This window comes from Pantoea sp. Cy-640, from assembly GCF_011752635.1.
In the GTDB taxonomy this organism is placed as follows: domain Bacteria; phylum Pseudomonadota; class Gammaproteobacteria; order Enterobacterales; family Enterobacteriaceae; genus Pantoea; species Pantoea dispersa.
The window spans coordinates 458,487-511,951 of record NZ_VWXB01000002.1 but is presented as its reverse complement, the minus strand read 5'-3'; the positions used below and the strand labels follow the sequence as shown (position 1 = coordinate 511,951).

61 protein-coding genes (2 of these 61 cut by a window edge) are annotated in these 53,465 nt (G+C 58.7%); 26 read left to right on the top strand and 35 right to left on the bottom strand.

The features are described from left to right. A protein-coding gene (locus tag F3J36_RS07920; protein ID WP_021508892.1) for a phage antirepressor KilAC domain-containing protein crosses the window boundary here: on the top strand, positions 1-190 show its end. 518 nt of this gene lie to the left of the window's left edge; only the last 190 of its 708 coding nucleotides appear in the window; its start codon lies beyond the left edge, outside the window; its stop codon occupies positions 188-190. A 34-nt stretch (positions 191-224) separates the two neighbouring features. On the opposite strand, the gene F3J36_RS07915 is transcribed toward F3J36_RS07920, so the two are convergent. Further along, entirely contained in the window at positions 225-440 is a 216-nt protein-coding gene (locus F3J36_RS07915; protein WP_021508891.1) for a hypothetical protein, read from the bottom strand. 141 nt (positions 441-581) lie between these two features. Continuing rightward, a complete protein-coding gene (locus tag F3J36_RS07910; RefSeq protein ID WP_371741998.1) occupies positions 582-1,853 on the bottom strand; it encodes an NAD(P)/FAD-dependent oxidoreductase in 1,272 nt (423 codons plus the stop codon). A 117-nt stretch (positions 1,854-1,970) separates the two neighbouring features. On the opposite strand from F3J36_RS07910, the gene F3J36_RS07905 reads away from it, so the two are divergent. Genes F3J36_RS07905 through crtB form a run of 5 tightly spaced genes read left to right on the top strand, consistent with a single transcriptional unit; the run spans position 1,971 to position 7,741 of the window. After that, on the top strand, positions 1,971-2,876 hold the full coding sequence (locus F3J36_RS07905) for a polyprenyl synthetase family protein (RefSeq protein WP_166719391.1): 906 nt from the start codon (positions 1,971-1,973) through the stop codon (positions 2,874-2,876). A 14-nt stretch (positions 2,877-2,890) separates the two neighbouring features. After that, positions 2,891-4,168 (top strand): glycosyltransferase, encoded by a 1,278-nt coding sequence (locus tag F3J36_RS07900; RefSeq protein WP_166719390.1) that lies wholly within the window; start codon positions 2,891-2,893, stop codon positions 4,166-4,168. Next, on the top strand, positions 4,168-5,334 hold the full coding sequence (crtY, locus tag F3J36_RS07895; protein WP_166719389.1) for a lycopene beta-cyclase CrtY: 1,167 nt from the start codon (positions 4,168-4,170) through the stop codon (positions 5,332-5,334). Before F3J36_RS07900 ends, crtY begins: the two co-directional genes overlap by 1 nt. Next, on the top strand, positions 5,334-6,815 hold the full coding sequence (locus F3J36_RS07890; RefSeq protein WP_166719388.1) for a phytoene desaturase: 1,482 nt from the start codon (positions 5,334-5,336) through the stop codon (positions 6,813-6,815). Before crtY ends, F3J36_RS07890 begins: the two co-directional genes overlap by 1 nt. Beyond that, on the top strand, positions 6,812-7,741 hold the full coding sequence (gene crtB, locus F3J36_RS07885) for a 15-cis-phytoene synthase CrtB (RefSeq protein WP_166719387.1): 930 nt from the start codon (positions 6,812-6,814) through the stop codon (positions 7,739-7,741). Before F3J36_RS07890 ends, crtB begins: the two co-directional genes overlap by 4 nt. Here crtB and F3J36_RS07880 read toward each other — a convergent pair. Next, on the bottom strand, positions 7,680-8,213 hold the full coding sequence (locus F3J36_RS07880) for a sterol desaturase family protein (protein ID WP_022547228.1): 534 nt from the start codon (positions 8,211-8,213) through the stop codon (positions 7,680-7,682). The genes crtB and F3J36_RS07880 overlap by 62 nt on opposite strands. Before the next feature lie 308 nt (positions 8,214-8,521). Between F3J36_RS07880 and F3J36_RS07875 the strand changes: the two genes are divergently transcribed. Next, the gene (locus F3J36_RS07875) at positions 8,522-9,712 is read left to right on the top strand and encodes an MFS transporter (protein ID WP_088517416.1); all 1,191 of its coding nucleotides are present in this window, start codon (positions 8,522-8,524) and stop codon (positions 9,710-9,712) included. Between the two features lie 2 nt (positions 9,713-9,714). Here F3J36_RS07875 and sfnG read toward each other — a convergent pair whose 3' ends face one another. Both sfnG and F3J36_RS07865 read right to left on the bottom strand, forming a co-directional pair. After that, a complete protein-coding gene (sfnG, locus tag F3J36_RS07870) occupies positions 9,715-10,809 on the bottom strand; it encodes a dimethylsulfone monooxygenase SfnG (protein ID WP_021508881.1) in 1,095 nt (364 codons plus the stop codon). A 220-nt stretch (positions 10,810-11,029) separates the two neighbouring features. Next, positions 11,030-11,377 carry a helix-turn-helix transcriptional regulator gene (locus F3J36_RS07865; RefSeq protein ID WP_021508880.1) on the bottom strand — a complete coding sequence of 116 codons (348 nt, stop codon included), beginning with the start codon at positions 11,375-11,377 and terminating at the stop codon, positions 11,030-11,032. 159 nt (positions 11,378-11,536) lie between these two features. Here F3J36_RS07865 and F3J36_RS07860 point away from each other — a divergent pair, with 159 nt between their 5' ends. Further along, positions 11,537-12,763 carry an MFS transporter gene (locus F3J36_RS07860; protein ID WP_058758987.1) on the top strand — a complete coding sequence of 409 codons (1,227 nt, stop codon included), beginning with the start codon at positions 11,537-11,539 and terminating at the stop codon, positions 12,761-12,763. Between the two features lie 209 nt (positions 12,764-12,972). Beyond that, positions 12,973-13,251 (top strand): helix-turn-helix transcriptional regulator, encoded by a 279-nt coding sequence (locus F3J36_RS07855; RefSeq protein WP_166719386.1) that lies wholly within the window; start codon positions 12,973-12,975, stop codon positions 13,249-13,251. Positions 13,252-13,323: 72 nt separating this feature from the next. Here the strand turns inward: F3J36_RS07855 and clcA are convergent, their stop codons facing one another. Continuing rightward, positions 13,324-14,688 (bottom strand): H(+)/Cl(-) exchange transporter ClcA, encoded by a 1,365-nt coding sequence (gene clcA, locus F3J36_RS07850; protein ID WP_247653161.1) that lies wholly within the window; start codon positions 14,686-14,688, stop codon positions 13,324-13,326. Positions 14,689-15,024: 336 nt separating this feature from the next. On the opposite strand from clcA, the gene glsB reads away from it, so the two are divergent. Beyond that, complete coding sequence (gene glsB, locus F3J36_RS07845; RefSeq protein ID WP_166719384.1) at positions 15,025-15,948, top strand: glutaminase B; 924 nt, start codon at positions 15,025-15,027, stop codon at positions 15,946-15,948. Between the two features lie 6 nt (positions 15,949-15,954). Here the strand turns inward: glsB and F3J36_RS07840 are convergent, their stop codons facing one another. After that, the gene (locus F3J36_RS07840; RefSeq protein ID WP_088517421.1) at positions 15,955-16,332 is read right to left on the bottom strand and encodes a type II toxin-antitoxin system death-on-curing family toxin; all 378 of its coding nucleotides are present in this window, start codon (positions 16,330-16,332) and stop codon (positions 15,955-15,957) included. Continuing rightward, on the bottom strand, positions 16,329-16,550 hold the full coding sequence (locus F3J36_RS07835) for a type II toxin-antitoxin system Phd/YefM family antitoxin (protein ID WP_088517422.1): 222 nt from the start codon (positions 16,548-16,550) through the stop codon (positions 16,329-16,331). The genes F3J36_RS07840 and F3J36_RS07835 overlap by 4 nt, the downstream gene beginning before the upstream one ends. Before the next feature lie 291 nt (positions 16,551-16,841). Between F3J36_RS07835 and F3J36_RS07830 the strand changes: the two genes are divergently transcribed. Further along, a complete protein-coding gene (locus tag F3J36_RS07830; RefSeq protein WP_166719383.1) occupies positions 16,842-17,258 on the top strand; it encodes a DUF2946 domain-containing protein in 417 nt (138 codons plus the stop codon). A gap of 65 nt (positions 17,259-17,323) precedes the next feature. Next, complete coding sequence (locus F3J36_RS07825; RefSeq protein ID WP_166719382.1) at positions 17,324-19,063, top strand: DUF2534 family protein; 1,740 nt, start codon at positions 17,324-17,326, stop codon at positions 19,061-19,063. 68 nt (positions 19,064-19,131) lie between these two features. Here the strand turns inward: F3J36_RS07825 and F3J36_RS07820 are convergent, their stop codons facing one another. Together F3J36_RS07820 and F3J36_RS07815 are read right to left on the bottom strand one after the other, a co-directional pair. Continuing rightward, a complete protein-coding gene (locus F3J36_RS07820; protein WP_166719381.1) occupies positions 19,132-20,148 on the bottom strand; it encodes an NAD(P)-dependent alcohol dehydrogenase in 1,017 nt (338 codons plus the stop codon). A 123-nt stretch (positions 20,149-20,271) separates the two neighbouring features. Next, positions 20,272-20,541 carry a hypothetical protein gene (locus tag F3J36_RS07815; protein WP_058776113.1) on the bottom strand — a complete coding sequence of 90 codons (270 nt, stop codon included), beginning with the start codon at positions 20,539-20,541 and terminating at the stop codon, positions 20,272-20,274. A gap of 332 nt (positions 20,542-20,873) precedes the next feature. On the opposite strand from F3J36_RS07815, the gene F3J36_RS07810 reads away from it, so the two are divergent. Together F3J36_RS07810 and F3J36_RS07805 are read left to right on the top strand one after the other, a co-directional pair. Further along, complete coding sequence (locus tag F3J36_RS07810) at positions 20,874-21,770, top strand: extracellular solute-binding protein (RefSeq protein WP_166719497.1); 897 nt, start codon at positions 20,874-20,876, stop codon at positions 21,768-21,770. Continuing rightward, positions 21,767-22,549, top strand: coding sequence for a molybdenum ABC transporter permease (locus F3J36_RS07805; protein WP_166719380.1), 783 nt, complete (start codon positions 21,767-21,769; stop codon positions 22,547-22,549). Before F3J36_RS07810 ends, F3J36_RS07805 begins: the two co-directional genes overlap by 4 nt. On the opposite strand, the gene F3J36_RS07800 is transcribed toward F3J36_RS07805, so the two are convergent. The 7 genes from F3J36_RS07800 to F3J36_RS07770 all read right to left on the bottom strand — a co-directional run bounded on the left by F3J36_RS07800 (position 22,546) and on the right by F3J36_RS07770 (position 28,571). Beyond that, positions 22,546-22,935 (bottom strand): response regulator transcription factor, encoded by a 390-nt coding sequence (locus F3J36_RS07800; protein ID WP_088517427.1) that lies wholly within the window; start codon positions 22,933-22,935, stop codon positions 22,546-22,548. The two genes, F3J36_RS07805 and F3J36_RS07800, sit on opposite strands and share 4 nt — an antisense overlap. A 210-nt stretch (positions 22,936-23,145) precedes the next feature. Further along, on the bottom strand, positions 23,146-23,922 hold the full coding sequence (locus F3J36_RS07795) for an ABC transporter ATP-binding protein (RefSeq protein ID WP_058758981.1): 777 nt from the start codon (positions 23,920-23,922) through the stop codon (positions 23,146-23,148). After that, a complete protein-coding gene (locus F3J36_RS07790; protein WP_058758980.1) occupies positions 23,922-24,605 on the bottom strand; it encodes an ABC transporter permease in 684 nt (227 codons plus the stop codon). Before F3J36_RS07790 ends, F3J36_RS07795 begins: the two co-directional genes overlap by 1 nt. 9 nt (positions 24,606-24,614) lie before the next feature. Beyond that, complete coding sequence (locus tag F3J36_RS07785; protein WP_136545656.1) at positions 24,615-25,334, bottom strand: ABC transporter permease; 720 nt, start codon at positions 25,332-25,334, stop codon at positions 24,615-24,617. Positions 25,335-25,346: 12 nt separating this feature from the next. Beyond that, complete coding sequence (locus F3J36_RS07780; RefSeq protein ID WP_247653152.1) at positions 25,347-26,192, bottom strand: transporter substrate-binding domain-containing protein; 846 nt, start codon at positions 26,190-26,192, stop codon at positions 25,347-25,349. A 15-nt stretch (positions 26,193-26,207) separates the two neighbouring features. After that, the gene (locus tag F3J36_RS07775; protein ID WP_166719379.1) at positions 26,208-27,395 is read right to left on the bottom strand and encodes a M20 family metallopeptidase; all 1,188 of its coding nucleotides are present in this window, start codon (positions 27,393-27,395) and stop codon (positions 26,208-26,210) included. Positions 27,396-27,659: 264 nt separating this feature from the next. After that, positions 27,660-28,571, bottom strand: a complete 912-nt coding sequence (locus tag F3J36_RS07770; RefSeq protein WP_166719378.1) for a LysR substrate-binding domain-containing protein — start codon at positions 28,569-28,571, stop codon at positions 27,660-27,662. 104 nt (positions 28,572-28,675) lie between these two features. Here F3J36_RS07770 and F3J36_RS07765 point away from each other — a divergent pair, with 104 nt between their 5' ends. The 3 genes from F3J36_RS07765 (at position 28,676) to F3J36_RS24310 (ending at position 29,881) form a co-directional block, all read left to right on the top strand. Continuing rightward, a complete protein-coding gene (locus F3J36_RS07765; RefSeq protein WP_166719377.1) occupies positions 28,676-29,380 on the top strand; it encodes an SDR family oxidoreductase in 705 nt (234 codons plus the stop codon). 208 nt (positions 29,381-29,588) lie between these two features. Beyond that, positions 29,589-29,720, top strand: a complete 132-nt coding sequence (locus F3J36_RS24315) for a hypothetical protein (protein ID WP_254919537.1) — start codon at positions 29,589-29,591, stop codon at positions 29,718-29,720. 29 nt (positions 29,721-29,749) lie between these two features. Next, on the top strand, positions 29,750-29,881 hold the full coding sequence (locus tag F3J36_RS24310; protein ID WP_256378228.1) for a hypothetical protein: 132 nt from the start codon (positions 29,750-29,752) through the stop codon (positions 29,879-29,881). A gap of 1 nt (position 29,882) precedes the next feature. On the opposite strand, the gene F3J36_RS07760 is transcribed toward F3J36_RS24310, so the two are convergent. After that, a complete protein-coding gene (locus tag F3J36_RS07760; RefSeq protein ID WP_058770362.1) occupies positions 29,883-30,815 on the bottom strand; it encodes an AraC family transcriptional regulator in 933 nt (310 codons plus the stop codon). 160 nt (positions 30,816-30,975) lie between these two features. Here F3J36_RS07760 and F3J36_RS07755 point away from each other — a divergent pair, with 160 nt between their 5' ends. Then, positions 30,976-31,710, top strand: coding sequence for an SDR family oxidoreductase (locus F3J36_RS07755; protein WP_088517432.1), 735 nt, complete (start codon positions 30,976-30,978; stop codon positions 31,708-31,710). A gap of 79 nt (positions 31,711-31,789) precedes the next feature. Here F3J36_RS07755 and corA read toward each other — a convergent pair whose 3' ends face one another. From corA to F3J36_RS07740, 3 genes are all read right to left on the bottom strand, one after another. Then, on the bottom strand, positions 31,790-32,758 hold the full coding sequence (gene corA / locus F3J36_RS07750; RefSeq protein WP_021508858.1) for a magnesium/cobalt transporter CorA: 969 nt from the start codon (positions 32,756-32,758) through the stop codon (positions 31,790-31,792). A 96-nt stretch (positions 32,759-32,854) separates the two neighbouring features. Then, positions 32,855-33,175 carry an AzlD domain-containing protein gene (locus F3J36_RS07745; protein ID WP_021508856.1) on the bottom strand — a complete coding sequence of 107 codons (321 nt, stop codon included), beginning with the start codon at positions 33,173-33,175 and terminating at the stop codon, positions 32,855-32,857. Then, a complete protein-coding gene (locus tag F3J36_RS07740) occupies positions 33,165-33,839 on the bottom strand; it encodes an AzlC family ABC transporter permease (RefSeq protein ID WP_058758973.1) in 675 nt (224 codons plus the stop codon). Before F3J36_RS07740 ends, F3J36_RS07745 begins: the two co-directional genes overlap by 11 nt. 102 nt (positions 33,840-33,941) lie before the next feature. Here F3J36_RS07740 and F3J36_RS07735 point away from each other — a divergent pair, with 102 nt between their 5' ends. Further along, on the top strand, positions 33,942-34,490 hold the full coding sequence (locus F3J36_RS07735) for a helix-turn-helix domain-containing protein (protein WP_058758972.1): 549 nt from the start codon (positions 33,942-33,944) through the stop codon (positions 34,488-34,490). A gap of 108 nt (positions 34,491-34,598) precedes the next feature. Continuing rightward, the gene (locus F3J36_RS07730) at positions 34,599-35,120 is read left to right on the top strand and encodes a GNAT family N-acetyltransferase (RefSeq protein ID WP_058776198.1); all 522 of its coding nucleotides are present in this window, start codon (positions 34,599-34,601) and stop codon (positions 35,118-35,120) included. Here the strand turns inward: F3J36_RS07730 and F3J36_RS07725 are convergent. The 4 genes from F3J36_RS07725 to F3J36_RS07710 are packed head-to-tail and all read right to left on the bottom strand — an operon-like array spanning position 35,117 to position 39,756. Further along, positions 35,117-36,517: an ABC transporter ATP-binding protein gene (locus F3J36_RS07725; protein WP_166719495.1), complete on the bottom strand. Its 1,401-nt coding sequence runs from the start codon at positions 36,515-36,517 to the stop codon at positions 35,117-35,119. The two genes, F3J36_RS07730 and F3J36_RS07725, sit on opposite strands and share 4 nt — an antisense overlap. Next, positions 36,517-37,293, bottom strand: coding sequence for an ABC transporter permease (locus F3J36_RS07720; RefSeq protein ID WP_081317665.1), 777 nt, complete (start codon positions 37,291-37,293; stop codon positions 36,517-36,519). Before F3J36_RS07720 ends, F3J36_RS07725 begins: the two co-directional genes overlap by 1 nt. 2 nt (positions 37,294-37,295) lie before the next feature. Beyond that, on the bottom strand, positions 37,296-38,231 hold the full coding sequence (locus F3J36_RS07715) for an ABC transporter permease (protein ID WP_166719376.1): 936 nt from the start codon (positions 38,229-38,231) through the stop codon (positions 37,296-37,298). Next, a complete protein-coding gene (locus F3J36_RS07710; protein ID WP_166719375.1) occupies positions 38,224-39,756 on the bottom strand; it encodes an ABC transporter substrate-binding protein in 1,533 nt (510 codons plus the stop codon). The genes F3J36_RS07715 and F3J36_RS07710 overlap by 8 nt, the downstream gene beginning before the upstream one ends. Before the next feature lie 200 nt (positions 39,757-39,956). On the opposite strand from F3J36_RS07710, the gene F3J36_RS07705 reads away from it, so the two are divergent. Then, complete coding sequence (locus tag F3J36_RS07705; RefSeq protein ID WP_021508848.1) at positions 39,957-40,142, top strand: tautomerase family protein; 186 nt, start codon at positions 39,957-39,959, stop codon at positions 40,140-40,142. 11 nt (positions 40,143-40,153) lie between these two features. On the opposite strand, the gene F3J36_RS07700 is transcribed toward F3J36_RS07705, so the two are convergent. The 4 genes from F3J36_RS07700 to F3J36_RS07685 all read right to left on the bottom strand — a co-directional run bounded on the left by F3J36_RS07700 (position 40,154) and on the right by F3J36_RS07685 (position 44,005). Then, the gene (locus F3J36_RS07700; RefSeq protein WP_166719374.1) at positions 40,154-40,912 is read right to left on the bottom strand and encodes an ABC transporter ATP-binding protein; all 759 of its coding nucleotides are present in this window, start codon (positions 40,910-40,912) and stop codon (positions 40,154-40,156) included. Further along, positions 40,909-41,940, bottom strand: a complete 1,032-nt coding sequence (locus F3J36_RS07695; RefSeq protein ID WP_166719373.1) for an iron ABC transporter permease — start codon at positions 41,938-41,940, stop codon at positions 40,909-40,911. The genes F3J36_RS07700 and F3J36_RS07695 overlap by 4 nt, the downstream gene beginning before the upstream one ends. Continuing rightward, a complete protein-coding gene (locus tag F3J36_RS07690) occupies positions 41,937-42,953 on the bottom strand; it encodes an ABC transporter substrate-binding protein (protein WP_166719494.1) in 1,017 nt (338 codons plus the stop codon). The genes F3J36_RS07695 and F3J36_RS07690 overlap by 4 nt, the downstream gene beginning before the upstream one ends. 242 nt (positions 42,954-43,195) lie before the next feature. Continuing rightward, positions 43,196-44,005 (bottom strand): SDR family NAD(P)-dependent oxidoreductase, encoded by an 810-nt coding sequence (locus F3J36_RS07685; protein WP_166719372.1) that lies wholly within the window; start codon positions 44,003-44,005, stop codon positions 43,196-43,198. A 30-nt stretch (positions 44,006-44,035) separates the two neighbouring features. Between F3J36_RS07685 and F3J36_RS07680 the strand changes: the two genes are divergently transcribed. After that, positions 44,036-44,440 carry a helix-turn-helix domain-containing protein gene (locus F3J36_RS07680; protein ID WP_211072912.1) on the top strand — a complete coding sequence of 135 codons (405 nt, stop codon included), beginning with the start codon at positions 44,036-44,038 and terminating at the stop codon, positions 44,438-44,440. Positions 44,441-44,522: 82 nt separating this feature from the next. Here the strand turns inward: F3J36_RS07680 and F3J36_RS07675 are convergent, their stop codons facing one another. Continuing rightward, positions 44,523-44,930, bottom strand: a complete 408-nt coding sequence (locus F3J36_RS07675; protein ID WP_166719371.1) for a helix-turn-helix domain-containing protein — start codon at positions 44,928-44,930, stop codon at positions 44,523-44,525. Between the two features lie 84 nt (positions 44,931-45,014). Between F3J36_RS07675 and F3J36_RS07670 the strand changes: the two genes are divergently transcribed. Both F3J36_RS07670 and F3J36_RS07665 read left to right on the top strand, forming a co-directional pair. Next, positions 45,015-45,953: an aromatic alcohol reductase gene (locus tag F3J36_RS07670; RefSeq protein ID WP_166719370.1), complete on the top strand. Its 939-nt coding sequence runs from the start codon at positions 45,015-45,017 to the stop codon at positions 45,951-45,953. 338 nt (positions 45,954-46,291) lie between these two features. After that, on the top strand, positions 46,292-48,115 hold the full coding sequence (locus tag F3J36_RS07665) for a methyl-accepting chemotaxis protein (protein ID WP_166719369.1): 1,824 nt from the start codon (positions 46,292-46,294) through the stop codon (positions 48,113-48,115). 75 nt (positions 48,116-48,190) lie between these two features. Here F3J36_RS07665 and F3J36_RS07660 read toward each other — a convergent pair whose 3' ends face one another. Together F3J36_RS07660 and F3J36_RS07655 are read right to left on the bottom strand one after the other, a co-directional pair. Continuing rightward, a complete protein-coding gene (locus tag F3J36_RS07660) occupies positions 48,191-49,081 on the bottom strand; it encodes an EamA family transporter (RefSeq protein WP_166719368.1) in 891 nt (296 codons plus the stop codon). After that, positions 49,078-50,289 carry an MFS transporter gene (locus tag F3J36_RS07655; RefSeq protein ID WP_166719367.1) on the bottom strand — a complete coding sequence of 404 codons (1,212 nt, stop codon included), beginning with the start codon at positions 50,287-50,289 and terminating at the stop codon, positions 49,078-49,080. The genes F3J36_RS07660 and F3J36_RS07655 overlap by 4 nt, the downstream gene beginning before the upstream one ends. 127 nt (positions 50,290-50,416) lie before the next feature. On the opposite strand from F3J36_RS07655, the gene F3J36_RS07650 reads away from it, so the two are divergent. Beyond that, positions 50,417-50,902, top strand: a complete 486-nt coding sequence (locus F3J36_RS07650; RefSeq protein WP_166719366.1) for a helix-turn-helix domain-containing protein — start codon at positions 50,417-50,419, stop codon at positions 50,900-50,902. A 19-nt stretch (positions 50,903-50,921) separates the two neighbouring features. Here the strand turns inward: F3J36_RS07650 and F3J36_RS07645 are convergent, their stop codons facing one another. From F3J36_RS07645 to F3J36_RS07635, 3 genes are all read right to left on the bottom strand, one after another. Then, on the bottom strand, positions 50,922-51,233 hold the full coding sequence (locus tag F3J36_RS07645; RefSeq protein WP_058758957.1) for a hypothetical protein: 312 nt from the start codon (positions 51,231-51,233) through the stop codon (positions 50,922-50,924). 214 nt (positions 51,234-51,447) lie between these two features. After that, entirely contained in the window at positions 51,448-51,750 is a 303-nt protein-coding gene (locus F3J36_RS07640) for an EthD family reductase (RefSeq protein WP_104093455.1), read from the bottom strand. A gap of 12 nt (positions 51,751-51,762) precedes the next feature. After that, positions 51,763-52,509, bottom strand: coding sequence for an SDR family NAD(P)-dependent oxidoreductase (locus F3J36_RS07635; protein WP_088517448.1), 747 nt, complete (start codon positions 52,507-52,509; stop codon positions 51,763-51,765). Between the two features lie 119 nt (positions 52,510-52,628). On the opposite strand from F3J36_RS07635, the gene F3J36_RS07630 reads away from it, so the two are divergent. Further along, a protein-coding gene (locus F3J36_RS07630; RefSeq protein WP_058758955.1) for a LysR family transcriptional regulator crosses the window boundary here: on the top strand, positions 52,629-53,465 show its 5' portion. Its footprint extends 18 nt past the window's final position; 837 of the gene's 855 nt are visible here — the first part of the coding sequence; it begins with the start codon at positions 52,629-52,631; its stop codon lies beyond the right edge, outside the window.

The following is a 53,465-nucleotide window of genomic DNA, read 5'->3' as shown; positions in this document are numbered from 1 at the left end:
GTACCGTGACAAAGGTGCGCTGACACCACAGCAGCACCATCTGCAGGCTGGCTATTTTGCACTGCGCAGCGGAATGGGTGAAAACCAGCATGCTTTTTCACAGGCACGATTCACCGCGAAAGGTGTGAAGTGGGTTGCCAGCCTGTGGGCCGGTCATGTCGCTGCACGGCCGAATGGTGTCGCTGCCTGATATTCAGCCGGTCAGGACGACCGGCTGGATTCGCTTAGCGCTGATGGCGGCGGCGCTGGAGCCGATGGCGAAACTGCCTGACCTCTTCACGTGACCAGCAGCGAGAGGAGAGCGGCAGGCTGTCATCAACCGCCGCCGGCAGCGGCAATTTCTCCAGCGTGCCACGATTACACATAGCACGCGCCAGCGTGGTACAGGGGATATCAAGGTAATGCGCCATCTGCGGCAGCGTCATCAGGGTGGTACGCATACTCACCTCCATTTGGCTTATGTTTCGCCTTCCATGGTTGAGCAGCCCGGCAGATGTTTTTTTGATCGCGATCAGCCTACGCCTTAATTCAGGTTAAAAATTAATCAACCCGCTACCCTGTGGTCTGCGCCATCGCTTCGCTCACTGTGCCGCCGGAAAGTTTCGCTGAATCGGTGCAAACGCGCTGGCGGTTTTGCCGATCAGCCGTTGTGGACGGAACTCTTTCAGCAGGTCGCTGGGACCGTCGCCGATCAGTTCTTCTGCCACCAGCCGGCCAATCAGCGGTGACAGCGTGATGCCGCTGTGCGTCACCGCGACATACACGCGCTGATGCGGGGTGATAAAGCCCAGTGCCGGCAAACCATCAGCTGGACGCGCCCGCTGCCCGACGACAATCTGCTCGATCTGCAACGCACCGGCCGTGGCAAACAGCGCACGGTAGCGCTCACGAAACTGATCGGCGATGGCGCCATGAGTCGACGGCGGCGCACCCGGATCAGCCAGATGATCGAGATCCAGCGCCTGCAGCAGTAACCGACCGCCGCCGTCCGGCCGCACGTTCAGCTGCGGAGAAATCAGGTTGGTGCCAAGCGATAATGGCTGCGGTGCAGTGCGCGCCAGAAAGCTGCAGGCCACCGCATCAGGCTTGCTGGTGTCAATCAGCGCCAGTTCCAGACCAAGCGTATGCAGCAGCTGATTGGCCCAGCGTCCGGTCGCCAGCACCAGACGATCACCCTGCCACTGCTCACCCTGCTCCAGCTGCACCGTCACGCCTTCCGCATTTTCACTGATGTGCTGAATCGCCTGATGCTGATGCAGTACCGCGCCGTGCGCCTGCGCCTCTGACCACAGCCGTGCCAGATACAGCGCCGGATAGAGCACCGATTCCGTTGGAAAATGCCAGATGCTGCCGTGCACCGCAGACGTGCGCAGTTCAGGAATTTCCTGCTGCAGCTCGGCCAGCGTCCTTTGCCGTGCCGCATAGCCAGCGGCCTGTAATGTGGTGGCACGCTGCTGCAGTTGCTGTTCGGCTTCACCCGCGCCGGCCCACTCCCAGGTGCCACAAGGTTCCAGCCAGCGCACGCCATTGGTCTGCGTCAGCTGCAGCCGGATATGCTCCTCCATAGCCAGCGCATTGAGGCGGTGATAGCTGGCAGGCTGTTTGCCGTTCGAGTTCACCCAGGCAAATGTGGTGCTGCTGGTGCCCGCGCCCATGTGTTGCCGGTCAAAGAGGGTCACCTGCGCCCCCTGCCGCGCCAGCGCCCACGCAACGGCGAGGCCGATCACACCCGCACCGATTACCGCCACTTTTTGCGTCGTCATAGCTGTCTCCTCTGATTGCCCGTCATCATAGCAGTCACCGCAGCGAAAACTGGCCTGAGGGTCATAGGAATTACTTCTCAGATTATTCAATAAATAAAAAAAGCGTGACGGTGCGTTAAAGTCGCTTCGCTCGCTGGCGCACTCCCCTTACCGGGTCTACGGTTAATTGAAAAAGCACAAGAATTTAACTAACCATGGAAAGCCGCTATGACCGCCCATGTCGATACCACAGCAAGCCAGGAAAGCGATCTCCTTCAGTTGCATCACGCATTGCAGGCCCATCTTGAACATTTATTGCCTGCCGGGCAGCAAGCCGATCGCGTTCGGGCCGCGATGCGTGCCGGCACGCTGGCACCGGGCAAACGTATTCGTCCGCTCTTGCTGCTGCTGGCAGCACGCGATATGGGCTGTGACGTGGCGCAGCAGGGCATCCTTGATCTTGCCTGTGCGGTCGAAATGGTGCACGCCGCCTCACTGATCCTTGACGACATTCCATCAATGGATAACGCCCGGATGCGACGTGGACGCCCGGCAATCCACTGTGAATATGGGGAAAACGTGGCGATCCTCGCGGCGGTCGCGCTACTTAGCCGCGCCTTTGAGGTGATTGCACTCGCGCCGGGTCTGCAGGCAATGCACAAAGCCGAAGCCATTGCCGAGCTCTCCTCTGCCGTGGGCCTGCAGGGACTGGTTCAGGGTCAGTTCCAGGATCTGCATGACGGCGCACACAGCCGCAGTCCGGAAGCCATTACCCTGACCAACGAACTGAAAACCAGCGTCCTGTTTCGCGCCACGCTGCAGATGGCGGCGATTGCGGCCGATGCGTCAGTGCAGGTGCGTCAGCGTTTAAGCTATTTTGCGCAGGATTTAGGTCAGGCATTCCAGTTACTGGACGACCTGGCCGATGGCTCTAAACACACCGGCAAGGACTGTCATCAGGATCAGGGCAAATCCACGCTGGTGCAGATGCTGGGTCCGGAAGGGGCTGAACGTCGTCTGCGCGACCATCTAAGCAGCGCCGATGCACACCTTGCCTGCGCCTGCCATCGCGGTGTCGCCACCCGTCAATATATGCACGCCCTGTTTAATCAACAGCTGGCGATGTTTAACTGAAGCCGGTCATACCTATGGGGCATTTTGCCGTTATTGCGCCACCGCTCTACAGCCACTTTCACGCATTGCAGGCGCTGGCGCAAACGCTGCTGGCGCGCGGACACCGCATCACCTTTATTCAGCAAAGCGATGCACGCACCTTGCTGAGCGACGAGCGTATTGCCTTTGTGGCCGTCGGCGAGCGCACGCATCCTGCCGGATCGCTCTCCAGCGAACTCAGGCGGCTGGCGGCACCGGGCGGGCTGTCGCTGTTTCGCGTGATTCACGATCTGGCCAGCACCACCGATATGCTGTGCCGCGAACTGCCTGCGGTGCTGAAACGCCTGCAGGTCGATGGCGTGATTGCCGACCAAATGGAAGCGGCTGGCGGTCTGGTGGCAGAGGCGTTACAGCTGCCATTCGTGTCGGTGGCCTGCGCGCTGCCGGTCAATCGCGAAGCGGCCATTCCGCTGGCGGTGATGCCCTTTCGCTTTGCTCAGGATGAGAAAGCGCTGCAGCGCTATCAGGCCAGCAGTGACATCTACGACCGCATCATGCGTCGTCATGGTGCTGTCATCGCTCGTCATGCGCGCGCCTTCGGCCTGCCCGAACGCCATGGCTTACATCAGTGTCTGTCGCCGCTGGCGCAAATCAGTCAGCTGGTGCCCGCTTTTGATTTTCCGCGTCAGCAACTGCCAGCCTGCTATCACAGCGTGGGCCCGCTGCGGACTCCAGTCGCTAGCGGCGCGCTCGCCGCTCCCTGGCCAGCGCTGCGCCAGCCGGTAGTGTATGCCTCGCTAGGCACGCTACAGGGGCATCGTTTTCGCCTGTTTCTGCATCTGGCTCAGGCCTGCCGCAATCAGCAGCTGTCGCTGGTGGTGGCGCACTGTGGCGGGTTGACCGCCAGTCAGGCACATCAGCTCAGACTGGCCGGTGCTGCGTGGGTGACCGATTTTGTGGATCAGCGGGCGGCGCTGCAGCATGCGCAACTGTTTATCACTCACGCCGGTCTGAACAGTGCGCTGGAAGCACTGGAATGTGGCACGCCGATGCTGGCGCTGCCGATCGCCTTCGATCAGCCGGGCGTGGCGGCACGTATTGAGTGGCACGGCGTCGGCCGGCGCGCCTCACGTTTCAGCCGCGTCGCGCAGCTGGAGCGACACCTGCAACAATTGCTGAATGACGATCGCTATCGTCTGCGTATGTCAGCCATTCAGGCGCAGCTGCAGCGGGCCGGTGGCTGTACGCGCGCGGCGGATATTGTCGAGCAGGCGCTGTGTCAGCAGCAAATCGTGCTGGCGGAGGCCACCTGATGCGCGCACCTTATGATGTCATTCTGGTCGGTGCCGGCCTGGCTAACGGGCTGATTGCGCTGCGTTTACGCCAGCTGCAGCCCGCACTTAAAATTTTGCTGCTGGAGAGTCAGGCGCAGCCGGCCGGCAATCATACCTGGTCGTTCCATCGCGAAGACGTCAGCGAAGCGCAGTTCCGCTGGCTCGAACCGCTGCTTTCGGCGCGCTGGCCCGGTTATCAGGTACGCTTCCCCACCCTGCGTCGCCAGCTGGATGGTGAATATTGCTCTATTGCCTCGGAGGATTTTGCCCGGCACTTGCAGCAGGTGCTCGGTGCCGCGCTACGCACCGCAGCGCCAGTCAGCGAGGTCTCACCCACCGGGGTCAGGCTGGCAGATGGCGGGATGTTACAGGCGCAGGCGGTGATTGACGGACGCGGGCTGCAGCCGACACCGCATCTGCAGCTCGGCTATCAGGCATTTGTCGGTCAGGAGTGGCAGCTGGCCGCGCCACATGGCCTGCAGCAGCCAATATTGATGGACGCCAGCGTCGATCAACAGCAGGGTTATCGCTTTGTTTACACCCTGCCGCTCAGTGCCAGCCGTTTACTGATTGAAGATACCCATTACATCAACCATGCCACGCTGGATGCCGCACAGGCGCGCCGGCACATTACGGATTATGCCCACCAGCGCGGCTGGAATCTGCGCCAGCTGCTGCGCGAGGAGCACGGCTCGCTGCCGATCACGCTCAGCGGCGATATCGATCAGTTCTGGCAACAGCAGCATGGACAACCGTGCAGCGGGCTGCGCGCCGGACTGTTTCACGCCACCACCGGTTACTCGCTGCCCGCCGCGGTGGCGCTGGCAGAGAAGATTGCCAGCACGCTGCCCGCCGATGCCCATACGCTGAGCCACTGCATCGAATCCTTTGCCCGTCAGCACTGGCGCGAGCAGCGCTTTTTCCGTCTGTTAAATCGCATGCTGTTTCTTGCCGGACGGCCTGAACAGCGCTGGCGCGTGATGCAGCGTTTTTACCGGCTTGATGCCGGATTGATTAGCCGCTTTTACGCCGGGCAACTGCGCCTCAGCGATAAAGCACGCATTCTGTGCGGCAAACCGCCGGTCCCTCTCGGCGAAGCGCTGCGCGCATTGATGATGACCTCTCCGTTACCAGGGAAGAAATAATGAAACGCACCTATGTGATTGGCGCAGGCTTCGGTGGCCTGGCGCTGGCGATTCGTCTGCAAGCGGCCGGCGTGCCGGTCACGCTGCTGGAACAGCGCGATAAGCCTGGCGGGCGCGCCTATGTTTATCAGGATCAGGGTTTTACCTTTGATGCCGGTCCGACGGTGATTACCGATCCCAGTGCTATCGAGGCGCTGTTTACGCTGGCAGGCAAGCAACTCAGTGATTATGTCGACCTGATGCCGGTGACGCCGTTTTATCGCCTGTGCTGGGAAGACGGCAGGCAGCTGGACTACGACAACAATCAGGCGCAGCTGGAGCAGCAGATTGCTACTTTTAACCCGCAGGATGTCGCCGGTTACCGCCAGTTTCTGGCCTATTCACAGGATGTGTTTCGTGAGGGCTATCTAAAACTTGGTACCGTGCCTTTTCTGCATTTTCGCGACATGCTACGTGCCGGGCCACAGCTGGGTCGGCTGCAGGCCTGGCGCAGTGTCTACAGCATGGTAGCGAAATTTATTCAGGACGATCATCTGCGCCAGGCTTTTTCCTTTCACTCGTTGCTGGTCGGCGGTAATCCTTTTGCAACGTCTTCGATCTATACCTTAATTCACGCGCTGGAGCGCGAATGGGGCGTGTGGTTTCCGCGCGGCGGTACCGGTGCGCTGGTTGATGGCATGGCGCGGCTGTTTCGCGATTTGGGCGGTGAACTGCTGCTCAACGCCGAAGTCAGCCAGCTGGAGACCGAGGGTAACCGCATCAGCGGTGTCCAGCTGAAGGATGGGCGCCGTTTTGCCGCCGCCGCCGTTGCGTCAAATGCTGACGTGGTGCATACCTACGATCGCCTGTTAAGCCAGCATCCTGCGGCGCGTAAACGCGCGGCGACGCTGAAGCGCAAGCGGATGAGCAACTCGCTGTTTGTGCTCTATTTTGGTCTTAATCATGCCCACCCGCAGCTGGCGCATCACACGGTGTGCTTTGGTCCGCGCTATCGTGAATTGATCGATGAGATCTTCAATAGCAACCAGCTGGCGGAAGATTTCTCGCTGTATCTGCACGCGCCCTGCTCCAGCGATCCGTCGCTGGCACCGGCGGGCTGCGGCAGTTTTTACGTGCTGGCACCGGTGCCGCATCTCGGCACCGCCGCAATTGACTGGCAACAGGAAGGACCGCGCTTGCGCGATCGCATTTTTGCTTATCTGGAGGAGCACTATATGCCGGGTCTGCGACAGCAGTTAGTGACACACCGTATGTTTACGCCGTTTGATTTTCGCGACACGCTGCACGCGCATCAGGGCTCAGCGTTTTCGCTCGAACCCATTTTGACGCAAAGCGCCTGGTTCCGGCCGCATAACCGCGATGCCGACATTACTAATCTTTATCTGGTGGGGGCTGGCACGCATCCCGGTGCCGGTGTGCCAGGCGTGATCGGCTCCGCGAAAGCGACCGCCCAGCTGATGGTGGAGGATCTGACCGGATGAACCAACCGCCGCTGATTGAGCAGGTCACCCAAACCATGGCGCAGGGCTCCAAAAGTTTCGCCAGCGCTACCCGGCTGTTTGATCCTCCAACGCGCCGCAGTACGCTGATGCTGTACGCATGGTGTCGTCACTGTGACGATGTGATAGATGGTCAGACGCTGGGCGAAGGCGGCACGCAGCACGCGGTGGCGGATGCACAGGCGCGGATGCGCCACCTGCAAATCGAAACCCGCCGCGCCTATAGCGGTGCCCACATGGATGAACCGGCGTTTCGTGCCTTTCAGGAAGTGGCGCTGACGCATCAGCTTCCCCAGCAGCTGGCGTTTGATCATCTGGAAGGGTTTGCGATGGATGCGCGTGAAGAACGTTACGCGTGTTTCGGGGACACGCTGCGTTACTGCTATCACGTGGCCGGCGTGGTGGGGTTAATGATGGCGCGCGTGATGGGCGTACGTGATGAGCGCGTACTCGATCACGCCTGTGATTTGGGTCTGGCGTTTCAGCTGACCAATATCGCACGGGATATCGTTGAGGACGCGGAGAATGGCCGCTGCTATCTGCCACAAAGCTGGCTGGATGAGGCCGGACTGAGCGCCGCCCTGCTTGCCGATCCGCAACATCGCGCAGCGCTGGCCCCGCTGGCGGCGCGACTGGTGCGCGAGGCCGAGCCGTACTATCAGTCAGCGCGCAGCGGGCTGCCCGGATTGCCGCTCCGTTCGGCATGGGCGATCGCCACCGCGCGCGGCGTTTACCGGGAAATTGGCGTAAAAGTGCAGCATGCCGGTGCCCGGGCATGGGATACGCGCCAGCGCACCAGTAAAGGCGAAAAGCTGGCGCTGCTGGTGAAAGGTGCCGGCGTCGCGCTTACTTCGCGCCTTGCTCATCCCCAGGCGCGTCCTGCCGGTCTGTGGCAGCGTCCGCGTTGACACGACGCCCATGGCGCTGGCGCAGCGTCGCCTGCAGCTTGTGCAGCGGCGGGGCGTAAAGAAAGCCAAAGGAAACGCAGCCTTCCCGTCCCCGCACCGCATGATGCATGCGGTGCGCCATATACAACCGCTTCAGATAGCCTTTGCGCGGAATGTAGCGGAACGGCCAGCGCTGATGGACCAGGCCGTCATGCACCATAAAATAGAGCGCGCCATAGGTCGTCATGCCAGCGCCAATCCACTGCAGCGGCCAGACGCCATTGACACCCAGCCAAATCAGGCCAATCGACAGCAGCGCAAACACCACGGCATACAGGTCGTTGAGCTCAAATTTGCTCTCATGCGGTTCATGATGCGACAAATGCCAGCCCCATCCCCAGCCATGCATAATGTATTTATGCGACAGCGCCGCGACGATCTCCATCAGTATCACGGTAGCCAGCAGGATAAGCGCATTCCATAACCAGAGCATCATTGGTCCATTTGCGAAGAGTGAGAGTATAAAGGTGGACGTGGATAGCGAAAGGCGCAAGTCCCCGGCAAAAAAACGCACCGGCAGCGTAAATACCAGCCAGGTCACGGACGCGTGCTATCACCGTCAGATAAGCAAAGCGGCAAGAAGGTTATCCTGCATGGAGGCCGAGTGGGTCTGCTTTACATCGATTTAACAGCTGGTTAGTATAGCCAGCGGTTCAGCGGTCCAGGCTGCTGCGTACGCGTTAACGTCAATCAACGCACCATATGCAGAGACTTTCTGCCTCATTTCTATGGTGCGCAAACATGTCCCATACCGCTTTATCTGCTGATTCTGTCCTGCGTCGTTCCGGGTTTTTCCTGCTGCTGCTGTTACTGACCGCCGCCAACTTACGCACGCCCATCACCGCCACCGGGCCGGTACTGGAAAATATTCGCCTGACATTTGGCCTGAGCGCCAGCGCTGCCGGCGTGATTAACTTTTTACCGCTGCTGATGTTCGCCACGCTGGCTCCGCCAGCCGCCTGGTTTGGCAATCGCTTTGGCCTGGAGCGCAGTCTGTGGGGAGCGTTACTCCTGATCGTCCTGGGTTCACTGCTGCGAATCAGCGGCAGCGAAACGGCACTGTGGCTGGGGACGCTGATTCTCAGCAGCGGGATCGCGGCGGCCAACGTCCTGCTGCCGCCGCTGATTAAGCGGGATTACACCGCGCACACCGCGCGTTATATCGGGCTGTATGCCATGACCATGGGCATCACCGCCAGCATCGCTTCCGGCGTGGCCGTGCCGCTGGCCGAACTCAGCAGCGCCGGCTGGCGTCTGTCGCTGGCGGTCTGGCTGATTCCGGCGCTGATCGCGCTGCTGGCATGGCTGCCGCAGCTGAAAAATCCCGCGACGCATGCGCAGCGCGCGACAGAGGTCACCGTAACGCGTTCGCCGTGGCGTTCCGCGATCGGCTGGCAGGTTTCGCTGTTCATGGCCAGCCAGTCGTTACTGTTTTATACCCTGATTGGCTGGTTTACCCCGTTCGCACAGGATAATGGCATCAGTCAGCTGCAGGCGGGCGGCATGTTGTTCGTCTATCAAATTGTGGCGATCGCCTCCAATCTGGCCTGTATGCGGGCGCTGAAGCAGCTGCGCGATCAGCGTCTGATCGGGCTGCTGGCCTCGCTGTCGATCTTCATCGCGGTGACCGGCCTGCTGCTGGCACCCGCATGGTCGCTATTGTGGCTGATTCTGGCAGGCCTCGGTGCGGGCGCCTCGCTGCTGATCAGCCTGTCACTGTTTAATTTACGCACCCGGGACCATCGCCAGGCCTCGAAACTCTCCGGCATGGCGCAGTGCGTGGGTTACGGGCTGGCGGCGCTGGGACCGCTGTGCTTCGGCATGCTGCATGATGTCAGCGGCAGCTGGCAGCTCCCGCTGCTGATGCTGTTGGCAGTAAGCGCGCTGCAAATGGCGATGGCGCTGCTGGCCGGACGCGACCGCGCTATCTGACCTCAGACCGTGACGGCGTTAAGCGCCTCCTGTCGTTCCAGTTCGCGCACGCGTGGGATAACTTCACGCCCAAAGAACTCCACCTCTTCATGGAAATGCAGAAACGCCAGCAGCAGTAAATCCACGCCAGCGCGTTTCTGCTCCATGATGCGCTCAGCAATTTGCTGCGGCGTGCCAATCAGATTGGTTTTGAAACCGTCGTTGTATTGCACCAGATCCTCGAAGGAGGATTTGGCCCAGTTGCCCTCGCCTTCCGGCGACGCGCTGCCGGCATTTTTCACCTCATGCTGAAAGCCTTTCACTGCATCCGGATTGGCTTTGGCGATGATCTCCTGCAGCACCGCCTGAGCTTCCTGTTCGCTCTCGCGGGCGATGACAAAACCATTCAGGCCGATTTTAACGGCGTGCTGATTGACGGCGGCTTTGGCGCGGATATCGTCCACCTGTTGGCGTACGCCCTGTGGCGTGTTGCCGTTGGTGAAGTACCAGTCAGACACCCGTGACGCCATGTCCCGCGCGGCGCGCGAGCTGCCGCCCTGAAAAATTTCCGGTAGCGGATCGAGTGGTTTAGGCTTGAGCGCGTAGTCGCGGAAGCGATAAAAATCTCCGGCGAAGCTGAAGCTGCTTTCACGCCAGATGCCGCGCAGGCAGCGAATAAACTCTTCCGAACGCAGATAGCGCTCTTCGTGATCGAGCCAGGGTTCACCAATCGCTTTGAACTCGCCGCGAAACCAGCCGCTGACAATGTTCACCGCGATGCGCGGACCGTACAGATGGCTGATGGTAGCGATCTGCTTCGCCGCCAGCGTCGGGTTCCACGGCCCCGGCAGCAGCGCGGCAATCACTTTGAGTTTTGTGGTGTGGCTCAGCAAATCCTGAGAGAAGGTGACTGATTCGTGCTGATTATCAGCGCCATAGCCGGCGGTGAAGCGAATCTGCGTCAGGGCATAATCGAAGCCAGCGCGTTCAGCGATTTTCGCCAGTTCACGGTTGTACTCCGCGTCCCAGCGCGTGCGCTGCTCGATCTGACTGATAACTAAACCACCTGAAACATTAGGCACCCAGTAAGCAAACTGCAGCGGTTTTACCTGTGACATAGGTTTCTCCTGAGACTTCTTATAGCTGGATTAATGGAAAATCATCTTCATTAATGCTTTTGGCTATAAGAAGCTATGCAGTGAGCGTGCCAGTTGCTGGCAGAGATTAAACGTCTGATTTGCGGGCTAACTGAATGAGAGGATGAGGAATGTCTGTTGCGGATGCAGCAGCCGCTGTCGCCAGGCTGTTGCAATTGCAGCCGCTCCGGCGAAAAGGGCGCTACTCCGCGTGCTGAAAAGCCTGCAACGCGCTTCGGGTGGCGGCATCGTCAACGGCGGCGCTGAGCAGCGCATCAAGCAGACCAGGAAAGCGCGCGTCCAGATCGTCGCGCCGCAGTGACAGCAGATTCTCGCGGCCAGAGGGTTTTTGCCAGATTACGCCGCTGTCACGCAGTACCCGCCAGTGATGGGTTAAGGTTGATTTGGATACGCCTTGCAGCAGCGAACCGCAGCTGCGCGCCTCCCCCTGTGCCAGCAGCGCGACGACCGCCATGCGCATCGGATTGCCCAGCGCGGCCAGCACATTCTCCAGCCTGATGGCGTCACGCGACGGATGATTTTCCAGCATTGCTTATCTCTGTAAGGGCGTAAGACAGCAAATTATCCGTGAGTCGGCGGGCGATGTATAGCGCAGTACGAGCGGTGCGCCAATCGCGCTGCGCTAATTTACGATGTCACATTGCTGCTCTATGCTTGTCACCATCCTCCACTCTTTCCTCATCACAACATGAATGCAAATCCGATAGCGCATCCCGCTGCTTTGCGGTCTCTCCAGGCGTTGTGCCTGGTCAATTTTTTCATGGCCGATGTGCGGGATGGACTCGGCCCTTTCCTGGGAATATTTCTTACTGAACATGGCTGGAGAGCGGATGATATTGGCTGGGCGATGACTGCCGGTGGTTTAGCCGGACTGCTGGCTACGCTGCCGGCGGGTCTGGCAACCGATGCCACGCACCATAAAAAAGGGCTGCTGATTCTGGCCTCACTGCTCATTACGCTGGCCACCCTAATGCTGTGGTGGTTTCCTTACGGTGGAGTGGTGGTTGGCTCGCAGGTGGTTACCGGTCTCGCGGCCGCGCTTATTGCCCCGTTACTGACCGGCGTCACCCTCGGCCTGACCGGCTCTCAGGGGTTCAGCCAGCAGATGGGGAGAAACGAGGCGTTCAATCATGGCGGCAATATGACTGCCGCGCTGTTTGCCGGGTTTGCCGTCTGGCTGTGGGGCACCGATGCGGTTTTTATCCTGATGACCGCGATGGCACTGTGCGCATGTTTTGCCGTGGCCGCCATTCAGCGTAACGCGATCGATGACCGCGCGGCGCGCGGCGGTGCCGGACAGCAGGCCGCAGAGCTTCCGGGTTTCTCTGCCCTGCTGCGCAATCCGGTGCTGCTGATTACCGGCCTGACGCTGCTGCTGTTTCACCTCGGCAACGCCGCGCTGTTGCCGATGCTGGGCATTCGCGCGGCGGCAACGCACAGCGGACAGCTCAGCCCCGGTGTTTATACCGCTGCAACCGTGGTAATTTCGCAATGCGTGATGATTCCCGTGGCGTTATTCGCCGCCCGAAACGCCAGCCGCCTCGGTTTTCCATTGCTGATCACCCTCGCGCTGGTGGTACTGCCGGTGCGTGCCGGCATCGCCTCCCTGTTCGATGGCACCTATGCGATGGTACCGGTACAGATTCTTGATGGTCTGGCCGCTGGGCTGCTGGGCGTGGCAGTACCGGGCTACATCGTCAGCGTGCTTGACGGCAGCGGACACACCAATGCCGGCCAGAGTTTCGTCATGCTGATGCAGGGCGTGGGCGCGGCATGCAGCCCGGCACTGACCGGCAGCATCGCCGCCGCCTGGTCTTATCAGGTCGCTTTCGCCGTGCTCGGCAGCATCGCCCTCGCCGCACTGATGCTCTGGAGCCTCAGCCAGCGCATCCGATGGGTTAAAAGCCGGGCGTGAGGTGATATCAACACGCCCGATCGAATCAAAACTTTCATAGACCAGCGCCTGAAGCTTTGATCGCATCGGGCGTCTCAATCTCCCTGAGTTAATACACTCCTGCAGACCTGGCCCGCCACGATATATGTGGCAGCTTTTCATTTAGAAAAGTCAAAAAACCCCGGAAGCTGAGATTCAAAAAGCGTTACGTTGTCTGGAGGAGATGCTCAATGAAATATAAAATCCATAATCAGCTACATGAAGAAATGCTTCAGGATCCTGAATACCGCGCAGCCTGGGAAGCAGAGGAACGAAAAGCCCGTATGCAAGCCTTGCTCAAAGCGTGGCGGCAGCATGCCGGATTGACCAGTGCACAAGTGGCTGAGCGGATGGGGGTAAAACCGCCCACGGTTTCGCGCATGGAAAAGAATATTACCTCTGCCAGCTTTGAAACCATTGCGCGTTACGCCAAAGCCTGCGGGATCGATTCCGCCACCGTTGAGTTTTAGCAGCACGATAAGGACGGAGAGTGAAGCCGATAGTATTTACCGGCTTCAACTGTCATGGCCGCCAGAAAAAGCCTATTCCGTCCGGGCGCTGGCGCGGTTAGTGAGCTGTGCTTTGGCCAGGGTGCGCGCCAGGATTGAGGAATAAAGCGGTTTGCCACCAAAGAACTGCGCCGCCAGCGTTGCGCCCAGGCAGGTGATGATCATCGGCAGAATCAGTTGATAGTTATTGGTCATCTCCAGCACCAGCACGATGCCGGTAAGCGGCGCGCGCACCGAGGCGGCGAACAGCGCGCCCATCCCGGCGACGGCAAAGGTGGCGGCTTCCAGCTGATAATGCGGGAACCAGTCGGCGCTCAACTGACCAAAGCAGGTGCCCAGCAGCGTGCCCAGCGTCAGCATGGGCGCAAAAATGCCGCCCGGCGCGCCTGAAGAGAAGCAGCAAATGGTGACCAGCGTGCGCAGCGCGAAGAGAGCAAACAGCGCCAGCGCGCCATAGTGCCCGGTAGCGAACTCCGGAATCAGCGTCGTTCCGCCGCTCACCGCCTGCGGCAGCAGTAAACCCAGCACGCCGCACAGTCCGGCCAGCAGGCTACCGAACAGCACCCAGCGCCCGGTACGTCCGAGATGCAGGCGCTGAAACTGGTCCTGTGCGAGAAATATCAGCCGGTTGAACGCCACGCCGCAGCCGCCAAACAGCACACCCAGTACCAGATAGAGCCACAGCGTCTCAGTGGGCGCGTCACGCAGCTGACCGATATTAATGATGGCTTCGTTACCGTTGAGCACGCGAAAGACAATGCTCGACATAATCACGCCAACAAACACCGCTTTTATCGATATCAGGCTATAGCGAAACTGCGGGCGCATCTCTTCGATGATGAACAAAATGCCGGCCAGCGGCGCGTTGAACGCCGCCGAAAGCCCCGCCGCGGCACCGGTCGCCAGCAGCGTATGACGCGATTCGGAATCGCGCACACGAAACAGATCGAGGCACATACCACCGATGTTGCCGCCAATCTGTACCGTGGGTCCTTCGCGTCCCAGCACCATGCCAGAGCCCAGCGCACCCATGCCGCCGATAAATTTAACCGGCAGCACGCGCCACCAGCGCACCGGGCGCAGCTCTTCCAGCGCGCCCTCGATTTCCGGAATGCCCGAGCCTCCCGCCTCTGGCGCGAAGCGGCGCACCAGAAAATAACCGATGCCGCCCAGCAGCGCCGAGATAAAAAACGCGCTCAGCAACGCCATGGCCAGGTTATCCCCACGCTCTGTCAGCCAGCCGATCCGCAGGTGGAGAATAAAATTGACCGCGCGATCGAAAGCCACACCCACCAGCCCGGTGAGGATACCGACCAGCGCGGCCAGCAGCAGCAATGCCAGCGGGGTTTTATCGCGTCGCAGCAGTTTTTGCAGCAGCATAAAGCGCCCGGCGCGCATCGCGTTGGCAGGCCCGGAGGCATCAGGTAAGGCAGACATCGTCATCCTCAATTACAACAGTTGAGCGCATTGGCAGCGCCGGAAAGAGTTTGGGCTTAGCATAACCAAAATTGCCTGATCGGTAACTCAATCATTCGCAACATAATTTTACCTCAGGCCGCGCAATGTGGCGTATGTGCCAGGCTGGGTTGCGATCGGGCGCAACAAACCGCGCAGAAAATCCGCAACGCGGTGCAGGCTTGCTGCAGCATGCTCACAGAATTTTGCGCGGTGGATTGACGCGCCGACGGCAAATCACCATGATCGCGCCAGGATTAGTCACCCCGGAGCCACAAGGTGTCGGAACTCAGTAATGCATTGCTTGAAGAGATTATCACGGACGTACGCCCCCTCACCCGTCAGGGCAAAGTGGCAGATTATATCCCGGCGCTGGCCGGCGTGGATGCCGATCAACTGGGCATCGCCATTGCCACCGCCGATGGACGCAGCTATCAGGCCGGCGATGCGGGCACGCGCTTCTCGATCCAGTCCATCTCCAAAGTCCTGTCGCTTACCGTCGCGCTGACGCTGTACGAGGACGCCGAGATCTGGCAGCGCGTAGGCAAAGAGCCATCCGGCCAGGCATTCAATTCACTGGTGCAGCTTGAACTGGAACAGGGAAAGCCGCGCAATCCATTCATTAACGCCGGCGCGCTGGTGATGTGCGATTTGCTGGAAAGCCGACTCACCGCGCCACGCCAGCGCATGCTCGAGTTTGTGCGTCGTCTGGCACAGCAGCCGGACATTCAGTATGACCGTGTGGTCGCGCGTTCAGAGTATGAGCACTCGGCGCGTAACGCCGCCATTGCCTGGCTGATGAAGTCGTTTGGCAACTTCCATAATGATGTCAGTAAAGTAATGGAAACCTACTTTCACTACTGCTCACTGGCGATGAGCTGCAGCGAACTGGCGCGCACGTTTCTCTATCTCGCCAATCACGGCCGTACGGTGGATGATGAGTGGGCGGTGATCTCTGCACGCCAGGCGCGGCAGGTGAACGCACTGATGATGACCAGCGGCATGTACGACGGCGCCGGTGAGTTTGCCTGGCGCGTGGGCATGCCAGCTAAATCCGGCGTCGGCGGCGGGATTGTCGCAGTGATTCCCGGTGAGATGAGTATCGCCGTCTGGTCACCGGCGCTGGATCATTCCGGTAACTCGCTGGCCGGCACCGCCATGCTGGAGAAACTCACGGAGCGGCTGGGGCGATCGATATTTTGATGCGGGTTAATGAGCGCTAAAGAATGAGCGTAATGCGCGGGCAAGATCGTCAATGCCCGCTTCACCGGTGGCAGCCATAACGGTCAGCTCAACTAACTCTGGCCGATCATGCACCTTTACCCCGTTGCGTTTCAGAAACAGCATGGTGACGTTGAGAGAAGTCCGTTTATTAGCGTCAGCAAAAATGTGACCACGAGAAATAGCAACCCAATAGGTTGCAGCGAGCTCGTAAACATCCTGCACACCTTCATAAAACTGCCGATTAATGACTCGGGTAACGATGGCTTGCGCACGGCCCGGATCCTGCATTCCCGTAACACCGGCATAACGTCTCAACACATAATCGTGAAGCGCAATGACTTCATCGGCTGAAACATGATTCATCTATCGGCCAGCGCCTGATTTGAGGCATCAAACTCCCCGATCAGTTCGGCAAACTCTGCATCAAGCGCAGCTTTACGATAGGCATCAAAATGCGCTTTGCTAATGACGACGGCAGAATCGCCGCTGCGACGTGTAATTTCCACAGCTTCGCCCGCAATGGCCTGGTCAAGCACCTGAGAAAAATTCTCACGCGCGCTGGTATAGGTGAATTTATTCATAGTGGCCTCAGACTTGTACAGGTCAATAGTACAGGTTCCACACCATTGCAACAACAACAGAAAACACCGTTGATTGCAGCACATCGTTGCTGACAGCCAGATTTCGTTGTACAGCTCAGAGTGTTTCTCTAATGTACTCATCAGGTTGCAATTAAGTTAACAAACACACCACGTTAAGTGACCCTTTTCAAAAGGTGCGAATTTTGTCGCTCCCAGCCTCACTTTTATTAACCCTTGTGCGGCAATCGCGTTACACTTCGGCCTCATTTGTTGAAGCACTCAGTATTTGCCATGACGTTTTCCTATCACTTTCGCCAGCGCCTGACCGCCTGCGTCGCCATTGTGGCGGTGCTGCTGCTGTTTGTCGCGCCGATTGTGTCGAAAACGCTGCTGGAGCGGCAAACGCGCATTGACCCCGTGGCGTCGCAGAGCCTTTCATCTGCCATGCTAATGCACCATCACGATATGCCGATGGAGATGGCGATGCCGGGCATGATGCATCACAACATGGACGACGGCGAATTTGCCTGCGGCTATTGTGATTTGCTGGTGCATGTGCCGCTGATGATGTGGGTGTTTATCCCGTTCATCTGGCTGATGCTGGTGATCTCGCGCGCCCCACCGCTGCCGCCGCTGGTGGCACCCCGGCCGCGCCGCTTCAGCGGTACCCATCGTCCGCGCGCGCCACCGGTTTTTCTTTCCTGCTGAATCTCATTAATCGGTACAACGCCTGCGCTGTGCCCTGACATTCTCTTATCGGAAGGAAGACGGCTTTGTCTGCTGTTCACTCTGCAGCACCGCGCGGCGCGGTGCTAAATCTGCTACGCCGCTTACATTTTTACATTGGCCTGTTTGTCGCGCCGTTCATCTTCGTGGCGGCGCTCAGCGGCACGCTGTATGTGCTGACGCCGCAGCTGGAAAATCTGATCTACGCTGATGCGCTCACCGCGCAGCCGCAGGGCAATGCGCTACCGCTCTCGGCGCAGATCGCCGCGGCACGCGCCTATGCGGGCGAAAATCAGCACATTTATGCGGTTCGACCTGCGCCCGCCGCGCGCGATACCACGCGCGTACAGTTCAGCGATGCCACACTCGGTCCGTCGCAGTCGCGCGCGGTATTTATCGATCCCTACAGCCTCAAAGTAACCGGCGACATGACGGTGTACGGCACCAGTGGCGTGTTGCCGCTACGCACCACGCTCGATCTGCTGCACAGCAGCCTGTTACTCGGTGACTTTGGTCGCAACTACAGCGAACTGGCGGCGAGCTGGCTGTGGGTGGCCGCGCTCGGCGGCGTGCTGCTGTGGCTGGGCACGCGACCAAAACGCCGGCTGAAAACCGTGCGAAAGGGGTTTGCCTTCACCCGGCACTGGCACATCACGCTGGGGCTGACGCTGCTGCTCGGGCTGCTGTTCTTCTCCGTTACCGGCCTCACCTGGTCACAATGGGCAGGTAGCAATATCGATAAAATGCGCACCGAGCTTAACTGGCTGACGCCACAGGTAAATACGGCGCTCAGCGGTGATGCGCCCGCCGCGCCGGCGGATCCTCACGCCGATCACCGCAGTATGCCGGACATGGACATGACCAGCATGCCAATGTCGTCGATGGCGAAACCGGCGGCGCAGCCAGCGAAGTCACTGCCGGCAAATGCCGCCGACGCTGACTGGGATCGCGTGCTGGCGGCGGCACGTCAGGATGGCATCCGCGCGGCTAAAGTGGAGCTGCGCCAGCCGAAAAGCGAGGGCAAAGCCTGGACGGTCAGTGAGATTGATCGCAGCTGGCCCACCCAGGTGGATGCGGTGTCCGTGAATCCGCACAGCTTCGCGATTGTCGATCACGTCTGGTTTGATCGCTTCCCGCTGGTGGCAAAACTGACGCGCTGGGGCGTCGATGCGCACATGGGCGTGCTGTTTGGCTGGCCTAATCAGCTGCTGCTGGCGCTGTTTGGCCTGGGTTTATGCAGCATGATTGTGCTGGGTTATCGCATGTGGTGGCTGCGCCGCCCGGCGCTGGATCAGGCTAGCCCGGCGCAAACCCTGAGCGCAAGCTGGCTGGCGCTGCCGCACTATGCCAAAGGGGTTTGCCTGATGCTGCCGCTGGCGCTCGGTTATGCCCTGCCGGTGATGGGCGTCAGCCTGCTGGCCTTCGTGCTGGTGGATGTACTGCGCTGGCGCAGACAACAGCGGGCGCCGATGAGCGAAGCGGAAATTCTCGCCGCGCAGCAGTCGCCGCTCGGTATCGTGCGGGCGCGCTTCACGGTGAAACGCAAGGAGATGCGTTACTACCTGCGTGGGCTGTTTATTCTGGCGCTGATTGTCGGAACGGTGATGAGCAATGCGATTATCGGCGGCGTGATCGATCAATACGGCATCCCGTTCAGCCACTGGACGCTGACCATGTATCTGACGCAGGGCTTTATGATCGCGCTTTACACCACGGTGTTCACCGCGCTGATGTCGATTCCGCTGTGGTATTTCTTCCTCGGCGAAAAGGATGATTCGCAGGGATAAGGCGTAAAAAACGGCGGATGATCCCGCATCCGCCGTTTTATCTGACAAATGTCAGCGTGTTATCCGACTCAGAAATCGGCCTTCAGCACCACGCGGTAATTAGCTTTACCGGCGCGTACGTGATCCAGCGCTTCATTGATTTTTGACATCGGGAACTCTTCCACCTGCGGTGCCACATCGGCGCGTGACGCCAGACGCATCAGCTTACGCAGCTGGCCCGGTGAACCGGTAGACGAACCCGTTACCGCGCGATCGCCCAGAATCAGACTGAACGCCGGCACCTCAAACGGCTTCATCACCGCACCCACGGTGTGGAACTTACCGTGCGGAGCCAGCGCCTGGAAGTACGGCTGCCAGTCCAGATCGACGGCTACGGTGCTGATAATCAAATCAAATTGCCCGGCCAGCGCATTCAGTGCCTGCGGATCGCGGCTGTTGACCACGCGATCGGCGCCCATGGCTTTGATGGATTCGGTTTTGCTGGCATTCGTGCTGAACGCCGTAACTTCAGCACCCATGGCGCGCAGCAGTTTGATCGCCATATGACCGAGGCCACCAATACCGATGACGCCGACGCGGCTGGTGGCCGTTACATGATGCATCAGCAGCGGTTTAAACACGGTAATCCCGCCGCACAGCAGCGGACCGGCAGAGGTAATGTCCATGGATTCCGGCAGCGGAATCACCCACTGCCAGTCGGCGCGCAGATGGCTGGCGAAACCGCCTTTGTTCATGATGGTGGGCACTGAACCGTTCTCACAGTTGACCTGCTCGCCGTTGATGCAGGCATTACAGTGCTGGCAGCTTTTCGCGGTCCAGCCGATACCCACGCGCTGACCCACCTTCAATCCTTTGTCCTGCGCCGCATCGCCGAGTGCGCTGATGCGACCAATCACTTCGTGACCGGCAATGACCGGATAAGAGGAAATGCCCCACTCGTTATCAATCATCGACAAATCAGAATGGCACACACCGCAGTAATCGACCTCAACCAGCACTTCTTCCGCCGCCAGCGGACCGGTTTCGTACTCGTACGGTACCAGCGCATCACCGGCGTTGTGTGCGGCATAACTTTTGATTTTCATTACTGTCCTCTGTTTTCAGCGTTGTTAACCCAGGAAGTCTAGCAGAGCGTATTGCATGATTATGATTAAATTTCAGCCAATTAGAGTCTGTTAAGCGCAACGGGGGAAGAAAAGCATTTCGCGTTAAAGCGAATCGTGACTGGGCGGACTGCGGAACGCATGGCGCGCCTCTTCTATCAGCTGGCTGGCGGTGACGGTGGGCGGCAAACGCGTCAGCACTTTGCTGGCCTGCCAGTAACACAGCACCATCTCCTCGTTAGTTTCGTTCTCCGCCATTTCCCTCAAGCGCCTGCGCAGGCTCAGCACGTCCAGCGTTTGCTGTTCATCCACCATCTCAGCGATGGTTTGGTTGATGACCTGATGAATAATTTTCCAGGAAAGATCGGCTAACACGTTAAACCTCGTGACGTAGTAACGGGCTCCAGGCAAATGAGGAAAAGGTGCACGCCCAGCGGCATGCAAAATAATCCAACTGGGATAACTATAGCCGCTTATTAAACCAGCAGACGGCTGGCCGCCTGTGTTTGCGGTAGCTCTCGGATCGGTAAATGAATTTTTTCTCTCAGCGCGCGTTGCAATGGTACTAAAACCCGGCGCTGGCGCGCGACCGCAGGATTTCGCAACAGATTTTACCTTGCGCTAAAACGGAGAATTCCGATAATCGTTATCTACTAATTTATATAGCGAAAAGGAATCTCCGCGTGAAGACGCTTACCCTACTGTTAATGACTGCCGCCGGCGGATTGAGTTTACCGGCGCAGGCCGCCATGGATATCCGCGTGACGTATGCCGGTTCGATGGGAAAAGTGATGGATCAGGCACTGGGCCCGGCATTTGCACAACAGCATGACGGTAAGTATGAAGGTCAGGGCCAGGGGGCTTATGGTATGGCGCGCCTGCTGGCGAGCAAAAAAATCACCGCTGACGTGTTCGTGTCTATTACTCCCGGTCCGATGCAGATCCTGAAAGACGCCGGGCTGATCGACAACGCAATACCGGTAGCCAGCACCAGCATGGTGATCGCCTATAACCCGAAAGGGCCGTTTGCGCCGCAGTTTGCCGCAGCCAAAGGCAATGATGGCCGCTGGCTTCAGCTGCTGGCAGCGCCGGGACTGAAATTTGGCCGGACCGATCCGGTAAACGATCCTAAAGGCCAGAACATCATTTTCACACTGCTACTGGCGCAGAAGTATTACCGGCAGCCCGGCATCGCTGACAACATTCTCGGCGGTTACCAGAATCCCGCGCAAACCCATCTGGAAGGTGGCTTGCTGACGCGGCTCGAGAGCGGTCAGGTGGATGCGGCTGCAGGCTATGAAAGCGAAGTGATCTCTGCCCATCTGCCTTACATCGCGCTGCCCGATGAAATCAACCTCAGCAATCCGGCGCTGGCGACTAAGTGGTACAACACGGTCAGCTTTAGCGTCAAAGACAGCCAGGGTAAAGATAAAATGCTGCACACCCAGCCACTGGTCTATTACGCGGCGGTGCTCAGGAATGCGCCGCACGGTAAGGCCGCTGGCAAAGCCTTCATAGATTTCATGCTGAGCCCGTCAGGACAGGCGCTGTTTAAACAGCAAGGTTATGCCGCACCGAAGGGCGATGGGCTTTATATCCCATGAAAATCCGCCATGCTGGCGCGCTGTGGCTGTCGCTACCCGCCCTGGTGCTGCTGGCCGTACCGTTTATCACCCTGACGGGCGTCACACACTGGCAACACCTGCGGCTGGCGTGGGGTGACGGCGCGGCGATTACCACGTCGCTCAGTCTGGGAGCGATCGCGCTGGTGCTGATTTTTCTGACCGGCTTACCGCTGGCCTGGTGGCTGTCGCAGGCGCGGGGAAAAATGCGCTGGCTGGTGGAAACGCTGGTGATGATCCCGCTGCTGACGCCGCCGCTGGCGATGGGAATCCTGCTGGTCAGCGCGTACGGTCCGTACAGTTTACCCGGCCAGCTGCTGAGCAAGCTGGGCTGGACGCTGGTGAACAATCCCGCCGCCTTTATTCTGGCGCAGTGGTATGGCGCGCTGCCCTACTTTGTCACCAGCGCACGCTCGGCGTTTATCGCGGTGCCGCAGGAGATCCTTGAAGCGGGTCGGACGCTGGGTGCCGCGCCGTGGCCACGCTTCTGGCGGCTGGCGCTGCCCCTGGCCGCACCGGGCCTGGCGTGGGCTACGGCGCTGGCATGGGTGCGGGCGATGGGCGAATTCGGCATTGTGATGATTTTCGCCTGGTTTCCCCACGGAATGCCGGCGCAGCTGTACAACAATCTGCAAAACGATGGCGTGGATGCGGTGTATGTGCTGTTGTGGCTGTTACTGCTGTTTACCCTGCCGGTGCCGCTGCTGTGCGCGCTGGCTTCCCGGCGCGCGCTTTCCGGCAACACGGTGCGGCATCATTAGAGGCTGGCGCGCTGCTCACTCTCACGCATCGCCAGCCGGACCGTCTCCAGCAGCGATTCAATCTCCAGCGGCCGGGTGAAAAAGGCAAAGGCGCCCTGAGCAAACAAGCGCCGGCAGGCCTCCAGCGTGTCGTGCCCGGTCATGATGATCACCGGCAGCAGCGGATGGCGTGCTCCCTGCCGTGCCAGCCAGCTCAGGCCGCTACTCTCTGGCTGTCGCACGTCAAGCAGCAGACAGCCGCATACGGCTTGCTGACCGGCGGCGGCGGTTTCGAACGATGCCAGGTCGGCAAAGTCGGCGACCTCATAGTCCACGGTTCGCAGCAGAAATCCCAGCGACTCACGCACGGATACATCATCATCCACTAACCACACCTTCGCGCCCATTACGTACTCCGCCTGTAGAAAAATGAGGAAAATTTCGGCCCTCTCTGTCGCGCGGTGACGCAACAGCAGCCAGACCTGACGGTAGCTGGTTATCGATGGACGTGAAGTGCGCGACGACGTGCACCTTCCCTGCGCCGATAAAAAAGCCCTCCGTTGAGGGAGGGCGATTTTTCCATAATTTGGCTTAGAACACCATTGGCACAAATCTGGTTAGCTGTTGCGCTGCAGGTGGCTGCTGACAAAAGCGCGACAGCGCGCCGAGATCGGTTCGCTGAACACCTGCTGCGGCGATCCTGACTCTTCGATTTTGCCCTGATGCAGAAACACCGCTTTGTTTGATACATCGCGCGCAAACCCCATTTCATGGGTGACGATAATCATGGTGCGCCCCTCCTCCGCCAGGCTGCGGATGACGCGCAGCACTTCGCCCACAAGCTCCGGGTCGAGTGCGGAAGTGGGTTCATCAAACAGTATCGCTTTCGGCTGCTGAGCCAGCGCCCGGGCAATCGCCACGCGCTGCTGCTGACCACCGGAGAGCTGCGACGGCCACGCGTTGCGCTTTTCGTATAACCCGACTTTTTGCAGCAGCGCTTCGGCCTCGGCAACGGCCTCCTGATGACTGCGCTTCTGCACATGGATCGGCGCCTCAATGATGTTCTGCAGCACGGTTTTGTGCGGCCACAGATTGAAGCCCTGAAACACAAAGCCGAGCTGCATGCGCATCAGCTTAATGCGGCGGCGCTGTTCACGGCTCAGCTTTTCGTCCGCGTTATCGAGGGTAACCACTTCATCGCCCACGGCAATCTCACCGGCCTGTGGCACTTCAAGAAACGGGATGCAGCGCAGCAGAGTACTTTTACCGGAGCCGCTGGCGCCGATCAGCGAAATGACGTCGCCATCCTGCGCCGTCAGGCTGATGTCATGCAGCACTTCATGCCCGCTATAACTTTTTCTGAGATGGCTCAGGGCAATAGTGGGTTTGTTCATTAACGTGCTCCAGCGTGATAAGGGGACAAACGGCGCTCCAGCAGCGCCACCGCTTTGCTCACCAGCACGGTCAGCAGCAGATAGATAATCGCCGCGCTGATAAACACCTCCAGCGCGCGGAAGGTTTCTGACACGATGGAGTCGGCGATGCCGGTCATCTCCATCAGGCTGATGGTGCTCACCAGCGAGGTGGATTTGATCATCGAGATGATCTCATTGCTGTAGGCCGGCAGCGCCTGTCGCACCGCCAGCGGCAGCGTGATGCGCCGCAGCGTAGTGAAGCGCGACATGCCGCACACTTTCGCCGCTTCCAGTGACTGCACGCTAACCGCATTCAGTCCGCCGCGCAGGATCTCGGCGGTGTAAGCCGCGTCGTTGAGAATCAGCGCAATTAACCCGCACCAGTAGGGCTCACGCAGCAGCGGCCACAGCACGCTTTCGCGCACCGCCGGCAGGCTGCCGAGGCCATAGTAAATCATGAAGATTTGAATCAGCAGCGGCGTACCGCGGAACAGCCAGACATAAAAACGCGTAACGTAGCTGCCGAGGCGATGCTGACGCAGCAAATTCAGCAGCAGCGCCAGTATCCCGCCGCCCAGCAGGGACAATACCGCCAGGTTGAGCGTCAGCGGCAGTCCGCGCAGCAGCGCCGCCAGCGTGTGCTGTAAAAAGGTGAAATCCATCGTGGCTCCTTACAACCGCGCGCGTTGTTGCCCGCGCATGGCCACTTTTTCCACATAGCGGAAGAAGAAATCTGAACAGGTGGTGATAATCAGGTAAATCACCGCGCCTACGCTGTAGAAGAAAAACGGCATCTGGGTGGAATTCGACGCGGTGGAAATCTGGTTCATGGTTTCCACCAGCCCGGTCACCGACACCAGCGCCGACTCCTTAATCACCGATTGCCACTGATTGCCCATGCCCGGCAGCGCGGTGCGCAGCGCCTGCGGCACAATCATACGGCGGAACAGCATAAAACGGCCCATACCGGTGACCGTAGCAGCTTCCAGCGTACCGGCGGGGATCGCGTAAAACGCGCCGCGAAATACGCTGCTCTGATAAGCGCCGGAAATCAGCCCGATGGCGATCGCGCCCGCAACGAAGCCGTTAACGTCAAACGGTCCCTGCAGGCCGATAGCTTCACCGATAAACCCGACCACCTGTCGGCCACCAAAGTAGAACAGGTAGATTACCAGCAGCTCCGGCACGCCGCGAAACAGCGTGATGTAACCACTGGCAACACGCTGCTGCCAGCGGCCGCCACCAATCTGCATCCAGCACAGCAGGCTGCCGAGCACCGCGCCCAGCAGCCACGCACACAGCGAGACCGTTACCGTGACGGTGGCGGCGTCCAGCAGCACGCCGCCCCAGCCTTCGTCACCAAAACCTAACAGTTGCCAGTCAATAGTCATAAGCGCTCAGCATTATTCCGCAGGCGCGACGTTCTCGCCGAACCATTTCTCTGACAGTTGCTTCAGCGTGCCGTCTTTGATCATCGATACCAGCGCCTGATCCAGCGCGGCTTTCAGCTCCGGATTGTTTTTACGAATGGCAATCGCCGAGCCCTGGCCCAGCACACCGCCCACAAAGCCGTAACCGGTGCTGTTTACCGTATCCGCGTGTTTTTTCACATAAGCATTGAGGTTGGTACGTGATGCCATGACCGCATCAACCCGGCCATTGAGCAGATCGGCGAAGGTTTCCGGGCCGGCCTGATAGGTACGGATAGTCGCGACATCACCGAGGTATTTGTTGAGGAAATCGGCCTGAATGGTAGCGACCTGCACCGCAATGGTTTTGCCTTTGAACTTCGCCTTCAGCGCGTCGATGGCTTTGTTCATACCGGCTTCATCGGTCGCCTGTACCACTTCACCGTTGCCCGGCAGGGTATCCACTGCGCTGCCCTTCAGCGTGACGAAGCCCGAAACGCTCACGGTGTACTGATGGGTAAAATCCACCACTTCTTGACGTTTTGGCGTCACGGTGACGGCATCGACCACTGCATCATATTTGCCATCAGCGAGGCCGGGGATCAGTCCGGACCACTTTTGCGCGACGATTTCATATTTGAATCCCGCGCGTTTCGCCAGTTCGGCCACCATATCGGGCTCGTAGCCGACAATTTTGCCGCTCGGCGTGGACTGGTTAAACGGCGGATAGGCCGCTTCGGTGGCGAATTTTAACGTGCCAAAATCTTTTGCCTGAACCATGGCAGAAGCCAGCAGCAACAGGCCCGCGGAGGCGGAGAACAGCCCTTTACGCATCATCATAAAACCTCATTATTATCAGGAGAGTAAGTCGATCGCTATACGGGCCAGAGCCTGTGTGCCAGCGTGAATGCTGCGTTCGTCCGGCTGATAGTCGGAGTTGTGCAGATGGTCGTCGCGCCCCGGCGCGCCAGAGCCGATATGGATCTGACAGCCCGGCACACGCTCGGTAAACAGCGAGAAATCTTCCGCGCCAAAGCTGCTGCTGGGTTTTGCCACCACCGGCTTGCCGAACTGGTGCGAGAGGATCGGCTCCAGTGCATCAATCAGCGCATCATCATTCATCAGCGGCGGTACGCCTCGCTGATAATTGACCTCAATCCGCGTATTGAGCGACAGCGCGACACCGGCACAGATGCGGCGGAAAGCGTCTTCCATGTGAGCGCGCGCCTGCGGTGATTTAGCGCGGATCGTGCCCTGAATCAGGCAGCTGTCGGAGATGATGTTATGGGTGGTGCCGCCGTGGATATGGCCAATCGTCAGCACAGCAGAGTTCGCCGGATCGAGCTCGCGCGACACAATGGTCTGCAACTGCGTTACCAGGCTGGCGGCGGCAATGATCGGATCGGTACCCATGTGCGGCCGGGCCGCGTGGGTGGATTTTCCGTGAATCACTACGTCGAATTCATCGCTGGAGGCGGTGCTGGCACCGCGCGTCAGGGCGATTTCTCCTGCGGCCAGCTCTGGTTTATTGTGCAGCGTGATCGCCACATCAATGCCGTCCGCTGCGCCGGCAGCAATCATGGCTTGCGCGCCGCTCTCTGGCGTCTCTTCCGCCGGCTGAAAAATCAGCCGCACCGTGCCGTGCAGCTGGCTGCGCAGGTCCGTGAGGATTGCCGCGACACCGAGCAGTGTAGCCGTGTGGATATCGTGGCCGCAGGCGTGCATTTTACCCGGCCAGATGCTGCTAAACGGCAGGCCGGTTTGCTCATGAATCGGCAGCGCATCCATATCGGCACGCAGCAGCACGGTCTTGCCCGGCTGCGCGCCGGCAATGTCCACCATCACGCCAGTGCGGCCCACGCCGGTTTGCGGCGTCAGCCCGAGGCGCAGCAACTCCTGCTCCACAATGGCTGCGGTGCGAACGGTATCGAAACCGAGTTCCGGATGTGCGTGAATATCGCGCCGGATGGCGATGAGGTGCGCCTGCATGCTTTCACTTCTGGCGCTGATATCCCTGGCTAAAAGAATTTTATGATCGGTCATGGTAGTAATACGGTTATGCAGGCTATCGCCTGGCCGTTATGGCATTTTTATGAAATTCAGCGTTTTATTTATTCACAGCCCTCAGCAGATTGCAACGCACAATTCCTTCCCTTAATTGCTGAATTTGCGTGATATTTTTTTAAAACCCTGCCTGTGCAGGATAAACCTTATAAAATGCATGCTCAGTCAGTTATAACATTCATAATTCGCAGACGATCATCAGTTTTACTGATTTTGTTATTGAACATAAAAGCATCGCGTTGCTCAGCCATCAATCTTTGCTTTGCTCTGCTCCGCCTGACTGAGTAGCCACGCACGAACCGCACTCACCGTTGCCTGCTCACGCGGACGTCGCGGAGCCACCAGATACCAGCCGGCATCAACGGGCATCTCACGCTGCCAGGCGGGAACCAGCCGACCGCTGGCCAGATCGTTCTGCACAAAATGCGGGCTGGTCAGTGCGATACCCTGACCACTCAGCACCGCTTCCAGCGCCAGCGCGGTTTGGTTGAAGCGCAGATGATGCTGATGCTGCAGCGACTGGCCGGGGAACATAAACGCCAGGAACGCCGGCCACAGGTGATGGCCATCGTGCAGCAGCGGATAGCGCAGGCAATTTTCTGGCTGCGCTGCATCACCGTGTTGTGCCAGCAGCGCCGGGCTGACCACCGCCAGCACCGTCTGGCTAAACAGCAGCGTGGCCTCGAGCCCGCTACCAAACGGCGGCCGGCCATAGCGCACCGCCAGGTCGACGCCTTCATGGTGAAACTGCACCAGCCGTTCAGAGGCCAGCACGCGCAGATCGATATCCGGCCAGGCCGCGGTAAATGCCGGTAAACGCGGCAGCATCCAGCGGCTGGCAAAGGTCGGTGTTACGCTCAGCGTCAGGCGATCCGGCTCCGGGCGTAGCGTGCGCGTCGCCTCATCAATCAGCTCAAATGCCTGTCGAATGTGCACCGCATAGCCTGCACCGGCAGCGGTCAGCGCCAGCGAACGCGGCAACCGATCGAACAGTTTCAGGCCCAGGCTGGCCTCGAGACCGCGAATATGCTGCGCAACCGCACCCTGCGTCACGCCGAGCTCTTCAGCGGCGAGGCGAAAATTAAGGTGCCGCGTCACGGCTTCAAATACCCGAAGTGCATTCAGCGACGGTAATGCCTGAAAGCCCTGATTCATCCTGTAGTTTTCCTATCGTCAATTGCCAGCTGAGCTGACTCTCTGCGGCATCTCACGGCCATTATACTGGCATGACAGGATTTTTAATTGATGAGGTTACTCACATGACAGTAGAAAAAGTTGCGGTGATTGTCGCAGGTGGCAGCGGTATGGGCGCAGCGGCAGCGGAGAAGCTGGCCAGCGAGGGTTTCAGGGTTGCGATTCTTTCCTCCTCCGGCAAAGGCGAGGCACTGGCGAATCGTCTGGGCGGGCTCGGCATTACCGGTTCCAATCAGTCAGTGGACGATTTGCAGCAACTGGTTGATGCCACACTAGCGCGCTGGGGACGTATCGACGTGCTGGTTAACAGTGCCGGTCACGGTCCGCGCGCGCCGATCCTTGAATTAAGCGATGACGCGTGGCAGCGGGGAATGGAAACCTACTTCCTCAACGTGGTACGCGCTGTACGTCTGGTCACGCCGATCATGCAGCAGCAGGGTGGCGGCAGTATCATTAATATCTCATCGGCATGGACGTTTGAACCCACCGACATGTTCCCGACCTCGGCCGTGTTCCGTGCCGGTCTGGCTTCTTTCAGTAAAATCTTTGCCGACACCTACGCAGCTGAGAATATTCGTATCAACAACGTCCTGCCAGGCTGGATTGATAGCCTGCCGAAAACGGATGAACGGCGCGACAGCGTGCCCATGCAGCGCTACGGCACGGCTGCAGAAGTGGCGGCCACCATTGCGTTTCTTGCTTCGCCCGGCGCGGCTTATATCACCGGGCAGAATATTCGCGTGGACGGCGGCGTCACGCGCAGCGTGTAACCGGCTTTGCTGTGCCAGCTGGCCACAGCGGCACCTGATATCCGCTGTGGCTATCGCCTGCCTACTAAGGTATTTCTCAGCCTGTTTTCAAGACTGGTCTTGTCGTTTCGCGGCCTTATAACACGTCAGAATGTTCTTATTCGCTGACAGAATTTTCTGTTCTCAGCTGCCGGATATTCCCGGTAAAACTTTCTGATTTGAGGTCGCTATGCCACTGCTTCTTCGTATGCGTCTGCACACGCTGCTGACTCCCGAACGCCATCTTGTCTGGCGTTTTCTGCTAACAGGTTGTGCATTTTTCTGGATTCTGCTGGTGGTTGCCGTGATGGGGCTGCGCTGATGAATTGCTGGCTGTTGTGAGGGATGATTATGCTATTAATGTTATCGCCGCGCCTCAGTGCGCTGCTGAATTTTTCCCGCCGGTTACTGTGCCAGCTGGCACTGGCTGCCAGCCTGCTGTTCTGGATTGGCGTGGTGGTGGCAATCGTCATCGCGTACTGAACTAATGTGCCTCTAGCCGCGCGGATAACTGTTCCGGCGGCAGCAGCGCAAATGCGCGTTTCATTACCCGCGCCTCGTCAGCCGGGGTGCGACCAAACATCCGCTTAAACTCCCGGTTAAACTGTGAATCACTTTCGTAACCAACGCGTGCGGCGGCACCGGCGGCGGTGAGATTATCGCGAATCATCATCAAACGCGCCTGATGCAGCCGCAAGGACTTGAGGTACTGAATCGGCGAGGTCTGCGTGACGCTTTTGAAATGCAGATGGAAGCGCGGAACGCTCATGCCCGCTTCGCTGGCCAGATGCGGCACATCCAGCGGCTGCTGCCAGTCAGCATGAATGCGCTGCAGCGCCCGCGCGATGCGGCCAAAATGCCCCTGATAGGTCAGCGCTGCGCGCACCGCACCGCCCTGCTCACCCAGCAACACACGAAAGCAAATCTCTTCTACCCGTGCCGGGCCTAAAACCTGCGCTTCCAGCGGATCGCTCAGCGCCTGCAACAGGCGCAGCGTGCTGTCCGCCAGCGTCTCATTTACCGGCGTCGAAATAATGCTGGCTGGTGTCTCCGCCAGCGGAATGTCTGCCGCTGCGACCTGCGTCACCAGGCGCGCCAGCGTGGCCGCATCCAGACGAATAGCCAGCCCCAGCAACGGTTCGGCGGAGGTCGCTTCAGTTTCAGCGGAGAACGGCAGCGGCACCGACAACACCAGATAGTGCTGTGCGTCGTAGCGATACATTTTGTCGGCAAGAAACGCCCGCTTCGAGCCCTGACAGATAATGATGATGCTCGGCTCATAAAGAACCGGCGTGCGCGCCCACTGCCGGTCGGCACGCATAAAGCGCACGCTGTCGAGCAGTGAGGCCGTGTAACCTTCCTGCGGTGCCAGCTGGCGCAGCAGCGCGCAGGTCTGCTGTTGTACGGTTTGCGACATAACGGGTTTCCGGTGAGAGGTTCAGGCAAAGCATAGCCAGGTTTCTTCCCTGCTCACAACGGTGACGAGAGAATCAGGCAATGATACGCCACAATCCGGTCTGTTCGCTTTAGCCGGCGTTTTCCACAATAGCCTCGTCAACCAACACGAGGAAACCATCATGGCTCATTCTAATGCGAAAGTGATTATTCTGACCGGTGCCAGCAGCGGCATCGGCGAAGCGATAGCGCGTCTGCTGGCCAGTCAGGGGCATAAACTGGTGCTGGGCGCGCGCCGTACCGATCGGCTGGCGATACTGTGTGATGAACTGCGTGCCAGCGGCGCGCAACTGGATTATCTGGCCACCGACGTAACGCAGCGAGCCGATACGCAGCAGCTGGCCGATTTTGCCCGCGATACATATGGTCGGGTTGATGTAATGATCAACAATGCCGGCGTTATGCCGCTGTCGCCGCTCAGTTCGCTGAAGGTGGATGAATGGGATCGTATGCTCGACGTCAACGTGCGTGGCGTACTGTACGGCATCGCTGCCGTGCTGCCAGTCATGGAATCGCAGCAAAGCGGCCATATCATCAATATCGCCTCGATTGGTGCGCTGGCGGTATCGCCGACGGCAGCGGTGTATTGCGCCACAAAATTCGCCGTTCGCGCCATTTCGGATGGCCTGCGTCAGGAATCGCGCCAGCTGCGGGTGACGGTCATTAATCCCGGCGTGGTGGAATCGGAACTGGCGGACACCATCACTGACGAGACCGCACGCGTGGCCATGCAGAGCTATCGTCAGATTGCGTTAAAACCCGAAGCCATTGCACAGGCGGTAAGCTGGGCCATTAATCAGCCTGGCGAAGTTGATGTCAATGAGATCACGGTGCGCCCTACTGCCAGCGCACATTAAGGCGGATTGGGCCTGGCGATTTCAGGCTGAAATCGCCCTGGCCTGCGCGTCTGGTGACAGCGCGCGCAGGCCATCACGCTTACAGCCAGCCCGCTTTTTTCAGCCGCCACCACATAACGAAACAGATCACCAGCGTGACCGCCAGTGCCGCCGGATAGCCAAAGTGGCTGTGCAGCTCTGGCATGTCTGAGAAGTTCATACCATACATACTGAAGATGATGGTCGGCACAATCAGGATTGCCCCCCAGCCGGCCAGCTTTTTATTCACCTCACTCTGCTGTACCGAGACCAGCGCCAGATTCACCTGCATGGCGCTGGCCAGCGTTTCGCGCATGTCTTCGGCGTCAATCATTACGTGGTGCGCGTGATCCTGCACGTCGCGCAGATAGGCGCGCAGATTTTTCGGGATGATATCTTCATGGAAGCGCACCAGCTGCGGGCAGATTTCCGTCACCGGCATTGCCGCATTGCGCAACGACAGCAGCTGACGCCGCAAATGGTAAACATTTTCCAGCGTGACGCTGTCAAAGCGGGTGGTGAACATGCCGTCTTCCAGGTCAGCAATACGTTCACTCAGCGATTCGGTGATTTTGCTGTAGTTGTCGACGATAAAATCGAGGATGCAGTAGAGCGCATAGCCGGGTCCCTGGCACAGCATGGCATGGTTTTTCTCGGCTTTGGCGCGAATCGCTTTATAGCCCTCAACCGAACCGTGGCGCACGGTAATCAGAAAATTTTTACCGAGGAAAAAGTGGGTTTCGCCAAAGCTGATGCGCTGGCGATCTTCCATGTGTGCGGTTTTCACCACGATAAATACCGACTCGCCGTACTGCTCAATCTTGGGCCGCTGATGCGCCACCAGCGCATCCTCAATCGCCAGCTCATGCAGGCTAAACTCCTCCTGCAGCGTTTGCATGAACGCCGGATCGGGTTGATACAGGCCAAGCCAGACGAACGATTTTTCCTCTTTCAGCACTTCGCTGATTTGATCGACTTCGACATGCTCTTCGCGTTTGCCGTGGCGATACACCACGCAGTTAATCACCATTTTCGCGTTGTCCTTGTTGTACTCACTATCCCTAATCATAGCTGCAAAGCAGGTGCCAGTGCGCCGTCATCTTTGCGCCGGTCGTCTCGCCCCCGCTTACGGCACGCCAAAATAGCGCAGCAGCGCCGTCATTACCGCCGCACCGATGATTACCAGTATCAATGGCGCGCGACGCCAGGCGAGAAACACCGCGAACAACACGCCGGTCAGTCGTGCGACGCCGGCAAAATCGGTGCCCTCAAACAGCGCGGTGGTGACAGCGACAGCCAGCAGCAGCACCGTTGCCGCGTCGGACAGCATGTTGCGCACACGTTCCGACATGTGCATCCGGCTGCCCAGCCGGTAACCGGCAAAGCGAATCGCATACGTGCCTGCAGCCAGCAGCGCGATGCCGGCAATCACTAAACTATTTTGCATCTTTGCGTTCCCGCCAGCTCAGCAAACCGAGTAAAGAAAACAGCACCGGCATACCTGCTGGCACAAAAGGCGTTGCCAGTACGGACAGCAGCGCACCGAGGGTGGCCGGAATGCGCGTGCGACGCTGGCGCAGCGCCGGGAAAATCAGCGCGATCAGGATGGCCGGAAACACCGCGTCCAGCCCAATCGCCGACACATCAGGAATAAAGCGCCCAATCACCGCACCGGCAATCACCGTGAGCGGCCAGATGGCAAAAATACCCAGTCCGCAAACCCAGTAAGCCGCCCGACGCTGCGCCAGCTTCGGCTGTGAAATACCGAACACCACGCTCTCGTCATTCATGATATGGCAGCCCAGCAGGCTGCGTCCGCCCTGCCCGACCAGGTCTTTCACCGCAATGCCAAACGGCAGATGACGTGCGTTGACCAGTAAACCAGCAGCGGCAGCGGTTAGCGGACTGCCGCCGCCTGCCACGATGCCAATAAACAAAAACTCGGACGCCCCCGCCAGCACCAGCGTCGAGAGCGCAATCGGCACCCAGAGCGGAAAACCGTCGGCAGCGGCAAGAGAACCATAGGAAAGGCCAACGATGCCGTCGGCCAGACAAACAAGGAAGATCGCTTTCAATACGCCGCGATCAAGCGGTACGGCACCCAGACGCATCACAATTTGATCTCATAACGAACAAGAAAGACGTTATAATGAACGCACCGTACGTGTTTTACAAGATGAACAAAACGTTCGATATAAAGAACAGGAGTAATTGTGACCCCGCCCATTGCTATCATTGCCGCCGGACTGGTGCGCGAACGCCAGCGTGCCGGACTTTCGCTGACGGAAGTGGCGCGCCGCGCTGGAATCGCCAAGTCAACGCTGTCGCAGCTGGAGGCAGGCAACGGTAACCCCAGCATTGAGACGTTATGGTCACTGTGTGTGGCGCTGAATATTCCATTTGCACGGCTGATGGAGCCGGAAGTGAAAAAGATGCAGGTGATTCGGCGTGGCGAAGGCATGGTGGTGTCAGCAGAGTTAGCAGACTTTCAGGCCGCGCTACTGGCCAGCTGTCCGCCGGGCGGCCGCCGCGATCTATACTTGATTACCAGCCAGCCCGGCGCACCGCGCGCGTCAAAACCGCATCCACCGGGTTCAGTCGAACACATCATCCTGGCACGCGGCCGCGCGCGGGTTGGCCTGATGGAAGCGCCGGTCGAACTGTTCCCAGGCGATTATATTTGTTATCCCGCCGATGAACCGCACATCTTCGAGGCGCTCGAGGCCGATACCATGGCGGTACAGTTGTCAGAGCAGAATTAAAGAAATTTCGCGGCGCCTGACTATCACAATTTCCTATGACTAATGCGGATGATTGCGCTGCGGCGCGGTGGCATGCTGTCAGCATCATTGGCAGAACAGCAGGAACATATGGACATTATTCCCGCGCAGCCGCATCACGCGGCGGCGATTCAGAAGATCTACGCCTGGCACGTGCTGCACGGCACCGCAACCTTCGAAACGGAACCGCCGGCGGAGAGTGAAATGCTGCGGCGCATTAATGACGTGCATGAGCGCGGCGGTTACTGGCTGGTGGCTGAGGAGCAGGATCAGGTGCTGGGTTACTGCTATCTCGCGCCGTATCGTCCGCGTTACGCCTACCGCTTCACGCTGGAAGACTCTATTTATCTCGACCCGCAGCAAACCGGACGCGGTATCGGTAAGGCGCTGCTGCAAAAAGCGGTGGCGCTGGCCGAAGCCGCTGGCTTTCGCCAGATCATCGCGATTATTGGTGACAGCGCCAACCAGGGCTCGCTGGGAGTACACCGGGCGCTCGGTTTTGAGCACACCGGCGTAATGAAATCGGTGGGTTACAAACATGGCCGCTGGCTGGACACCGTAGTAATGCAGCGGAGTCTCGGGCCCGGTGACAGCCAGCCGCCCGATCGCTAAGCCGCTTCCATGGCGATCACCCGATGCGTGCCTTTCTCCAGCAGATCGCGGTCATGACTCACCAGCAGCACCGCGCACTGCTGCTCACGCGCCAGTTCCGCGATCAACTGCCATGTTTGCTGCTGCACCAGCGGATCGAGGCGTGACGTCGGCTCATCGGCAAACAGAAATACCGGCCGCAGCAGCATCACCCGCAGCAGCGCGAAGCGCTGCAGTTCGCCGCCGGAGAGCGCCTCTGGTCGCCGCGTCAGCAGCACGGGATGCAAGGCCAGCCGCGCCATGAGCGCATCGCGCTGTGCCGGCGGGAGAGCGTGACGCCGCAGCACATCGTTGATGCTTTGCCCCAGCGTGCGCTGCGGCGGAAACAGCGCGGAAGGATCCTGATAGATTTTCTGATATTTCAGCGCATCGGAATCAGCGTGGTGCGTTACGCGGCCCTGCTGCGGCGCGAGCAACCCTAACAGCACGTCGCCGAAGCTGCTTTTGCCGCTGCCGCTGGCACCGTGCAGGCCAACGATTTCACCGGCGTGCAGCGTGAAATCGCGTGGCACACCCAGCCTTTTGCCCCCGCGCGCCAGCACAATGTCCTGGACGCTGATCACCGGCCTGGCACCGATCACCGTTTGTTGTCGGGCGGGCCAGACGGCCGGATCGGCAGCCAGCAGCGCGCGCGTGTAAGGCTGCTGCGGTAACTGCAACACCTGCTGCGCCGGGCCCTGTTCAATCACGCTGCCTTTATTTATCACCAGCACGTCGCCACCCAGCTGGCGTGCCAGGGCGATGTCATGGGTGATGGTCAACAGCATGCCGCCGTCGGCCACTTCACGCTGTAACAGCTGGCTGACTTCATCGCGGCGCGCCACATCCAGCCCTTTAGTCGGCTCATCGGCAATCAGAATCTGCGCGCCACCGGCACGGGCTGCCGCAAACGCGGCGCGCTGTGCCATGCCGCCGGAAAGCTGCCACGGATAACGCCGTGCCGCCGCGGCCAGACCAAGCTGCTGCAGATCCTGCTGCGCCGCTGCAGCGCTGGCGGCAGGCGGCAAACCGCGCACGAAACGATGCCCTTCCGCCACCTGTTGCTGAATCGCCATGGTCGGATCGAGCGACAACCACGGCTCCTGCGGCAGCGAAGCCAGCGTATTGCCCCACAGCCGACGCAGCTGCGCCGTATCCTGCGGCAGCTGAAAGTGTCTGCCGTTGATCATCAACTCACCGCTGGCCTGCAGCGACGGCGGCAATATCCCCATGATCGCCTGCGCCAGCAGACTTTTCCCCGATCCGGTTTCGCCGAGCAGCGTCAGCGGCCGACCGGGTTGTAGCCGCACATCCACCGGTTCAACCAGTGTTTCAGTCGCTGTGGCAACGCTCAGCCCGGTGATCTGTAATCCCTTCATCATCGCTCCTTTTTCATCAGCAGATTGAGGCTGATCAACAGTAAAAACAGTGCGGCTACCGGCTGCATCAGTAGCCACGGCGCTTCCCACGCAAACGGCAGCAGTTCGGTCATCATCAGGCCCAGCTCCGGCGTGGGCGGACGCACGCCAACGCTGATAAAACCGAGCGCCGACACCGCCATGATGGCGCTGCTGAAAGAGAACAAGGTCAGCGTCAGCAGCACCGGTGCCAGCGCAGGCCACAGATGATGACGAAAACGATACCAGGCAGAGAATCCGAGCAGTTTGCTGGCCTGCATACCGGGCGCCTGCACAATTGGCCGCAGCGTGGCACGCGTGACGCGGAAAAATTCCACCCACAGCACCAGCGAAATGCCCAGCCACAGCATCTGCGGCGCGTCTGGCGCAATGGCGGCCAGCAGCAGTACCAGCAGCAATCCCGGCAGCGCGAGGCACATATCGCCGACGATGCTCAGTAATCGCTCCGGCCAGCCACCGTATAGCGCACTGAGCACACCGGTGAACACGCCCGCTATCAGCGCACTGATCACGCACAGGGCTGCCAGCCCGAGTGACAGACGCAGCGCGGCGCTGAGGCGCGTTAACATATCGCGACCGAGATGGTCGAAACCGAGCAAATGGCTGCGGTTGGGCGTCTGCAACATTTGCAGCAAATCCTGCTGTAGCGGATCGCCGTGCTGAATCAGCGGCAGCACAAACGCGTAAGCCAGCAGCGCCACCAGCAGTACCAGACCCACCCAGCGTGAAAACGTCATCTTCATGCGCGCGCCCCCCGGGGATCGATCAGACGACAACCGGCATCCACCAGCATGTTCAGCAGGACAAACAGCAGGCCGAGCGTCATGGCACTGGCCTGAATTACCGGCACGTCACGCGCAAAAATGGCGTGCACCAGAGCGTGACCAATTCCCGGCCACGCAAACAGGGTTTCCACCACCACCACGCCTTCCACCAGCCAGACAAACTGCATGCCAAACCACGTCAGCACCGGCGCGCTCAGATTACGCAGGCCGTGACGCAGCAGCAGGCGCGCGGGTGCCAGTCCTTTTTGCGCTCCCCAGCGATAGTAGCCGGACGACACCACCTGCCAGGTGGCTTCGCGCACCACGCGCACGCCGACGGCCGTCAGCGACAGTGCCAGCGTCAGTGCCGGCAACAGGAAATGGCGCAGCTCGCCGTGACCGGCGCTCGGCAGCCAGTCGAGTTGTAGCGCGAGCAGCAGGATCAGCAGCATGCCGAGTGCAAAATGTGGCACCGATTTCAGCAAGGCGGTCAGCCAGAACAGCGCACGGTCGAGCCGCCCGTTGGCGTGGCAACCGGCCCAGATGCCGAGCGGCAGCGTCAGCAGTAACGCCAGCAGCAGCGAGACGCCCGCCAGCGCCAGCGTCTGGCCCAGTTGCCAGCGCAGCTCATCCATCACCGGCTCACCGGAAACCAGCGAGCGGCCAAAGTTAAACTGCAGCAGATCGAAGAGCCAGTGCAGCAGCGCACTGCCGCCGCTAAGCGCTCCATCCAGCTCCTGCTGTACCCGCGCCACCGCGTCGGCATCGACGCGATCGTAACCATAGCGCCCCGAGGCGATGCGCCACGCCATGTCGCCCGGCAGCGCCTGCACCAGCAGCCAGGTCAGTAATCCTACCGCCAGCACCACGAACAGCGCCTGCGCCATGCGCCAGCTGAGTTGTTTAATCATGGCTCCCCCAATGCATCTGGCGCAGGCCGAAGTGGCGTTCAAACGGATCGAGTTTGACGCCCTGCAGCTGGCTGTTAACCGCCGCCGACTGCTGATACCAGGCCAGCGGAATCACCGGCAGTTCCTGTTGCAGCGCGCGGGTGATGACGCTGCGCGCCCCGGCGCGGGCTGCGCCATCGGTGGATTGCGTCAGCGTGTGGAGCGCCGCGTCGAAGCCTGCCGCATGCCAGTTCATCGCCCCCCAGTCACCGCCGTGGGTGCCATAATCCTGCAGCAGCGTTCCGGTCGGATCGGGCGTCAGGGCAAAATTGCGCGCAAACAGCGCCAGCTGCAGACGGTTGTTGTGGTGCTGCGCCGGGATCTCGCTGGCGTTGGTCGCATTAATTCGCACGTCTATGCCAACCTGACGCAGCTGCTGCTGAATCACCATCGCCATCAGCGGCAGCTCAGGGCGATCGGGATAGGTCAGCAGCGTCAGGCTAAAGCGCTGGCCGTTGCGCGTCAGTACGCCATCCGCGCCGCGTTGCCAGCCGGCCGACTGTAATAACTGAGCAGCCTGCTGCGGTTGATAGTGCAGCGGCGTGAGTGCCGGGTTGTGCCACTCTGCCATGTTAGGGGGAAACAGCTGGCTGGCTGCGCCCGGATAACGCAGCACCGCCTGCGCCAGCGCGTTGCGATCGATCGCCATGCTAATCGCCTCACGCACCGGCTGTTCCGCCAGCAGCGGATCGGCCAGATTTAGCTTCAGCATCAACGTGCGCGGCACCGGAATCGCCGGGATGTGCAGCGACGCTTTGCGTGCCAGCCGCTGCCGGCTGGCGGCATCAAGGTTAAACACGTAATCTGCATCACCGCTTTCTGCCAGCAGCGCACGGGTTTCCGCGCGGCCGGTCGCCAGATAGCTGGCGGCGGCAATCGCCGGTTTCTCGCCCCAGTAATCCGCGAAGCGCGCCACCGTCAGCGACTGCGGCGGCTGGAAGGAAGTAAGCTTAAACGGTCCGCTGCCAATAATGCGCGTGATGTTGCCCTGCGCATCCCAGCTGGCCAGTGCGAGGATTTGCGAGCGGCTTTCCGCCAGGACTGACAGCAGCGGCGTGAAGGGTTCACGCAGCGTGATGGTGACAAGCTGCCCTGCCCCGCTGATGTCGGCGATTGGCGTTTTGTCCAGTAAGCCCGCTTTGCCGCGTGCGGTGTTGAGTGATTTCACCACGGCAACCGCATCCAGCAGCGAGCCATCGTGAAAATGCACGCCGTCGCGCAGCTGGAACTGCCAGCGCAGCCCATCGTCAGAGACCTGCCAGCGCTGCGCCAGCGCCGCCACCGGCTCACCGCGTTCGTTCACTTCTACCAGCGTTTCAACCACATCCATGCGCAACAGAATGTCGCCGGAGAGCGCCGGATCGCTGCCTTTAATTTCAAACGGTGCGGCAATCCGCACCGGTTTTTCGGGTGTGCTCGCCGCCACAACGGCGCAGGAAGCCAGGCCGAGCGCCGCAGCGATCAGCAAATTTTGCATTGATTTCATTAAATTTTCCGAATAAACCGTTACACTATCATCGAGTCAATTACGTTATAACATAACAATTCACACTTTAACACACGGTGATTGCAGGGAATTCGTCAGGCGCTTGTTGCCTTTTAACCGTCGCGACAGGTTAACGCTGCGCGCGGCAGCCTGGCTGAGGTATGCTTGAGAAGAACTCTAACCCGTGAGGAAACACCGTTATGCCAGAGATTGTCGTTTATGCTGCGGAAGGCCGTAGCGTTGAGCAGAAGAAAAAGTTACTCAAAGCCATCACCCAGGCGGTGGTGGATTCGTTTGAGATCGATGCTGATGTGGTCACCGTGTCGATTATCGAAACGCCGAAGCATCATAAATCTAAAGGCGGCGTGCCGTTCGACGAGCGTTAAGATCAGCCTGTTCAGGCGTACTGAATATTCATGGAGCCGCGCTCGCTACGGTTGACGATGGCCTCGACCTGCCACGTCCGCTGAATCAGGGCAGGCGTCAGCACGGCGGCGGGCTCACCGCTCGCCACCACTTGCCCGTGCTGCAGCACCACCAGATGCTGGCAAAATTTTGCCGCCAGATTCAGGTCGTGCAGGGCCACAATCACCGTGACCGGCAGTGCGGCAATCAGCCGCATCAGCTCAAGCTGAAACTGAATATCCAGATGGTTAATCGGCTCATCCAGCAACAGAATATCCGGCTGCTGCGCGAGCGCACGCGCGATCTGGCAGCGCTGGCGTTCACCACCGGACAGCCGCTGCCACGACCGCCCGGCCAGCGCATCCAGTTTCATCAGCGACAGCGCGTGCTGCACCGCCGTTTCATCTGCCATCCGCCACGGGCTGAACGCGTTGCGATGCGGTGCCCGCCCCAGACGCACGATGTCGCTGACGCACATCTCAGCTTCCATTTCGGCATGCTGCGGCACGAAGGCCAGCGTACGGGCACGCTGCCGCCGGCTGAGTTGGTTCAGCCGCGTGCCGCCCATCTCCAGCCCGTTATAAGCACAGGGCTGAACGCCCGCCAGCGCACGGATGAGCGTCGATTTGCCCGAGCCATTAGGGCCGAGCAACCCGACCGTTTGTCCCCGCTGCGCCGCAAAACTGATGTCAGATAACACGCTGCGCGCCTGTAGCGTCACGCTCAGTTTATCCACCGCGACATACTTCATGATTTCTCCCGGTTGCGATACAGAATCAGGGCGAACACCGGAGCGCCGACTAGCGCCGTCACTACGCCTATCGGCAGCACCTGATGGGTGATTAACGTGCGCGATATCAGGTCGGCAATCACCATGAAATGGCAGCCGCCCAGGAATGCCAGCGGGATCGTCACCAGATGACGCTGCCCGGCAATCATGCGGGTGATATGCGGGATCACCAGCCCGACAAAACCGACCGCACCAATCGCGCTGACGATCACCGCCGTCACTAACGCAGTGGTCAGCAGTAATACGATGCGCACCGCTGAAACCTGCGTGCCCAGCGTTGCGGAAACTTCCGCGCCAAACGAGAAGGTATCCAGCGCGCGCGCATGGTAGAGCACAGTCAGCAGACCGGCGAGGGTTACGGCAAAACACAGTAATGCATCTGCCCAGCGCACGCCGCTCAGGCTGCCGAGCAGCCAGAACATCACGCCGCGCGACTGCTCAGCATTGGCCGCCGTGCTGACAATATAGGCGGTCAGCGCATTAAATAATTGCGTTCCGGCAATACCGGCCAGAATGATGCGCGCGGTGTTTTCCCGCATGCCGCCGGAGAGCAGAACAATCAGCATAAATGCAAGACAGGCACCGCCAAACGCGCCGGCACCGGTGGTGATGGCCCCGCCGCCGATGCCAAGCAGCATCACGCACACCGCGCCGGTTGATGCGCCGGCGGAAATCCCCAGCAGATAGGGGTCGGCCAGCGAATTGCGCAGCAACGACTGCAACACCAGCCCACACAGCGCCAGCCCGCCGCCGCTGCTCGCCGCCATCAGCGCGCGGCTCATGCGGTATTGCCAGACGATGCCGGCTTCCAGCGCCGGCAGGTCGTAATGCGTGATGCCAAGCCCATTGGTGATGGCCTGCGCGGTCAGGGTAAAATTGATCGCGACATCGCCGGTCGCCGCGGCCAGCGTCATCATCACCGGCAGGCTGAGCGCGCCCGCAGCAATCAGCAGGCCGGTGCGCCAGTAACAGGCAGCATGAGCGCTCATCGGGCAGGTGCGAAAGCAGCGATCTGCTGACCGATCAGCTCTACAGCTTCCACATTGCGCAACGAGGGATTCAGTGACATGGCCGGTACCACCACAATGTGGCCGTTTTTCACCGCTGGCATTTCACGCGTCACCGGATCGCTTTGCAGAAAGTGTTTTTTAACCGCGACGTCATCGGCGGGATAGAGCCGCCGCGCCATGCTGGCAATAACGATGATGTCCGGCTGTGCGGAGGCAATGTGCTCCCACGTGACCGCCGGCCACTCTTCGTCTGAATCGATAATGTTAGTCAGACCGAGCGTCTGGCTGATCCAGCCCGGTGCCCCTTTATTGCCGGCGACCCAGGGATCGCCTTTCAGGCGCGGGCTGGAAAACCAGTAAACCACCTTCAGTGGCGCTGACGGTGATTTGTGCAGCTGCTGCTGAACCTGTGCTATACGAGCGGCCAGCTGCTGTTTGAGCGCTTCGCCACGCGCCGGCACATCAAAAATGCGCGCCAGCGCGCTGATTTCCGCAAAGATCAACTCGATCCCATACGGTGTGGTGCGTGCACCGTCGCTATTGGACGTGGTGGTGACGACTTTGCCGATGCAGTCGGCAGGCGAAATCCAGGTTCGGATGCCGAGCTGTTCAAACTGTTCACGCGTGGCGACTTCACCCTGCGGCCCGACGTGCCAGCTGTACTGCGCCAGCACCAGTTCCGGGCGCTGCGCCACCACCGCTTCAAAGCCTGGGGCGTTATCGGCCAGCCGTTTAAGCTGGCTGCCCTGCCCTTGCAAATCGGCGGGCAGCGCGCCAAACCACACCGAGGTTGCGGCAATTTTATCTGCCAGACCGAGCGACAACAGCAGTTCCGTTTCATGCTGGCCAACGGTGACGACGCGCGCAGGCGGATGAGCGAAGGTCTCTTTGACACCGCAGTTATCAACGGTGAGCGGATAGTTACTGGCATTAGCATTGAATACAGGAAGCGACAGCAGCGCCGCAATAAGCAGAGAGAGCGAGTTTTTCATCATGGTACTTTCATTGTTACGTTATAACATAACAATATGCATGACCAGACGTGGACTGTCAATAAACAGGATTGGGCATACCGACCGGGACTGCGCGCATCATGAAGAGGATGACGTTAGGGTATGAGCAGGGCTGCAACAGCAGCCCGCCCAGTTCTGATAATTAAATCGGCTCTGATGATGTCATCGAATGAAGTAGTAGCTGAAACAGAGATTTTATTCAGGATGTTGTGCGGCTGGCTTTAAAGTCCGGGCCACATACCGCCATCAAGCCTTAAATTTGAACCCGTTATGTAACCCGACAACGGGCTGGCCAGAAAGGTGATGGCGTCCGCTATTTCTTTGAGCGTCCCTACGCGCGCCATGGGCACATTGGCATACAGGGGCAATACGGCCTGTTCAATATCTTCCCATGGCGCGTCAGCTGAAAGCCCTGCATCTTTGGCCGTTTGACGAAATGCTTTTTCGAGGCTTGCACTATGAATAGTACCCGGTGAGAGAGTATTTACGGTTACACCATCGTGTGCGACCGCTTTTGCCAGCGATGAGGTCATGGCAATAATCCCTGCTTTAGCAGCAGCATAATCCGGACGCCTGGCGGGAGGCATCAACGCTGCCAGGCTCGAAATATTAATGATTCTGCCCCATTTTTGTTCACGCATCCCAGGAAGAAAAAGATTAATGACACGTAAGGCTGAAAGGACGTTTTTATCATACCCAGCCGCCCAGGTTTCTGGCAAAGAAGACGTCCAGTCCTCTGGGGGGCCGGAGCCACACGCATTATTAACAACAATATCAACGGATTGTACAAGCGAACAGACTTGCTGATAAAGCAGTTGAATATCTGCCTCACGGGTTAAATCTCCCGTTACTGCGTACGCTTGTCCACCTTGCTTTATGATATCGCTGGCGATATTTTCAGCTTTAGCCGGATCCCGGCCATGTATAATAACGCGGGTGCCTTCAGCGGCAAGCCCTCTGGCTACCGCTTCTCCAATACCTTCGGTGCTACCCGTTATCAGAGCAATTTTGCCGTCGAGTTTCAGATCCATTACTGTTCTCCAGAATACGTGAAAAATCCATTGGAAAATAAACTGATGAATGAATCAATTACGCACCTGAAAGTGCCTGTAGGCGATGATGAGAAAACACGTTGTCTCGGACCAGAAGGTTCGGTCGCTTATGTCACGCAATGTTTAACTATTATTTCCGGCAGATGGACACTGCAAATTTTATTCAGATTATTTGCGGAGCCTGCGATGCGTCACTCGCAATTCATGAAGAGTATGCCGGAGATATCACATAAAGTCCTGACTCAACATCTGCGCAAGCTTGAACGTGATGGGCTGATAACCCGCACTGATTTTGGTGAACAGCCCCCGCGTGTTGAATACGCACTCACGCATGCAGGCCATAATCTGATGCCCGTGCTGCTCTCAATGCGTGAATTCTCACGAGACAACCTGTCAAAACCGGGACAGGATTAATAGTGCAAAAAAATTGCACTATTGGCAGCAGGGAAATAATCACACATCCTCAGTAAGGTCGTCATCATGCTATTTAATGCCATTACTGATGAGGAGTATCAAACGTAATTCTGCTTTGCTTAAAATAGTCGGCCGACGAAATAATCCACGCCCAGAGCGGCATCATTTTCATCATCATTTCTTCGCCCGCGTCCGTGGCCGTATAGACGACACGCGGTACTTTTTCCTGATAATCACAACGGGAAATAAGGCCGTCACGCTCAAGCGTACGCAGTGTGCGCGTCAGCATTCGTTGTGTGACACCATGCAGTAAACGACCCATTTCTGCATGGCGCAACGGTCCATGGGTGGCCAGAATATGCAATATACCCAGCGACCAGCGATTGCCGGCGTGTGAAAGAATTTCACGCTTTAATGCTTCATCATCGTGACTCAACGCCTCACAAAATTGTCTGGAAAACTGCAGCAGGGCTTCGCGATTAGGTTCCATCTCTCCTCCGGTATCACGGGTGTACCTGATTGAATCAGGGTTTGTCCGCTGTCAGGATGACGGATATAACCTAAGGAGACAAGCATGCTACCCGTTGATCAACATGTCGAAAATATTCTTATCCTCGGCGCAGGAGAATTAGGCATGGCGGTGTTAAACGCCATGGCTAAAAAAGTGCAGCAGCATCCTCTGATTAAAATAAGTGTATTACTCAGAAGCGAGGCTGCGCATGCCACGTCCGGCCCACTTAAAACCCGGCTGGATGCGCTGCAAAAGCTAAATATCACCGTGGCGGAAGGCGACCTGCAGAAAAATAGCCTGAGCGAACTCTCAGCATTATTTCGTTCTTATGATGCCATCATTAATTGCAGTGGTTTTGTCGGCGGGCCGGGAACGCAGCTCAGAATCACCCAGGCCGTGCTCAAGGCGGGTGTCGCCCGCTATTTTCCCTGGCAGTTTGGCGTGGATTATGACGTTATCGGCAAAGAGAGTGGGCAACCGGTGTGGGATGAGCAGCTTGAAGTGCGCCACCTGCTGCGCGCCCAAAGCAACACTGACTGGGTAATTGTTTCGACCGGTATTTTTACCAGCTATCTGTTTGAACCCGATTTTGGCGTGATCGATGCCGGGAATAAAACGGTTTATGCCCTCGGTGACTGGAACTATGCCCTGACACTCACCACGCCAGACGACATCGGGCAGCTGACAGCCGATATCTTCTTTCATCAGCCCGCTTTTCAGAACGACATTGTTTATATCGCTGGCGATACGCTGACTTACGCAGAGCTGGCTGACCTGATGCAATCTCACTGGCAAAGCGCGGTCAGGCGAGTATTACTTAGCCGGGAAAGGCTAAGGGAAGATGCAGAGCGTCATTCCCATGACACTGGCGCGGCCTACCGGCTGGCCTTTGCCCGTCCGGACGGTGTGGCCTGGCCTAAACAGGAGTCGTTTAACTACCGCGAGCACATTGCCACCACCAGCGCCGCTCAGTGGCTGACGAACCAGCCAGCGGATTCCTGAGGATTTCAGGCGTAGCAGAATGTCCTCAGGCGCAACGCCTGGCCTGAGGGCTATCGAGCCCTTCGCCTGAAATCCCGGCGCTTTGACAAACCGGCAGGTTGCGTCAATACTTTCCCCCGCACCGCTATCCGCCAAAATCAGTACCAGTATAAAACAGAAAACCCGAGCTCCACGCCTGCCCTACCGTTGCAGCCCTTCCCCAAGCATAGCTCATCTAATAAATTTAGGTGATTATATGTTTTTTAATTATTTTAATTGAAATTAATCATCTCCCTGCCGATAACGCCATTGCCATCAGGCAAAAGCGTGGACAACAACAACCAGGGAGATTCACCTTAATGAACAAAATACGTGTTTTTTTGGAAGATATCAGAGTCAGCAGAAAACTCATGCTCGGGTTTGGTGTGCTGCTTATCCTCAGCATTGCTGTAGCTTCCTGTGGCATCAAAAACCTGCACGACATCGCGGAACGTGCGGAAAAACTCAGCCAGTTGAAAGGCATCAACGATCAGTTCGCGCAGGCTAAAGATGCCCGCCTGCAATACGTAAAAACCCACGATGAAAAATTCATTGCCGACAACGAATCGCGACTGCAGGCGATTGAGGACAGTATCAACCAGCTGAAAACCTGGCAATGGGATAGCGCGCAGACCGCGCTGATTGCCTCTCTGCCGGCTGCGATGAACCTTTATCGTCAGCATCGTGCAGAAACGGTGAACGAAGTGCATAAGCGCCAGAGCATTCTGCAGGCGCTGCGCTTCAGTGACGAAACCACGGCGGTTGCCGCGCTGGCCAGAAACTACGTCAGCACACAGCAGGATACGGCAACCGCGCTCAATGAAATCGCTAAATATCTGAATGGTATCAGTATTCGTGTAAAGCTGATGGCGCTGGACAACAGTGAAGAAAACCGTCTGGCTTTGTCAGGCTTTATAGCTGAAACGATTCAACTCATTGACCAGGCACGACCACGCCTGAGCGCTGATGACAGCAACGCGCTGGATAAAATTGCCGTAACGCTGGCGACGAGACGCGACAGCGTGCAGGACTACAACGCCTCCGCGGAAGAAGAAGTGGAAGCGACCCGCCAGCTTGCCATCGCGGGCCTGCATCTGACTAATACCAGTAATCGATTATTTACCCAGCAGCTGGCCGCCACGCACCAGGATATCGCCCGGGCAATCCTGTGGATGTCGCTGATCCTGGCAGCGGCTGTGGTAATCAGCATTCTGATTGCGGTGTTTATCACCCGGCAGATTACCCGTCCTTTAGCGGTAACACTGAACGTCGCGCGGCAGATTGCACAGGGAGATTTGAGCGTACAGCTGCACACTTCGCGTAAGGACGAACTGGGCGAGCTGATGCAGGCGGTCGGTGAGATGAGCAACGATCTGCGCGGCATCATTGGTAACATTCGCAGCGGCGTGATGCAGGTCAGCCACGCTTCCGCAGAAATTGCCGCAGGCAATAACGATCTTTCCGCCCGCACCGAGGAGCAGGCGGCCGCGCTGGAGCAGACGGCAGCCAGCATGGAGCAGTTGACCGCTACCGTGAAGCAGAACGTGGAAAACATTCATCACTCCAGCGAACTGGCGCGTGCCACTTCGGAGAAGGCCAATCAGGGCGGCTCGCTGGTCAAAGGCGTGGTTGAAACCATGGACCAGATCAGCGCCAGCTCCGGCAAAATCGCCGAAATCACCACCGTCATTAACAGCATTGCTTTCCAGACCAATATTCTGGCGTTGAACGCAGCAGTAGAAGCAGCGCGCGCCGGTGAGCAGGGACGCGGCTTTGCCGTGGTCGCCAGTGAGGTGCGCAGTCTGGCGCAGCGCAGCGCTCAGGCGGCCAAAGAGATCGAAACCCTGATTGGCGAATCGGTGGCGCGTATCAGCAGTGGTTCACAGCTGGTGGGTCAGGCCGGTAAAACCATGGATGAAATTGTGCATTCCGTTGGCAACGTAACCAGCATCCTCGCCGAAATCGCGCAGGCATCCGATGAACAGAATCGCGGCATTTCGCAGGTCGGCGTCGCTATCGTTCAGATGGACAGCGTGACGCAGCAGAACGCCGCGCTGGTGCAGGAATCATCGGCCGCCGCCAGCGCACTGCGCGATCAGGCGTCGACTCTGGAAGGCTCAGTCGCGCGTTTCGTGGTGCAGTAAGCGGATTTTCATTGACAGAGAGAGCGGGCAGGATGCCCGCTCTTGTCGGATCACGGCTCATCAGCGGGCTGCTGATCACAGCGAATCCGACTGCGGAATGAAATAACGTTTGATGCGTTGTCCATACAACCCAACCGCCAGCCCGGCAATAATCAGCACCAGCGCCACGATTTTCATCGGAGAAATAGCTTCACCAAATATCATCATCGAACCGAGAATGCCGAATACCGGCACCAGCAACGATAATGGCGCGACGGTGGAGACAGGATACTGCTTAAGCAATGAATTCCAGATCCAGTAGCCTAATAACGTATTAGGGTAGACCTGAAACAGAATGGACAATATCGCACGGGTATCCATATGGCTGATTAATGCGCTATAGCCCGCGCTGCCATTAATTAATCCGTCCAGCAGAAAAAGCGGAAGCGGCGAAAAGGCGCTCGACCAGACCAGAAACGCGAATACCTGCTTCGTGCCGGCTTTTTTCATGATGATATTGGCAATGCTCCAGGCTATGGCGCCTGCCAGCACCAGCAGCAACCCGGCAAACGTCACCGAGCCGTCGGTAATAAACACAATGCTCATCAATCCGCTGCACGCCAGCACAAAGCCAGCGACCTGATAGCGGCTGAGCTGTTCTTTAAACACATAACTGCCGAGCAGCAGAGTGAAAAAGGCGCTGAACTGCAGCACCAGCGAGGCGATCCCCGCCGACAGCCCGGTTTTTATCCCCAGATTGACCAGGCCCCACAAGCCAATGCCGAATACCAGTCCGTAGCCAATAAGGTAGCGCCACGGGACGTCAGGTTTTTTAATAAAGAAGAGCGCCGGGATGGCACACAGCGTAAAACGCAGCCCTGCCAGAATAAACGGATCGATGGCGTGCAGCCCTAATTTAATCACCGAAAAATTAATGCCCCAGATGGCGGTAATACCGATGGCCAGCAGCAGGTGTGATAATTTCATGATTGACGTGTTCCATACCAGAGAATAAGTGCGCAGGCACTGACCAGTGCCCCGCCGCTGCACACTGCATACCATCCCCAGTGCGCATAGAGTTGAGTGGCAGTAATAGCGCCCAGCGCGCTGCCTGCCGCATAAAAACACATATAGGCACCGATAAGCCGGCTGGTGATAGCGGGTTTGCCGGCAATCAGCATGCTCTGGTTGATGACATGCACCGTCTGCACGGCGAAATCCAGCATGATCACACCAATAACCAGCAACAATAATGAGGCCTGCGCGAAGGCGATCGGGAGCCACGAGAGCGTTAATAAAGCCAGTGCGCATCCGCTGGCGCGCTGCCCGGTTCCCCTGTCAGCCCAGGCGCCACTTCTGGAAGCCGCCAGCGCTCCGGCTATTCCAGCCAGACCAAACAGCCCTGTTTGCGTATGGGAAAGCGACATGGCCGTGAGCGGCAAAACCATGGAACTCCACAACATGCTGAACGCGGCAAAAATCAGCAGAGCCAGCGCGCCGCGCTGACGCAACAAGGGCTCGGTGACGAAAAGACGCGGGACAGACCCCAGCAGCCCGGCCACGGAAGTGGCTGTGTTCTGCGGACCGGCAGCAGGTATCACTTTCACCAGCAGCACGGTAATCAGCAGCATCAGCGCGGCGGAGGTCATATACACCGCCCGCCAGCCGGCGATATCGGCAATGATGCCAGAGACCAGCCGCGCCAGCAGTATTCCCATGACGATGCCACTGGTGACGCTGCCAACCACCTTGCCACGCTGAGCCGGTGCCGACAGGATAGCGGCCCACGCCACCACGGTTTGCGTCACCACCGCCATCAGCCCCACCAGCAGCATCGCCACCAGCAGCGCCAGCAAACTCTCTGCTAACGCCGCCGCGATCAGGACCAGCACCGACAGCAGCAGGTGCGTGACCACCAGCTTTTTGCGATCAAAGCGATCGCCGAGCGGCACCAGCAAGAACAATCCCATGGCATAACCCGCCTGCGTTGCCGTGATGACCAGGCCGATGGTGCCGGGCGAAACCTGCAGCGTTGCGGAGATGGATTCCAGCAATGGCTGGGCAGAATAGACATTGCCGACAGCCAGCGCGCAGGTCAGTGAGAACAGAAAAATGATGTGAGGCGACAGCACTGAGGTCGTCGCCGGCGAAAGAGGCGCCTCAGAGGTTGCAGGGGTATCACTGGTGCAAGTCATATTGCATCCCTATGTGGTTTTTTTTTGAAACCGATTTATTCTATAAGTAGCAGCGGTGGTTTTTTTTTGCAACTTGTTTTACTGAAGGCTAAGCTGCCGTCAGTAAATCAGCAGAGTGAGAGAGAAGATGGCCAAACAGGAAGTGCTGAGAACCAGCGAATGCCCGGTCGCCCGGACCGTGGAGGTGATTGGCGAACGCTGGTGTCTGATGATCATCCGTGAAGCGTTTGATGATGTGCGCCGCTTCAGTGATTTCCAGAAAAACCTTGGGCTGGCAAAAAATATCCTGGCGTCACGGCTGAAACTGCTGGTTGAGATCGGTGTGCTTGAGAGTTGTCCGGCGTCAGATGGCAGCGCCTACAAGGAATATGTGCTGACCGAACGGGGACGAGCCGTCTTCCCAATCGTCGTGGCGATGCGCCAGTGGGGAGAGCGTTATTTGTTTGAAAAAGGCGAGACTCACTCGGTATTGCTGGATAACGTCAACGGCGAACCGTTACCTGAAATGGCTGTGTATTCTGCCCGGGGAGAACGGCTCGATCCCGCCGACTGTCATCGCCGGCGCGTCATAGCCGGTAATCGCGCCGATCAGGCTTCGTCGATCGTGAAATAACCGGGGTTGAGAAGTCGCATCAAACCGATCCCGCTTGTTCAATCACCAGCACCCGGGCTACGCCCTGCGGATGTGCAACGTGTTCAGTGCCTTCGCTGGCATAAAAAATATCGCCGGTGGTTAATCGTTGGGTTCTCACTTCACCCGCTTGTTTGTAGAACATGTCAACGCAACCATCCATAACGGCAAACACCTCTTGTCCGTCATTGATATGCCATTTGTAGGGTTGATCGGTCCAGTGCAGTTTAACGCTGGTGTTATCAAAGCTGGCAATATGCTGAGACTCCCAGGCTTTGGAACCCGTAAATTCTCTGCTGCTGTAAAAATTCATGTTTGCGTCCTGTGTGCTGCTGCGGTGATAGCTCACACATGAAATAGCAAAAGGCAGCGCCACGTACCAGATTCAGGGATTGGTTTGTCCTGATTTGGCACCAGCGCGTCCCGTTGTTGCTGCCGCGATGCCTGCTTAATGCACAATGTGTTCATTAAGCAGGCTATTAAACCGGTGAATTGAGGGCATAACCGCGCGGCGGCGTCGCTGCCGTTCAGAAGGGAATAAAATGGCTGCGGATCACCGTGGAGGCATCGGTAAAATGCACCACATCTGCCATCACCCTTTTGGTTTGTTCGGACTCCAGCGCCCGGTTGACATCCTGCTGACAGGCAAACGTGTAAACACCGATGGAGAGCCAGCCGCTGCGGTCTGAAGCGGGATAGAACGCTTCCGCCGAAATGAGCCCATAATCCTGCCAGCACGCCAGCGCCAGCGGCAGGTGCGTGTGGGTATAATAGTCGCGGTCAAAGCGATGGGTTTCATCACCGACGCATACCACCATCATCTGATGCATCCTTTTCTCCCGTTAACGCATGCCGCCAGACGCCATCATCACCTCGCCCGTCACCCATCCGGCGTCGTCGGAAGCGAGATAAGCCACAATCGGCGCAATATCCTGCACCTGGCCAATACGGCCAAGCGGCGTCTGGCTTTCGTTCCAGCGCTGAAACTCCGATCCCATCGCGCCGGTGCTGTGCGTGCCTTCGGTTTCGATTAACCCCGGATTGACCGCGTTGACGCGGATGCCGCGCGGGCCGAGTTCGCGCGCCAGCACGCCGGTAATGGCATCAATCGCGCCTTTGCTGCCGCTGTAGATAGCGCTCTCCGCCAGAAATACCCGCGTCACGAATGAGCTGATATTGATAATGCTGCTGCCCTTGCCCAGATGTGGCACGGCGGCGCCCGTCACCAGCAGCGGCCCGAGCACATTGATGTCAAATTGCTTGCGATACAGCGCTTCGCTGCTCTCTTCAATCTTCGCAAACTGATACACACCGGCATTGTTCACCACGATGTCCAGCCGGCCAAACTGCGCGAGGGTAGATTGAATGAGTGCCTCAACCTGCGGCTGATCGGTGACATCCGCTGCCAGCGCCACCGCCGTGCCACCGGCAGCCTCAATAGCGGCGACCACCTTATCCGCCCCGTTTTTATCCGCGGCATAATTGACGACGACCTTTGCGCCGTCGGCGGCCAGCTGGCGGGCAATCGCCGCACCAATGCCTTTAGATGCGCCGGTTACGAGGGCGACTTTGTCCTGAAGCTTCTTCATGCTCTGCAATCCTCAATCAGTTCAGTCTGGATGATGCCGTTATGGTGATAGCTACAAAGTTGTTTGAGAACTGCCATTTTTGTATATTCGACGTTCATTTTTGAACGGGGGCGAGCGCAATGGAATGGAGCGATGTACGGATCTTTCTGGCAGTGATGCGCAGCGGATCCTATGGCGAGGCCGCGCGCCGGCTCGGCGTCAGCCATCCGACCGTGGGTCGTCGCATTAAGGTGCTGGAAGCGCAGGCCCATCAGGCGCTGTTTCGCCGCACGCCGGATGGCCTGGTGTTAACCGATGCCGGTGACGCCGTGCTGGGCCTGGCAGAAAGTATGGAAAATGCTGCGCTGGCGATGGAGAGACGACTGGCGGGCAATCACCCGCGGCTGGAAGGCATTTTACGCATCTCCTGTGCCGAGTGGTTTGCCACCGCCGTGCTGGCACCGGTACTGAGCGAGCTGACTCAGCGCCATCCCGCTATCGTGCCGGAAATCATCGCCAGCTACCGTTTGCTCAATCTGTCGCGGCGCGACGCCGACGTGGCTTTTCGCATTGTGCCTTTTACCGAGCCGGATATTGTCCAGCGGCGCCTGATGAGCATGCCCTATGCGTTATACGGCACGCCTGAAAATGCCCGCGCATTGCAACACGACCCCGCCTCAGTGGGGCTGATCCTGATGAATACCGCACAAGCCCATTTTCCGGACGTCGTCTGGCTGCTCGATCAATTTCCACAGTCACGGCGGGCTTTTACCAGCACCAGCCGGGCGGTGCAGGCGCAGATGTGCCGGCGCGGCATGGGCGTGGCGGTGTTACCCCAGCCGCTGGGCGATGCCACCGCCGGACTGCAGCGGATTCCAACCCCACAGCCGCCGCCTTCACGCGATATCTGGGTAGGCTATCATCAGGATCTGCGGCACATGGACCGCCTGCGCGCCATGCTGGATATCGCCGATGCG

Excerpts from the sequence above, each read along its gene's own strand:
- F3J36_RS07890 (WP_166719388.1), top strand. The coding sequence starts at position 5,334 with ATGAAACGCACCTATGTGATTGGCGCAGGCTTCGGTGGCCTGGCGCTG.
- F3J36_RS07860 (WP_058758987.1), top strand. The coding sequence starts at position 11,537 with ATGAATGCAAATCCGATAGCGCATCCCGCTGCTTTGCGGTCTCTCCAG.
- crtB (WP_166719387.1), top strand. The coding sequence starts at position 6,812 with ATGAACCAACCGCCGCTGATTGAGCAGGTCACCCAAACCATGGCGCAG.
- F3J36_RS07790 (WP_058758980.1), bottom strand. The coding sequence starts at position 24,605 with ATGGATTTCACCTTTTTACAGCACACGCTGGCGGCGCTGCTGCGCGGA.
- F3J36_RS07645 (WP_058758957.1), bottom strand. The coding sequence starts at position 51,233 with ATGAATTTTTACAGCAGCAGAGAATTTACGGGTTCCAAAGCCTGGGAG.
- F3J36_RS07690 (WP_166719494.1), bottom strand. The coding sequence starts at position 42,953 with ATGAAAAACTCGCTCTCTCTGCTTATTGCGGCGCTGCTGTCGCTTCCT.
- F3J36_RS07650 (WP_166719366.1), top strand. The coding sequence starts at position 50,417 with ATGGCCAAACAGGAAGTGCTGAGAACCAGCGAATGCCCGGTCGCCCGG.
- F3J36_RS07880 (WP_022547228.1), bottom strand. The coding sequence starts at position 8,213 with ATGCTCTGGTTATGGAATGCGCTTATCCTGCTGGCTACCGTGATACTG.
- F3J36_RS07725 (WP_166719495.1), bottom strand. The coding sequence starts at position 36,517 with ATGAAGGGATTACAGATCACCGGGCTGAGCGTTGCCACAGCGACTGAA.
- F3J36_RS24310 (WP_256378228.1), top strand. The coding sequence starts at position 29,750 with ATGCTATTAATGTTATCGCCGCGCCTCAGTGCGCTGCTGAATTTTTCC.
- F3J36_RS07760 (WP_058770362.1), bottom strand. The coding sequence starts at position 30,815 with ATGTCGCAAACCGTACAACAGCAGACCTGCGCGCTGCTGCGCCAGCTG.
- F3J36_RS07830 (WP_166719383.1), top strand. The coding sequence starts at position 16,842 with ATGACGTTTTCCTATCACTTTCGCCAGCGCCTGACCGCCTGCGTCGCC.
- F3J36_RS07915 (WP_021508891.1), bottom strand. The coding sequence starts at position 440 with ATGCGTACCACCCTGATGACGCTGCCGCAGATGGCGCATTACCTTGAT.
- F3J36_RS07695 (WP_166719373.1), bottom strand. The coding sequence starts at position 41,940 with ATGAGCGCTCATGCTGCCTGTTACTGGCGCACCGGCCTGCTGATTGCT.
- F3J36_RS07900 (WP_166719390.1), top strand. The coding sequence starts at position 2,891 with ATGGGGCATTTTGCCGTTATTGCGCCACCGCTCTACAGCCACTTTCAC.
- F3J36_RS07675 (WP_166719371.1), bottom strand. The coding sequence starts at position 44,930 with ATGGAACCTAATCGCGAAGCCCTGCTGCAGTTTTCCAGACAATTTTGT.
- F3J36_RS07700 (WP_166719374.1), bottom strand. The coding sequence starts at position 40,912 with ATGAAGTATGTCGCGGTGGATAAACTGAGCGTGACGCTACAGGCGCGC.
- F3J36_RS07720 (WP_081317665.1), bottom strand. The coding sequence starts at position 37,293 with ATGACGTTTTCACGCTGGGTGGGTCTGGTACTGCTGGTGGCGCTGCTG.
- F3J36_RS07875 (WP_088517416.1), top strand. The coding sequence starts at position 8,522 with ATGTCCCATACCGCTTTATCTGCTGATTCTGTCCTGCGTCGTTCCGGG.
- F3J36_RS07805 (WP_166719380.1), top strand. The coding sequence starts at position 21,767 with ATGAAAATCCGCCATGCTGGCGCGCTGTGGCTGTCGCTACCCGCCCTG.
- F3J36_RS07705 (WP_021508848.1), top strand. The coding sequence starts at position 39,957 with ATGCCAGAGATTGTCGTTTATGCTGCGGAAGGCCGTAGCGTTGAGCAG.
- F3J36_RS07710 (WP_166719375.1), bottom strand. The coding sequence starts at position 39,756 with ATGAAATCAATGCAAAATTTGCTGATCGCTGCGGCGCTCGGCCTGGCT.
- F3J36_RS07835 (WP_088517422.1), bottom strand. The coding sequence starts at position 16,550 with ATGAATAAATTCACCTATACCAGCGCGCGTGAGAATTTTTCTCAGGTG.
- F3J36_RS07715 (WP_166719376.1), bottom strand. The coding sequence starts at position 38,231 with ATGATTAAACAACTCAGCTGGCGCATGGCGCAGGCGCTGTTCGTGGTG.
- F3J36_RS07685 (WP_166719372.1), bottom strand. The coding sequence starts at position 44,005 with ATGGATCTGAAACTCGACGGCAAAATTGCTCTGATAACGGGTAGCACC.
- F3J36_RS07905 (WP_166719391.1), top strand. The coding sequence starts at position 1,971 with ATGACCGCCCATGTCGATACCACAGCAAGCCAGGAAAGCGATCTCCTT.
- F3J36_RS07660 (WP_166719368.1), bottom strand. The coding sequence starts at position 49,081 with ATGAAATTATCACACCTGCTGCTGGCCATCGGTATTACCGCCATCTGG.
- F3J36_RS07670 (WP_166719370.1), top strand. The coding sequence starts at position 45,015 with ATGCTACCCGTTGATCAACATGTCGAAAATATTCTTATCCTCGGCGCA.
- F3J36_RS07770 (WP_166719378.1), bottom strand. The coding sequence starts at position 28,571 with ATGAATCAGGGCTTTCAGGCATTACCGTCGCTGAATGCACTTCGGGTA.
- F3J36_RS24315 (WP_254919537.1), top strand. The coding sequence starts at position 29,589 with ATGCCACTGCTTCTTCGTATGCGTCTGCACACGCTGCTGACTCCCGAA.
- F3J36_RS07640 (WP_104093455.1), bottom strand. The coding sequence starts at position 51,750 with ATGCATCAGATGATGGTGGTATGCGTCGGTGATGAAACCCATCGCTTT.
- F3J36_RS07655 (WP_166719367.1), bottom strand. The coding sequence starts at position 50,289 with ATGACTTGCACCAGTGATACCCCTGCAACCTCTGAGGCGCCTCTTTCG.
- corA (WP_021508858.1), bottom strand. The coding sequence starts at position 32,758 with ATGGTGATTAACTGCGTGGTGTATCGCCACGGCAAACGCGAAGAGCAT.
- crtY (WP_166719389.1), top strand. The coding sequence starts at position 4,168 with ATGCGCGCACCTTATGATGTCATTCTGGTCGGTGCCGGCCTGGCTAAC.
- sfnG (WP_021508881.1), bottom strand. The coding sequence starts at position 10,809 with ATGTCACAGGTAAAACCGCTGCAGTTTGCTTACTGGGTGCCTAATGTT.
- F3J36_RS07665 (WP_166719369.1), top strand. The coding sequence starts at position 46,292 with ATGAACAAAATACGTGTTTTTTTGGAAGATATCAGAGTCAGCAGAAAA.
- clcA (WP_247653161.1), bottom strand. The coding sequence starts at position 14,688 with ATGCGCGCCGGGCGCTTTATGCTGCTGCAAAAACTGCTGCGACGCGAT.
- F3J36_RS07780 (WP_247653152.1), bottom strand. The coding sequence starts at position 26,192 with ATGATGATGCGTAAAGGGCTGTTCTCCGCCTCCGCGGGCCTGTTGCTG.
- F3J36_RS07730 (WP_058776198.1), top strand. The coding sequence starts at position 34,599 with ATGGACATTATTCCCGCGCAGCCGCATCACGCGGCGGCGATTCAGAAG.
- F3J36_RS07755 (WP_088517432.1), top strand. The coding sequence starts at position 30,976 with ATGGCTCATTCTAATGCGAAAGTGATTATTCTGACCGGTGCCAGCAGC.
- F3J36_RS07785 (WP_136545656.1), bottom strand. The coding sequence starts at position 25,334 with ATGACTATTGACTGGCAACTGTTAGGTTTTGGTGACGAAGGCTGGGGC.
- F3J36_RS07745 (WP_021508856.1), bottom strand. The coding sequence starts at position 33,175 with ATGCAAAATAGTTTAGTGATTGCCGGCATCGCGCTGCTGGCTGCAGGC.
- F3J36_RS07635 (WP_088517448.1), bottom strand. The coding sequence starts at position 52,509 with ATGAAGAAGCTTCAGGACAAAGTCGCCCTCGTAACCGGCGCATCTAAA.
- F3J36_RS07740 (WP_058758973.1), bottom strand. The coding sequence starts at position 33,839 with ATGCGTCTGGGTGCCGTACCGCTTGATCGCGGCGTATTGAAAGCGATC.
- F3J36_RS07765 (WP_166719377.1), top strand. The coding sequence starts at position 28,676 with ATGACAGTAGAAAAAGTTGCGGTGATTGTCGCAGGTGGCAGCGGTATG.
- F3J36_RS07865 (WP_021508880.1), bottom strand. The coding sequence starts at position 11,377 with ATGCTGGAAAATCATCCGTCGCGTGACGCCATCAGGCTGGAGAATGTG.
- F3J36_RS07855 (WP_166719386.1), top strand. The coding sequence starts at position 12,973 with ATGAAATATAAAATCCATAATCAGCTACATGAAGAAATGCTTCAGGAT.
- F3J36_RS07800 (WP_088517427.1), bottom strand. The coding sequence starts at position 22,935 with ATGGGCGCGAAGGTGTGGTTAGTGGATGATGATGTATCCGTGCGTGAG.
- F3J36_RS07795 (WP_058758981.1), bottom strand. The coding sequence starts at position 23,922 with ATGAACAAACCCACTATTGCCCTGAGCCATCTCAGAAAAAGTTATAGC.
- F3J36_RS07775 (WP_166719379.1), bottom strand. The coding sequence starts at position 27,395 with ATGACCGATCATAAAATTCTTTTAGCCAGGGATATCAGCGCCAGAAGT.
- F3J36_RS07840 (WP_088517421.1), bottom strand. The coding sequence starts at position 16,332 with ATGAATCATGTTTCAGCCGATGAAGTCATTGCGCTTCACGATTATGTG.
- F3J36_RS07820 (WP_166719381.1), bottom strand. The coding sequence starts at position 20,148 with ATGAAAATCAAAAGTTATGCCGCACACAACGCCGGTGATGCGCTGGTA.
- F3J36_RS07810 (WP_166719497.1), top strand. The coding sequence starts at position 20,874 with ATGACTGCCGCCGGCGGATTGAGTTTACCGGCGCAGGCCGCCATGGAT.